We start from the raw sequence: 57,671 nt of genomic DNA on the forward strand, positions 1-57,671 counted from the left end.
TTGCTCCGTAATCTGAAAGAGGTATCTTATGAATCAACCAGTCATGTCTCGGCAGCAAGAAAAAGCATTGCTGTTGGAGATCAAGCAGGGCAATGCCTATGCGTTGGAAAGCTTGATGATGCGCTACGAAGAACGGGTGTTTCAATTTGTTCTTCGCGTGGTAAATTCCAAGGAACTAGCAGAAGAAATTACGCAAGACGTATTTGTAAAGATCTGGGAAGGTCGGGAGAACTTAGGGAAAATTGATTCGATAGGGGCTTGGATGTATACCTTGGGAAAAAATAAAGCGATCAATTTATTGAAAGAATTGACAGCCAGGGCCGCACGTGAAGAATATTATGCCAAGGATAGCGATTGGTTGATTGGTGGAGAAAGTGAAGCGAAAGAAAAGGGTGATATTTTTAAGTTGGTAGATGAAGCCGTAGCACAAATGCCTGAAAAATGTCAACAGATCTTTATCTTAAAGCGTGATGAGGGGCTGAGCAATGAAGAAATTGCTGATCGCTATAATCTTTCCATTCATACAGTTAAAAATCAACTGAAAAAATCTTACGCTATATTACGCAAATCTATTGTCGAACAAACCTTAGTTCTTATCCTTTATTCTTTTTTTTCTAACCGATAAGTTTATATCGCACCGCTAAGGGATACCTTCAAAACAGCTTTACAAAAGGGATAGGGAAGATATTGAGGCATCAAACAGTAAAGCATAACACCGAAATAACAACTACTTAACAAGAAGTTAAATTTAGCAAGCTAGCTTTGAAACCGAACGTGTCTAACCTTATGTCCAGCTCTATCTTAGACGAACTCTTCGAACACAGCAAGGCTGGTGATTCTGTCGCTTTTACTGCATTGTATAGATATACCTGGCAAAAGCTCTATCAATTGGCATTTCGTAAAACACAAGATGAAGAAGAAGCAAAGGATATCGTGCAGGATATCTACATTCAATTGTGGCAAAAAAAAGAAAGTATCCATATTCACGGTTCAGTAGAGGCTTATCTATATAGTATGACCAAATATGAGTTGGTCAGACGGATGCAACGTTCACTGAAGGATGAAGCCCATCGATTCGACTATCGCCAACTGATCGATACCTTAGCCCATGCAGGTGACCAGCAATTATTTGCCGAAGAATTGAAGGCCCAGCTGAAAAAAGAAGTAAGCGCACTCCCTACCAAACAGCAACATATATACCGCTTGCATCAAGAGGACAATCTAAGCACTGAAGAGATTGCTCAAGAGCTCGGATTAGCCGAACAAACGGTTAAAAATCAACTAGGTCATGCAAAGCGCAAGATACGATTGGCGATTAAAGATCATATGTTATCTGTTATATTCTTTTTTTAGCCCACCTGCTCGCAACATAAACCTCTTAATTTATTAACAATTTGATAACCTAATCTCATTGGTACCCATGTCTGCATTTTTACTCCTATAGGTAAACGCACCTACATGGATCAAAATAAGATACGTAGTTTATTAGAGCAATACCTTCGGGGTACTTGCAGCCAAGAAGAAAGAGAATGGATGGATCGCTGGTTCGAAGCTGATCGGAACTCGGAACAGCCCTTGGCTGACGGAAAAGCGCAGGAATTGGAAGAAGCCATGTTATCACGGATTCAAGAGCATTTACCCCAACGGACGAATAAACGTAGGCTGTGGTTCGCAGCTAGTATCGCTGCCTCCATCATGTTACTGATCGGTGTATTTATTCTTTTTAGCAGACCGGGCCAACGTCACCAAGAAACCAAACAACCAACACCTAAACTTTTCACGTTTCACACCGAGCCCGGGCAGCGGGCCAAATTACGACTACCTGACAGCAGCATCATTTGGTTAAACGGCAATACGGCAATTCGTTATGATCAGCACTTTACAGGTCCAAATCGCGCTATCTATCTCGATAAGGGAGAAGCTTATTTCGAAATACATCCAGATCAACATCAACCCTTTATTGTACATACAGCCACCTTGCAAACACGTGTACTCGGTACTTCCTTTAATCTACAAGTGCAAAACCATCGCAATCAATACAGCTTAAGCATCAACACCGGCAAAGTGAGCGTTAGCCATAATCAAGGCAAAATACAACATACCGTGCTTATCGCAGGGCAGCAATTCACTTATGATTATATCAATGGTAGCCACCAAATCAAGGCCATCCAACCAGGAAGCGAGCATGCTTGGATTTATAATGAGCTCGTATTTCAAAGCGCCTCTTGGAAAGAAGTTGTTGCACAGCTACAAACATGGTATGGGGTTACCATTTATCTAGACCTACAACGTGGACGAAACGAAACATTCACTGCCCGATTTGAAGATCCAACATTGGAGGCCGTGCTGAAAGCCTTACAAAAAATCAATCCATTTCAATATAACATCAAGAAAAAGGAGGTTCATATACACAACTAAAACCCGCTAAAAAACAAACCGAAACTGTTGACAGCAGTTCCGGTTCATCTGTTTTCAATCGTTCTTCCACAAACAAATCAAAAACAAATAAAGATATGCCAAAAAAACGAATACTGGTCACTTATTTCATTGCATTTATGAAGTTATCATGCATTACCCTCCTCACCTTGCTATCCATGGCCGGCACCCTGTTAGCACATAAAAGTGAGGCGCAGCAAACCAGCAGCACGATTATTCAATTTAAGTCGAAAAAAATCTCCTTAGAAGAAGTGCTGCAAACCATTCAGTCGCAATCGGATTTCAATCTCATTTACAGTCCGAGTCAAATTAATGGAAAGGCCTTAGTTGATCTGCCCGATCGGCGTACTACTTTAGCTACACTTTTGGAACATCTTGCTACTCATGCAGCGATTGTACCAGAAGTAAATAAAGGGAACATTTACATCAACCGCCGACAGCAACCTGGTAGACTCATCGGTTTTGTCAAAGATACCGAAGGCATGCCACTCATTGGTGCCAGCATCAGCCTACTGGGCACTAACGCCGGCACGATGACAAAAGAAGATGGTAGTTTCTCCTTGCAGGCCAACCCAGGTACGTATACACTGCGCGTGAGTTACATCGGTTATGAAGCATATGAGCAAAAAGGAATAAACATTCTAGAAAGCAAGGAGACATCCCTGCAGGTAAATCTGCGAGGCACGGGACAACTACAAGAAGTAGTAGTCAGTTACGGCACGCAACGTCGGCGCGAAATCACCGGTGCCCTGGAAGAAATTAGTACCGAGAATTTACAAGATATGCCTGTCAATCAATTTGCACAACAATTACAAGGTAAACTAGCCGGTGTTCAAATTTATCAGACCTCAGGGCAGCCTGGTCGTGGTATGTCTTGGCGTATCCGCAACGCAGCTTCCCTATCCTCTGGCAATTCCCCTCTTTTTGTTATTGACGGCATGCCCATTACCGGCAGTATCAATAACATCAATCCAGCTGAAATTGAATCCTTTACTGTATTGAAAGACGCATCGGCAACCGCTTTGTACGGGTCGAGAGCCTCAAATGGTGTTATCCTGATTACCACCAAGCATGCGAAACCCGGTGATCAAACCAAAGTAGAATTGAGTAGTAACTATGGTATCCAAACCATTCCAAATCGCGGTGTGCCCGTCATGATGAATGCACGCCAGTACGCAACTTTCATGAATGAACGCTATCAGGATATGATTCGCTATGAAAGTTATAAAGGCACCATTCCAGAGGTCTATCAAAACCCCGAGCAATATGGTGAAGGTACGGATTGGTTTGATTTGCTAACGCGGACCGCTCCCATTCAACAGTACGATATAAGTTTTACCAGCGCCGGTAAACATTCCGCGTCATCGGTTGTAGCTGGCTATCAGAACCAGCAAGGCGTTGTTATCAATAGTGGTACCCAACTTTATTCTCTTCGCATTAATCAAGATTATAACCTCTTTGACGACAAACTAAAAGTTGGCTTTAACCTCGCACCCAGTTATCGTTTAGATCACAACAACCGCTTAGATGACGGCATTCAAGGTATTGTCCAAAAAACTTCTGAGGCAAGCCCCTTAATCAATCCTTACGATGAAAACGGCAATCTTGTAAAATATGCCAATTCTCCCGGTATGGTTAACTACATCAATCCACTGGCTCGCTATCTTATGGTGAAAGACGACTATAAAACCACCCGTATTTTAGGTAATGCCCATCTTAACTATCAAATCTGGGATGGCCTCAGCTTAAAAGGCTTGTTCGGTGTAGATAAAGGTGATGAATCACGACAATTCTTTTCACCCGCGCTCATCAATGGCGATGACATTTCCACCGGCACCAGTAGTTCCGTAACCAACTATAGCTATACAGCCGAAGCCAATCTAAACTATACCAAACGTTGGAAAGCGCATTCTATCGACGTTTTAGCAGGTTATTCCTATCAATCTTTCGATCAGGAAAGCAATACCGTTACCGGCCGAAACTATGCCAGTGACGAAGTACCTTATCTCAATGTGGCCGCGAATATTACCGGGGGGTCAAGTAATGCCACAGCATATGGTTTGATTTCCTATCTAGGTCGGATTAACTATAGCTTCAAAAATCGCTATCTCATCGGTGCCTCCATGCGCCGCGATGGTTCCAGTCGTTTCGGTCGTGACCAAAAATATGGTTCCTTTCCTTCCTTTTCCTTGGGATGGATCTTGAGTGACGAATCGTTTATGCAAGGCTGGAGTAAAACATTGAGCCTGCTCAAAATCCGCAGTAGCTATGGAATTACGGGCAATAACAACATCGGTAACTATACACATATTGCCCAATTGGGCACCGCTAATTACGTTGCCAATGGAGGTTTAGCTCCAGGTACCACCATTACTACCTTAGGAAACACCAATCTTGCTTGGGAGCGCAGTAAGCAGTTCGATATCGGTCTTGATGCATCCTTCTTTGGCGATAAACTCTTCTTTAGCTATGATTACTATCACAAGCTGTCAGATGGCTTAATACAAGCCCGTCCGATTCCACAGGCATCCGGTTTTAGCAGCATCACCTCCAATGTAGGTGAAATTAAATTCTGGGGACACGAATTCAGCTTAGGAGGGCAGTTCAATTTTGGTGAACTTAATTGGAATACGGCCTTTAACATCTCCTTTAATAGAAATCGCATCGAATCGCTTGTAAGCCCGGGTTATTTCCGTAGAAATAACACCACCAGTGCTGATTACTATCGTAATCAGGAAGGTTACCCGCTCGGGATGTTCTATGGATACATCTTCGAGGGCCTTTATGAAGATGCGGAGGATTTAGCCAATTCAGCCAAAGAAGCAAATTCCGATGTCGGTACGATCAAGATGCGTGACATGAACGGCGATGGCATCATCAATGAGAATGACCGTACCTTTATTGGTGACCCCAATCCGGATTTTCTGTTTGGATTCACGAACAACTTTACCTATAAACGATTCGATTTAGGAATTTCCATGGCAGGAGCCATCGGCGGTGATATTATTTTACCTGCAAAATGGGCCTATTTAACCAATATGGATGGCGCACGTAACTTATTAGCAGAAGCGGCCGATCGTTGGCGTTCGCCCGAAGAGCCAGGCTCCGGCAAATTTCCGCGCACCAAAACCGGCTCAACCGGCATTGGGCGGCAAGTCAATTCGCAATGGGTGGAAGACGGGTCTTATCTGGCGATGAAGAACATCACACTCGGCTATCGGCACCCTGTAAAAGGCCTTGGTCCCATTAAACAAATCCGCTTCTATACCTCTATCCAGAACGTCTTCATACTAACCGGTTATTCGGGCATGAACCCCGAGATCAGTTTAGATGGACTAGACGGTGCCAGCATTGGAATCGACGAAAATGCCTATCCTGTACCGCGTACCATTTCTTTTGGTTTAAATGTTCTTTTCCAATAACATACATATGCAAAACAGACAAAACATGAAAAAATATATTCCCATCGTATTGGCGTTGCTTATTTTCCTTGTACAGGGATGCAAGAACGTTTTGGAACTGTCACCCGAAGACCAAGTTTCAGAAAGTAATTTCTTTAAAACCGAAGCCGACTTTACACAAGCTATCAACGCAGCTTACAATCCCTTACGCACGGTAGGGCCAGATTATTATACGGGGGAGATGCGTTCCGACAACACACATTACGAACACAATCCAGCTATCCAAGGTACCGCTGTTGAAATGAAAGCGGACATTGCCGATTTCACCAACGATGCCAGTAATAACTATTCCAATCAGATCTATTACGATAGTTACAAAGGTATTTCCCGCGCCAACGTCGTGTTAGCCGGAATTGATCAAGCCGACCTAACGGACGAGGTAAAAAATAACTTCAAAGGTCAAGCCTTATTTCTTCGTGCCTTCTATTACTTCAAACTTGTTCGCTATTTCGGTGGAGTACCTTTGTATTTAAAAGAAGTAAACAATGAAGCGGACGCCTTTCTTCCCCGTTCCACGGCAGAAGAAGTCTACGCTCAAATTGTTGCCGATGCCACACAAGCAATCGCTTTATTGCCGGCGCCCAGCAAATTTCCACAATCCGGTTATGCCAGCAAAGGTGCCGCCACCATGTTATTAGCTGACGTATACGCTACCAGAAAGGAGTACACACAGGCAGAAAACCTACTCTTGAGCCTAGAAGCGATGGGATATAGTCTACTGCCAAACTACGCGGATGTCTTCTCCACAGCCAATAAAAACAGTCGCGAATCCATTTTCGAAGTACAGTTCATGCAAGGGCTGGAAACCGGCATGCAAAGCAACTTCATTTATATCTTCTTACCCAAATGCTATAATACCGCTCTGATTACCTTTGGCGTGGCCACCCAAAATACAGCCACTGACGGCGGTGGTGGTTGGAACACCCCAACCCAAGATCTCATTCAAGCATATGAAGCGGGTGATACACGCTTAGAAGCTTCCATCGGCGTTGCCGAAGGCACCTATGATGGCAGTTATTACTTTACACTAACTGCTCAAAAAAGTATTGTAAACTATCAGGCTCCAGAAGGAAAAGTAGGGGTACCTTTCATTAAAAAATACCTCAATCCACATACCGATAAGAACAATACCGATGATAACTGGCCGGTATATCGTTTTGCCGATGCCTTATTGCTATTAGCAGAAGTACAGAACGAGCAAGGCAAGACCCAAGAGGCGATGGTACACCTCAATCGCGTCCGTAACCGTGCGATGCCAGAAGCGTCACCACTGATAGCGGGCTCGCAGCAAGAAACACGCGATCTTATTTTACATGAGCGGCGTGTAGAACTAGCCTTTGAAAACCATCGTTGGTTCGACCTACTTCGCTCAGGAAAAGCCATCGAAACGATGAATGCCTATGGTGCCGAATTAAAGAAAACATACAATTATCTTGTTCCTTCTTCTTATCAAGTAGATGACAATAAACTATTGTATCCATTACCATTCGCCGAAGTAGGCGTTAATCCAGATCTCATTCAAAACCCAGGTTATTAATCATAAAATAATGTATCATAAATTTCTAAAAATCAGCTATTTCATTACGTTGCTATTTCCATGCAGTGTACTGGCACAAAAAGTTACTGCAACTGACAAACCCAAAAAAACGTTCTCTATTGCCGTTATTCCGGATACGCAGTACAACACCGAAGAAAGTCAAGGTGGCACCAATAGGCTCTTCGAAACACAAATTGAATGGATATTGGCCAATCGTGAACAAGAAAACATTGTATACGTAGCACATTTAGGCGATATTACCGATAAAGGCGACAGTAAACCCGAGCAGTGGGCCAATGCCACAAAGGCTCTGTATCCTTTGGAGAAGCCCCTTCCGGGATTACCACATGGTTTGCCCTATGGTTTAGCCGTGGGAAATCACGATCAATATCCCAGTCAATTTGCCGTCAGTGGTACTACCAACTACTACAATCAGTATTTCGGTATCGACCACTTTAAAGGACGCAATTACTATGGCGGCCATTTCGGTAAAGACAACGACAGTCATTATGATCTTATTTCCACAGGTGGTTTAGATCTTATTGTTATTTACCTCGAATTTGATGCTTTCGATGAGCAACAAGAGGCCATGAACGATTGGGCGATCGATTTATTGAAACAATATAAAAACCGCAAGGCCATTATTGTGAGCCATTACATTCTCGGTTACAACCCGGTAGCAGGAAGCAATGTTGCTGGGCAAGCTACCTTTGGTAAACAAGGTCAGCGTTTGTATGATCGTATTAAAACGCAACCCAATGTATTTCTAATGCTTTGTGGTCATGTGGGAGACAATGGGGAGGGGTATCGACAAGACACCTACGCAGGCAATACCATCAAAACCATGCTATCCGATTATCAGAGCCGACCAATGGGTGGTAATGGAATGATGCGTCTACTCACCTTTGACTTAGAAAAAGATCAACTGCAAGTACGTACACTATCCCCCTTCCACGGGCTGGAGGAAAAAGATGAGGATAGTTTCTTTACCCTACCACTTTTCCGCGAGGCTTCGGCCGGGCGAATCTATGACTTTGACCTAGACGGCAAAACGGACCTGTATCGTTTCAAAGATGGAAATTGGTTCAATACAGAAGGGATTCAAGCTTCACTGGGTCGCAAAGGAGATATTCCTGTACCAGGATCTTATATGACATATGGTAAGCGTGAACCAGCGGTTTATAACGTTGCAAATGCTGCATTCTATATCGCCGACTGGCGAGCGGCTCCATTAGGTAAAAAGGGAGACATTCCCGTACCTGCCGATTATGACGGTGATGGCATTACCGATCTAGCCGTTTGGCGTCCAGAAACGGCCGAATGGCTTGTCGCCGGACAGGAACCCTTGAAACACGGATGGAAAGCATCCGTTCCTGTACCGGCCGACTACGATGGTGATGGCCATGCCGAAATGGCTATCTGGCGCATGAGCAATCAAACCTGGTATATTGCTAGCGTAGGAAATGTACCTTTCGGTGAAACCGGGGATGTACCCGTACCAGCTGATTATAATGGTGATGGAAAAGTAGATATTGCGGTCTGGCGCCCCGGCACCGGTGAGTGGTTGATTTATGGTGTTGAAAACTCCGTCAAACTAGGAAAGAAAGGCGATTTACCAATTCCCGGTGATTACGACGGAAGTGGCCAGGTCCAGCCAGCCGTTTACGATCCGGCAGCAAAAGTCGTTCGTTTTGCTAACGGACAAAATATTCCGTTTGATGCAGACATCGAAGAAGTCGTCAATATACCTTACGCTATTAAACGATATTATTTGGATCTGATAAAAAAATAGAATCATATGCTGAGGAAACGGAATATCGTTTCCTCAGCATTAGCTTTTATCTAACAACTTCTCAAAAGCCATTCGGGCACCCCCACGGAAATAGACCTTCCCGCAATATTGATAGTTCAATTTTTCCAAAATGCGCAGCATTGCTTGATTATCAAAATTGGTATCCACTTTAACACTATATACTCCCTGCGTCATGGCCAATCTTTCGAGTTCTTTCATCAACAGTGTCGCTGTTCCTTTCGTTTTAATATCCTGCGCTACAGCCACCCGATGTACTACAACATACTCCCCGTCACTCAGCCAAGTCCCTTCCAGTTTGTCATAAGCTGGTTCGCCATCAAAAATAACCGCCATATAGGCTAAAATATCGCTTTGCGATACAAGCACATAAGCATATTCCTTGTCAATATCCTGTTTTACCACCTCGGGATTGGGATAGCCGTCTTGCCATTGCTCGCTTCCCTGCTGTTTCCTTAATTCAATCGCTTGTTGCAAGATTTCCCAAATCCTGTCTTTATCTTCTATTGTTGCCGCTCGTAAAGTAAATTCGTTTGTCATAGTTCTATGAAAGCGTAAAAATACAGTTTTGTAAAATCGTCTTCGTGATTTAATTGTCATGAAACTTCATTCGGACAGGGCTTTTTTTAGCGTCAAAATTATAATTGAAATAAAGAATTACACATTAAGTTATTATTTTTAACCATCATAAATCGTATTATCTAATTATGGCTCAAGTGTTATTCTCTTTTTTGCTATTACTTCTTGTCCAATGTGTCCTAGCACAGCCCGATACCACGGATAATGGCTTAGCAGCTTATCATCAAAAATACGCGCTAGGGAATCGATCCACATCCTTTTTAAAGCAATATATACGCAAACTCGATTCACTCGATCAATCCGTAGGTCAGCAACTGCTGGATGAGTATGTGGGAACTTTACAAGTACGTGATCTGGACAATTTCGAAACAGTTAGTTTTCTTCTACAGCAAGGCCCTATACTCCAAAGCAAAACCTATAGGTTAATTTACATGAATCAAACCATTGTAGATAGCATCTATCATAAGCTTCCACTAGATGAACGCAAAAAAATAAATGGAAAAATCATTAAAAACACTACCCAAAAAGCCATTCAGGAAAAAGATATCAACCTAGCCTATAATCTATCGAGTTTCATGTATAACGCCTGGTTGAAAAGCAATCCATTTCTTGCCGACATTGAACAAGATCGCGTCATGGTTGAATACCTAGAACAGGTTGCTGATACTACACAGTATTTCCGTCGGGCGGTCAATTATTATGATCGCGTCTATTTGTATTCAACACCCGATTCGATGTTCAAAATGAACCTAGCAGCACACAACAATAAACCGTACCGCCAACCCTTAGACAGCGCAACCCAAGCAAGATGGGAACATATTCCGGAAGCGAGAAAACGACAGTATGATACACTCTTTGCCAAAAGCCTGCACCGCGCAGCAGCCAGTTTTATCAAGTTAGGTGCTAAAGCCCCCTATATTTATAACAGTTTACAATGGATTCAGGCCGCTATTAAATGGCGAAACGACGTATCAGAATATTACCACACCTATGCAACGATTTTAGCTTCACTTCAACTACTTCAGGAGGCTATATCCAAAGAAGAACAGGCTATTAAATTAGCCGACCGACAGCAACAAGACGCTACCCGGTATCGGCGTCAGTTGAACGCACTGAAAGAAGCCCTTCAAAAAAAGAAAATATTCGTAGCAGATGTGATTAACCTTGCAGATTCAAGTGAATAGGAATCGTAAATGACACCCTAACCGGAATCCCGCGCAATTTCCCGGGCTTCCATCTTGGAGCAGCACGTAGCACGCGAATACCTTCTTCCCCTGTTCCAAGCCCTAAATCTTGCACAACTTTTATATCAACCAGTTTCCCCTCTTTATCGACTACAAAGCTTAGTACAACAGCCCCGTTGACCCGTTGTTGATAAGCTTGTCGTGGGTACCTGTAGTTCATACCAATGAAACGATATAAAGCCGGCATCCCATCCGGATACACCGGTTGTTCCTGTACTTTATTATAGGGCACTTCTGTTCCTGCCGAATCCACACTAAGTCCCTCCAACAAATCTCCCTCCTTATAACGTTCCGTATAACGATACTTTTGCTTTAAAAAAGTGCCCTTCCATTCCCCATCCTTATACCCATTTTTATAGCTTCCCTCCTCCACATCTTTATCATCATCAACATCCCTTACATATCCATCCCCATCCTTTACCAATTGCATTCCGAGCGAGTCATAAAACGCTACCAACTTGGCCGGTGGTACGTCCATCTTTAAATCTTCCCTTCCCTCGCCTGTTCTTCCAGGCGCAATTATTTCCGATTTCAGTTTGCCGTTTTTATAATAGTAACGGCAAACACCTACCGGTGCTCCCTCTTTATAATGTTCTTCACTTATTCTTTTGCCATCTTTTTGAAAGGTTGTAACCAAATCGACCAAGGTAATCCGATCATGAAAGAAAAGCGCACGCCCGGTACGATACACCTCTCCGGTTATATATTGCTCCAACAACTTATAGGGTGCATTCGGTTCTTTGCTCGGTGTTAGGGTCCGTATATATTGCGCGCTGTCCTTTTCTGCAACAATATGCCGGTGCTTATTGAGGTAAGTAACTATTTGATCTTGTCCAAAACCAGGCAACGAAAGCATCGTACCAAGCAAAAACATCATAAGAGTATTGAAACGCAGGAGAAAAATATTCATAAAATTTAGAGACGATTAAATATCGCCACTAATATAATAGCTCTATGTTAAACACTATAAAATAAGTGAAATTTAATAAAATCACTTGGCGATATAATTTCATCAAGGCCGTACTAATCCTATAAAAATGACAAAACCAATTGCTTAATTGGAATCCATTTTTCTGTAAACAGCACGTAGAACAGCACAATCGTTCCAAGCAAAACCAATAGCATATAGTCACTTTTCTTTACTTTCATTGATCTCATTATTTAAATGAGGTTGCCCGTAAATACGGGCAACCCTTAAAAAAAGCTTACTTCAGCAATCCATATATTTGTCCCGGAATGGTGCAATACCGAAGGTATAAGCCCACTGCATAACCAATATCATGGCCGAAAGAAGTATTTTCATCAATGTGCCCACCTTCAATCAGTTGAAGCTCATCCATTGATAGTTCGATGATTTGTTCACTTTTCATATCTATTAAATTAATTTAAACAAATAATTAAAATGCTTCTGCAACACCGGCTTTAAAGCCTTTCCAATCACTAATTACTGCTGTAGCACCTGCAATAAGCACACCGGCTGCAACCGTTGCTAAAAATCCTAAACCGCCATTAGTCGATTCAAGTTCGGCCTGTGTCATAGGCACGAAATCTGCATTTAAAATTTCGGTATTCATACGTGTTTACAAAAATTAATTAGGCCTACTCTATTAATTAAGGTTTTCGGCATCTCCTTTTTTGATCATGACCGATGGTAAAATTATATAATGCATAGGCACGATACTATCCCTGAAAACTGGTATTTATGATAATACCAGTTTTCAGGGATTGCGTCACCTGACTTAGCTCGGTAATTTTGGATAAAGAGGATACTAAATTCTCCTCTACCTTCAGAGGTAGCTGAAAATCTTGAAAAGAGTAAGCATTTAACAACAAATTGTAAACATGGAAAAGACATTAAAAAATGTAGTTGAAGCAGCTGAAATCAAAGAGCTGACAGCAGAAGAGCTTGTTCAGGTAGCAGGCGGGTCCATTTTGGTGCCTATTATTGACATTATTGTTGGCGGAATCAAAGGAAGTTTTCCAAAAATGTTCGCCTAGATTTCACACCTGGTGCCCGATGAGATTGGGCACCTCATTTTTCGCATATGGACAATAAGGTTATTTTTCCTGCAGAAATTGCCAATTTCACTACCGAAGGCCATTTCAATCGCCACTACAATAACAGTAAAATCATCTATCTTATCACCCTATTGGCAATAAGCATTGGTTTTATTTCACTCTTTTTTATTCGAGTTCATGTAAGTGTAGAAGGTACGGGCATCCTTACCCCTTCCACGGAACGCAATATGGTTAAGGCACCTGTGGCCGGAAGAATCGACAAAATTTATTTCAAGCTAAACCAATCCATAGCGGCAGGAGATATCCTATTCACCATTCAAACAGATGTTATTGATGAACAATCAGGTTATCTAACCCGGAAAAGCTCCGATCTTGAACAACGAATTACTGATTTATCAGCACTCGTAACGCAAAAAAACAACCTTAATACCCAATTATCGTTACGAACCTCTATTTACAGCCAACAACAAAATCTATATATCCAACAGCTGAAAGAAGCCGATTTAGCCTTAGCGAATGCTTTATTGTCGTTTAATCGCAACAAGCTATTACACGAAAAACGCGTACTCTCCGATGCAGAATTTGAGAAATTCGTATATGAAAAAGATCGTGCCACTTCCAAAAGAAAACTAGTACAAGAACAGCAAATTTCACAGTGGCAGAATGATTTGGTTAATTTAAAGACAGAACTGAGCGAAATACACGCACAACGCGATAAATATAAACAAGAGCGAGATTTTTACACGGTTCGTGCCCCTATTAAAGGGTCGATTCAACAATTCAGTGGCCTTTTACCCGGTAATTTTGTTTCAGCAGGAGAAACGGTAGCCGAAATATCACCCGATTCGGGCCTCATAGCCACTGTTCACATTCTGCCAAAAGATATCGGTTTAATCGCTCTCAATCAGCCCGTACGTTTTCAAATTGATGCTTTTAATTATAATGAATGGGGCATCGCGCACGGTACCGTATTCGATATCTCACGTGATGTATACCTAGACGAAAATAAATCACCTTACTTTCAGGCGAAATGTTCCCTAAAAGAAAGCTCCTTACGTTTAAACAATGGTTATGAAGGCATGTTAAAAAAAGGACTCAGCTTCCAGGCTCGGTTTATGGTAGCAAAACGATCGCTCTTTCAATTGCTTTACGATAAAATGGATGATTGGTTAGATCCACGTCAAAACAAACCGAAAAATGCTGCTTAAAAAATAAAAGATGGGAAAGATAAAAATAAAGCAACATGACATCACGGATTGCGGTGCAGCTTGCCTCGTATCCATCAGCGGCTTCTACAACCTGAAGATGCCCATTGCAAAAATACGCGCGTTAGCGAATACCGATCAAAAAGGAACCAATGTTTTAGGCATGATTTCAGCTGCACAGCAGCTCGGCTTCAGTGCAAAGGGTGTTAAAGGCACCTTTGACAGCTTAACAAAAATACCCTTACCTGCAATCGCTCACATTGTTTTCAAAAATGGTTTGCACCATTATGTTGTAGTCTATAAACTCAGCAAACAATATGTGCAACTCATGGATCCTGCAGACGGAAAGATGCACAAAGTTCCCTTGGAGACTTTTAAGGACCAATGGACCGGTGTACTTATCCTCCTCGCGCCGAATGAAAACTTCCGAACAGGAAATGAACGCGTTTCCGTCTTTCGTCGCTTTGCCTTCTTACTGAAACCGCACCGATCCGTTTTTACCCAAGTATTATTCGGTTCGGTTATTTATACGATCCTGGGGCTATCCACCGCTATTTTTGTCCAAAAACTGATCGATCAGGTCTTACCGGACGGCAATCAAAACCTGCTGAATTTATTGGGGCTTATGATGATGATGATTCTTTTGCTTCAATTTTTCATCAATCATTCGAAAACGATATTCACCTTGCAAAGTGGACAGCAAATTGATGCTCGACTCATCCTGGGTTATTACAAACATTTGTTACAGCTACCGCAACAGTTTTTTGACAATATGCGTGTAGGAGAAATCATTTCGCGCATCAATGATGCCGTTAAAATACGCACATTTATCAACGATGTACTTGTCAACATTGCGGTTAATATTTTTATTATCCTATTCTCTTTTGGTTTAATGTTTACCTATTATTGGAAACTGGCGATCATCATGGCACTCGTTATACCCATTTATTGCCTCATCTATTTCATTTCTAATAAACTGAATCAAAAAACCCAACGTACCATGATGGAACGATCGGCTGATCTAGAAACGCAACTGGTTGAATCGGTCAATTCCATAGGAACCATTAAACGTTTTGGATTAGAACGGTTTGCTAATCTTAAGACAGAGAGTCGTTTCATCCATTTACTGCAAAGTGTATATCAATCATCCGTTAACATGCTCTGGATTGGTAACACCAATCAATTTATCTCCAGTTTATTTACCATCGTCCTATTATGGGCCGGTGCAAGTTTTGTATTGAACGGCGCCATTACCCCCGGTGAATTACTTTCCTTTTACGCATTGATCGGCTATTTTACCGGACCTGTGAAATCTCTCATCGATATGAATCGCACCATGCAAGATGCTTTAATTGCTGCCGATAGGCTATTCGAGGTCATGGATCTTCATCACGAAGACAACGATCAAAAGGTCTGGTTAAGTAAGGAATCAATAGGGGATATTCACTTCAAAGACGTATCATTCCGATACGGATCACGTACGCAAGTGTTCGAAAAGTTAGATCTGCATATCGAAAAAGGTAAAGTTACGGCGATCGTAGGCGAAAGTGGTTCCGGAAAAACCACACTTCTTTCCCTTTTGCAGCGAATCTATACTATCCAAAACGGTAGTATCCTCATAGGTGGCCTCGATATCAAATATGTAAAGCTGGAAAGCCTCCGCCAAGTCGTATCGGTTGTACCACAACAAATCGATCTATTTGCAGGTAATCTCATCGACAATATTGCCATTGGCGACTTAACGCCCGATATTAACTACATCATGGAAATCTGTTCATCACTGGGTATGCTTCCTTTTATTGAAAAATTACCCAATGGTTTCAACACCTATATTGGAGAAAACGGTACGGCTTTATCCGGTGGCCAACGACAGCGCATCGCTATAGCGCGCGCATTATACCGACGTCCCGAAATTCTTATTCTAGATGAGGCGACCTCCTCGCTGGATACAAGTTCCGAAAATCACATTCAAAAGGCGCTTCACGCCTTCCAATCGCTCGGTAAAACGGTCATTATCATTGCGCATCGTTTGAGTACGATTGTACATGCCCATAAGATTATTTTAATGAAGGACGGACAGGTAGTAGAAGAAGGCTCACATTTTCAGCTCATGAAAAAAAAGAGTCACTATTACGAACTATGGCAACCGCAATTACCCCCGATCGAGATGAGCGAACAAAAAACAATAGCTGTCAATTAAACTTTCCATCCCTTGGATGCTTGGCGTATATCCCACATATTATGGTGAACCCATGCAGCGTTCACAGTTCATACCTCGTTAAGGAAAAAGCGGTATAGACAAAAGCTATACCAACAAAAAAACTTATTAAGAAATTTAAATAAGGCTTAGCTCTTATCAATTTGGCACTTCACGAGAATTATTCGGAACCATGGATTCTTCTCAAGCATTTCGTGAACGGTGTGATGAGCAGTCACTATTTATTTATTCAAATTTTACACCTTTTTAACCTCGATTTTCTCATTCAACGCTTTAGTGTAAGCAAACCAGCATTCCGTGTAATCTTTTTCGTAAAAGCATAAATAGTTACTTTCTTTATTACCATAACACTGAATCTATTAATTGCTCATTACTAAAACACATTATATGGAAGCTCTCGCAACGATTACCCCCGAATCATTAGCCCTTATCCATTCCAAAATCCTGGACCCTTCCCTTAGCCAAAACAATCGCGGGCCTCGATCGCGGGAAGAGTTATTTCAACTTATTGACGTGCATACACCTTATTATGCGCTTCAAGACGTCCATGTATTAAAAGACAATATCGTCGCCGCAAAAGTAATCGCCGAATCACCTCTTGGATTCGAGCAATCACCCATTACAATGGCCGAAGCCTGTCGGCACCTTGCCATTCTCGGTTCAGTTGCTTGCGCTACCATCAACCCTAACCAGTCAAAGCACTACTACTTAGCCCATAAGGGAACCTACAAACGAGTTTCAAACGAAAAATTTGCGATTGGCAAGCCCCTCACCGTTTTGGCTGAGTGTATTTCATTTGATAAACGACTTGCTAAAGCCAAAGCTTGCCTCATCGACGAGGAGAACAAGCTGATCTGTGGTATCGATGTCAGCTTTCATGTTATCCCCCAAGCGATGTTCAATAGGCTCTTTGCGCATACCTATCGCGATTGCTTACCTACCCTGGCCAACCCTTATACACGCAAAAACACATTGCATGATTTAAAATTATATGATACAGGAGCAACCGCTTCCTTAGGTGAAGTGCAGGAACACTATTGCAGTGGCCATTTCCCCAATCATCCGGCCTTGCCTGTAGCTGTACTGATGGGAGTACTTCACGATCTTTGTATAGCCTTTGTTCATCACGCCCTTCAGAACAAGCAAGCCAAACTCCTTGTAAACGAATGCACTTTACTAGCTGACAATCTCGCATCAACAGGCGAGGTTATCCAGTTGGAAGTCCAGCAGGAAGCCCGAACCAACGATTATTTCAAACTACGTGGCATTGCAAAAACCAACAGCGGAAAAACCGTCGGTGATATAACGACAATTATTTGCATTAGGAGTTCGTTGTAATCCCGCTAAAATCAGGGATAACGTTAACATTAGCTTTCCGCTAATTTAGTGGTTAGGAAGTCTATCCATTTACCGCGAATAAAAGTATGGGTTGAGAAAGAAGGTTATCTATAAGATCCTTCGATTTATTTCACTTCTTCTGCTTCCGAAACCAGGTGTTAACAAGATCCTGATGTTCATCAACCCATTGTTTCGCTGTTTCTTTTTGATTTTTACTTTCTTCCATTTTAGCGAGCAAGTCTGACATCGTTTCATCATCAAAGGAAATTTGTTGGAAAAAGCCGTACACTTCCGGAAACTCCTTATCCAAACCTTCACGAACATAGGCTTCAATCCGTTCAGCCTCACCATATACTTGCTTCGGATCCTTTAGAAATTTCAGGTCGAAGCGAGCAAACATCCAGTGCGGCTTCCAACCAGTCACGATAATCCATCGCTTTTCCCGAACGGCCTTTTGCAATTCCGAAATCATCGCCACCGTTGAGGAATTCAACTGCACATAATCCAAGTTATACTCCTTTAGTACCCGATCCGTAGCCGCTGCAATACCCGAACCCCGCTCAATACCGATCATCCGGCCACCAAATTGATTTTTGTGCTTATTCAGTTCATCAATTGAATTGATCGTTACATAATCCGGAACCACCAAACCCAAAAGCGCCCCCTCATAAATAATCCCTGTACTGTGTATTTTGCTAAAGCGGGCTACTTTATCTCCATGTGTCTTTGGCAACCAAACATCCATGTAAGCATCCGTATCCCCATTATCCATCGAAGCAAACAACAAGTTCGGTGCCGCCTTCTGTAATACAACATGATATCCGGCCCTGTTCAATGCTTCCTGTGCCACTAAAGTCATGGCTTCCCCCTCCGCCCATCCGGATACTACCCCTAAGCTAATCCGTTTGTTTACATGCTTGCCACAGCTCAAAAAAATGCAGCAACACGCACCCATCACTATCTGTTTAAATCTTATCATCTTTGCCTATCTTTTGCTTGTGCTTCTATTCCCGAACGATTGCGTAATACGGTCCAGAATAATCGCTAAGATCACCACCGCTAAGCCACTTTCAAAACCCAAACCAATGTCCAGATTATTAATACCTTCCAACACCTTTTCACCCAAACCACCTGCCGCAATCATACCGGCAATCACCACCATTGATAAGGAAAGCAAAATGGTTTGATTAATGCCCGTCAGAATCGTTTTCAGGGCCAAAGGTAATTCCACCTTAAGCAATATTTGCCGTTGCGTTGCTCCCAATGAACGGGCTGCTTCAAGCACATCACCCTGTACCTGCTCAATCCCAAGTGTCGTTAAACGCACTGCAGGTGGCATGGCGAAAATAATCGTCGCAAAAGCTCCGGGCAACTTCCCGATACTGAAAAAAAGAACCGCAGGAATGAGGTATACAAAAGCAGGCATCGTCTGCATCAGATCGAGCAATGGCCGGATAATTTTATGGGCCGTTTGGTTCTTGGCCGACCATATTCCCAAGGGCACGGCAATCACTAAAGCAATTAGTGTGGAAGATAAAATCAAAGCCAAAGTTTGCATCGTTTCTTCCCAAAAACCCATCAGATAAATCAACCCCAAACCCAATAAAGTAAACAGCGCAATCCCTTTGCCCGCCCGTCTCCAAGCTATAAACGTAAACAAAGCAATCGTGACGTAAAAAGGAATGCTCACAAATATCCATTCAACCCCCTCAATACCCGCATTGCCCGTATTTTTAATAAAATCAAAGAATGGCCTCAAGTTTTCCGTCAACCAGTTTACGGCCTCCGCTACATATTGCCCTATATCGATAATTTTTTCCATGTGCTAATTGTTATTCGCTTGTTTTTTCAATTCCGTAATATCCTGCTCATCAAATCGCGTGGCCTCGATAACCAGTGAGTTCTGTGTTACTATCCCCAGCAATCGTTTAGAATCACCATCAATCACGGCAATTGGCGATCGTGTTGAAGTAATTAAAGGCAACATCTCTTCTACGGTTAAAGCAGTGGTGACCGAAGGCACATCCTTAAGAATAATACTTTCCACGGTTTTCTCTTGTCTTTTTGCCGCTGCTACCGCGTCCTTCACCCATACAAAACCCAGAAATTCGTTGTGATCATTTACAACAGGCAATACATCCAATCCCGTTGCTCGCATCTTACGTAAAGTACCTTCCGGCCCATCCTTTCCAAAGCGCACCACGGTTGGCTTTTCATGCATCAAGGCGCCCGCGGTAATAATGGCTTTCCGATCAACTTTCTTAACAAAAGCCTCCACATATTCCGTTGCAGGATTGGTCAGTATCTCCTCCGCCGTACCAATCTGTTCAATCACCCCATCTTTCATAATCACAATCCGATCGCCCAGCTTAATCGCCTCGTCCAAATCATGCGTAATAAATACAATGGTTTTTTTCACCTTATCCTGCAAGTCCAGCAATTCATCTTGCATTTCCGTTTTAATTAAAGGATCAAGTGCCGAGAAAGCCTCATCCATCAGCAAGATTTCGGGGTTATTGGTTAAAGCTCGTGCCAGACCGACACGCTGCTGCATCCCACCCGAAAGTTGAGGGGGATATTGATGCTCAAAACCATGCAAGCCAACCGTATCAAGAGCCTCTTGTGCTTTTTGCTCGCGCGATTCCTTTCCCTCTCCCCGAAGCTCCAAGCCAAAGGCTACATTTTCGATCACCGTCCGATGCGGTAACAGCCCGAATTTCTGAAACACCATACTCATCTCCGTACGGCGTATGTCCAACAGTTCCTTATTGTTTTTACCGGTTACATCATCACCATTAATATAAATGCTCCCTGCGGTGGGCTCAATCAAGCGGTTCAAACAACGTAATAAAGTAGATTTCCCGCTGCCCGACAGTCCCATAATCACGAAAAACTCACCTTCGTAGATTTCAAAGTTTGCGCGGTTAACCCCAACCGTACACTGCGTTGTTTCCAGGATTTCCTTTTTTGATTTGCCCTCCTTTAACAGCCGGAGAGCCTTTTCTTTATTTTTTCCAAAAATCAATATCAAGTCTTCGACTTTTATCTTGATGGGTCTGGTTTCTTCCATATGAATGAAATATTAGTGAACACCGAATTGTTTAGTACATTGAACGATTATTGGATTTTAGGTAAAAATTACAAATACCGAAGGCCTCAAGTACAGACCTTATGCAAGGGCGAAATGGTTAACGCAATAAAATAATAAAAGTCCTAAAATCCTTATTCTTTTAAAACCAACAAGGGGGGACTTTAAAAATTTTGGCAATATTTTTTTCCTGAGCGGGATAACATAAAATATACCTGCTTTTATATAATTTTTCTATTGCCATGGGTGCAAAGGTACGAAAAATATATTTTATGCCCCTTTTTGAGGCTTTAAGACAGGTTGAATGGTTAATTAAGCTTGTTAAGTATCCTTTTCAGCAAGTGGATATTCTTTTAATTTTATGCTCGAATTATCATAACGTAACGTACCCTTCCACTTACCGTTTACCGTATCCTGTATGCCTGAGTTGCGGTCTCTAAAAACAGCCCGGAAAGAACAAGTCAGGTTATAAGCGTCAATCTCAGCGCTGACCACTAAGCGTGATCGGGGCGGAATCCGCAGGTGTAAGACATCCTCGATCGATTGCTTATAGGGTTCTTCCTGGTCTGCAGTTAATCGAAAGCTATTTGCATAAAAGCTGTAACGGTTATCTGCATACCATATTGAAGGTACCTTTACCCGAAACGTATCCAGCATTAAACCTGCCGGCAGCGGCGTTATTGAATCAAGTAAAAAATTCGACTTCTTGACCAGTTCATCATAATTGACCTTGACATCTTGCTGGCTCAGGCTACTGCCCGGATTCGTCAATTCAGCACCGGGTAATTTAATCGTTGTGGTATCGACACCATCATCTCCCTCTAGAAAATAGTGGAAGCTGAGCAGTTCATAATGAGGCGTAATCACTTCCAATTCTTCGTCTTGGAATGCTATCTTGTCCTTATTACAGGCAACTAAAAACACGCCAATTATCGCGAAAGAAAAGAATCGTAAATATGTCAACATCTAGATACTTATTGGTTGATAAGCAGCGAATATACTAAAACTATCGGAGTATATCAGCCTTATACCTAACAATTTCCTTTGACGGACCACAACATTCGGGAAATACAGACATATCTACGGGAAATACAGGTATCACTCAGGGCATTGCTCCAATCTACCTTTGTTTTGTTAACATTAAAGACATTGATTATGGAACACAAAAAATTAGTATGGTTATCACTGGCAGCCTTGCCGATCTTGTTTACGGCTTGCGACAAAGATGACGACAAGGGGTCACAAATGGGAGTACCCTCTACCATTACGGTGGAAAACGTATTAGATTCTCGCCCCTTGGTTGAATCCGGAACATTTCAAAATGAAGGTTCTGCGCCGGTGATTATGCCAGGAGAATCCCTATCCTTCCAATTCTCAGCAGCAAAAGGGCAAGCGCTCACCTTTGCCACCATGTATGGCTGGTCCAATGATTTATTCTTTGCACCCGAAAATCCGGGCCTTACCCTTTACAAAGAAGACGGCACCCCTATTGAAGGCGATGTATCCGACCAGATCAAACTATGGGATAACGGTACCCGTATCAATCAAGTACCCGGTGCTTCCGTAAGTCATCCAGGTACCGCAGAAACAGCTACTCAAAATATCACCGAAGTTGCCGGTACCGATGCACAGGGAAACACGTATGCTGCCGCCTCAGCTCTGATGAATGTCAGTCTACATTATGAAGGTAATTCAACCTTTACGCTCACCATCAACAATACCTCCGGAAACACCAACAACCCAACCCCTTTCAGTCCGGGTGTATGGGCAATTTCCTACATTGCCGGAGGCGATCTTTTAAGTCCAACACCCTTGTATGAATCCGGTAAGCCAAGCGCAAATGGTTTAACAAACATTGCAGAAATGGGCGACAACAGCGTGCTCGGAGAATATATCCAAAGCCAAACCGGCATTTTTACCCCTTTATCACCGATATTGGTCGTTGTATACAAGGATATAGACAATCCCATCTATAAAGTCGGCGAGAACGATCGCGGACAAGGTCTAAAAGAGCTTGCCCAACAAGGAGACGCCAGCATATTGGCCGATCATCTCAAAACAGTTGAGGGTGTAAAAGCCGTTTACGTTTTACCCGCTGCCAATTCAACGGTGTTGTTACCAAAAGTAGGAGAACAGGCAGGAAGCAGTGTCTCGCAGCAATTGAGTATCGCCGAAGGGGATCGGCTGGCAATTGCCACGATGTATGGACTATCGAACGATTGGTTCTTCGCCAGTAAAGATAATGGTGTAGATGCCACTCAAAAAGGAGATATTTCTAGCTCAATAGGCTTATTCGATAACGGAACGGCCGTCAATCAATTCCCCGGAGCCGGTATCACCCAGTTTAATTTGGCAGGTACCCCGCTGGAAGAAAGTGAGCCTATTCAAGAAGTGCCTAATCCCAATGCATTTACCACATTACCCGAAATCAATCACATTATCAAAGTCACGCTCCAATAAATCAATGCTTAGTGCGATGGGCGAGCTTGTAGCAATGCATCTCGCCCATCATTAAAAATAATAAAAATGAAAAATGCATTCCATATTTTAACAAAAGAAGAAGTTTCCGAAAAAAATAAAAAGCTCTTCGAGAAGATGGAAAAATCCTTCGGTAAAATCCCCAATCTCTACAATGTAATGGCCTATTCTGAACATGCATTAGAAGCTTATCTCACCTTAGAAGATAGTTCCACCTCTCTTAGCCATCGAGAAGTAGAAGCTGTCAATCTGGTAGTAAGTCAGGTGAATAATTGCATTTACTGCCTCAGCGCCCACACCCTCATTGCACGGTCGACGGGTATTGGAGAAAATGCGGCCCTGGCCATTAGGGGCGGAACCATTCCTTCCGATCCGAAATTAGACACCTTGGTAAAGCTAGCCAAAGAGATCACTGAAAAAAAGGGGCAGATTGACCGTAAGCTATTGATTGCCTTTTTTGAAGCAGGTTATACCAAAGAAAACCTCGTTGATTTAATTATGTTAATTGGTGATAGAACAATCAGCAATTTACTACATGCCGTAACCGAGGTACCTGTCGACTTTCCCTTGGCCAAAGAACTCGTATAAATAAAGTAGAACGCTATTTAACTTACAAATGAAAAAGAAGAATACAACAGGAAAGTCTTTCCATTTGATCTATAAAGTGACTCTTTTGTCGATTATGAGTGCAATCATAGCAACAAATACCTTCGGTCAAAATTCGATGCAGAACGATGAGAAAATGATGAAAAAAGAGGGAATGGATTTGATGTATAAGGCTCCTGAGTCACCCGAAGATATCAGTCCGTTACTGACCGGCGAAACAATCCCGATGATCACACTGAAAGATGTTTCCGGTAAAGACTTCGAACTCCATCAGGCGGTAGCGACTAAGCCCACCATACTTGTTTTCTATCGAGGTGGTTGGTGTCCGTACTGCAGCAAACAACTCGCCGCTTTGCAAGAATTAATGCCCGAGTTGGAAAAAATGGGTTATCAGTTAATCGCGATTAGCACGGACAGTCCTGATGGATTACAGACCTCTGCAACAGAAAAGCATCTGGGTTATACCCTACTTTCCGATGCCGATTTAAATGCATCCAAGCAATTCGGATTAGCTTTTAAGGCCCCGAAAGCGTATTGGGAAATGTTGCCCAAAACCACCGGTGGTATGAATCAAGATCTCCTATTACCCGTACCTTCCGTCTTTATCCTCGATAAAAGTGGGAAAATACACTATGAGTACATTAATCCCGATTTCAAGCAAAGGCTCAGTACAGAGCTATTGAAAGCTGTAACACAAACCCTCTATAAAGAACTATAACATGAAGTACATAAAAATCTGTTTAAGTAGTTTCCTGATCATTCCTTTTTGCTGGCTGTTACCGATCAAGCTGGCTGCTCAAATGAAAGAAAAAGCGATGACAACGGAAAGCGAAATCCGGTTTACAGAAGGTAAATGGAAAGATGTAATGACAAGAGCCAAAAAGAGTGGTCAATATATCTTCGTTGACGCTTATACCTCTTGGTGTGCACCTTGTAAACTGTTGAAATCAAGAACCTTCAAAGAGACCCATGCGGCCAGTTATTACAATACCAATTACATTAACTACCGTATTGACATGGAAAAAGGAGAGGGGCCAAAATTAGCCGAAAAGTGGCAGGTAAGCGCTTATCCTACCTTGCTCTTCTTCAGTCCCGAAGGGAAGTTGCTTATGCGGCAAGTAGGCTTTGTTACGGGCGATAAACTCATCGACTTCGGGAAACAAGCAAAAACAAAAAGCTAGGAAAGAAATTTTGGCATGATAATCCATAGATTTGATAAAAATTGAGCGGTAGACAATGATCAGTGAATACATCGAAAACAGAACATTGGGTCGGTTTGTCATGCATAGCAACAACCGACTGCTCGCAGGGAAGGGTATACGGGAAGGAAATCCCGTCCCTATCAATACATTCGTTTATAATCGCGGAGAATCCCAGCGCGTGATCATCGATGAAATTGAATACATTATGCCCCAAACCTGTATCCTACCCTTGGTAGCCAATCAACATTTTCGGTTTGAGCATCCGGAAAACCTCGTTGCTTGGCAATTCAATCGCGAGTTTTATTGCATTGTAGATCATGACGCGGAAGTAGGCTGCGTCGGTTTTCTCTTCTACGGCATTCAGCATCCCATGTTTATTCGATTGGAACCGGAAGAAGTGAGCGAAATGGAGCATCTAGCGGATGTTTTTTCCCGTGAATTAAAGGTCAGGGATAATTTTCAGGGGGAAATGCTACGGACGCTGCTCAAACGCGTCATCATTAAGGTGACCCGTATTGCCAAGCAGCAGCATGAAAGCTATCAGCTGAATCCGGACGAAAAGATGGATATTGTGCGGAAATTTTCCCTTCTCTTGGAGGCGAATTTCAAAACCGAGCACGAGGTAAAATTTTATGCTGCCCTGCTGAATAAATCACCCAAAACCCTAAGTAATGTATTTGCCTTGCTAAAACAGTCGGCCCCTTCTGTTCTTATTCGTAACAGAATCATCCTGGAAGCCAAACGCTACCTCCATTATACCGACCGATCGGCTAAAGAAATTGCCTATGAACTCGGTTTCGAAAGCCCTGCCCATTTTAGCAAATATTTTAAACAGCATACCGGGCATAATATTTCCGAATTCAGAACAACCGAAGAGCGTGATTAAAAGAGCCAAGCTATGATAACTATCGAGATGCCCCTCATACAGGCGATCAGTGAGGAAAATAGAAATTATGTTCAATATTTTGATGAAAAACTCGGGCACGTGCCAAACCTCTATCTATCCATGATGCATTCCAATCATGCATTTGGAACCTTCTACCGCTTTCATGGTCGGAAAAACAGTCTTTCTTTAAAAGAACGTGAAGCCGTTAGCCTCGTGATGGCCCAGCTGAACAATTCGCTTTATTGCCTCAGCGCTCATACCATGATTGCCAAACTGAATGGATTCAGTGAGGAGGAAATCATGCAATTACGTGACGGAAACGCAAATTTCGACACCAAACTTGCTACGCTCGCCCGTTTAGTAAAAAGTATGGCAGTACGCAAAGGTAAAAACATCACCGATGAATTAGATGCCTTCTTTGATGCGGGCTATACGAAAGAGCATCTACTAGATGTTCTGGAAACCATGGGAGAAAGCTATATGAGCAACTTCTTGGCAAAAACGATGCAAGTGCCGCTTGATTTTCCAGAGGCACCTGTGCTTAAAAAAAATGACGAAGATGGAAATGATTAAAAGAAGATACGGAATGCGGGATGTTTTCACCCTGTTGTGTTTACTCATGCCTTTAGGGGCCTGCAATGCGCAAGAACAACCTACAGAAAAAACGTCCATTTCGGTTAACGAAGAGAAAATGATACCGAGCAGCGCTATAAAAACTGATACGGCAACCTTTGCCGCAGGGTGTTTTTGGTGCGTGGAAGAACAGTTCAAACAGCTGAACGGCGTATTAAGCGTAACTTCGGGTTATACCGGAGGACATGTTGAAAACCCAAGCTATGAAGAAGTGTGTGCCGGAAATACCGGACATGCAGAAGCGTGCAATATTGTGTATGATCCGTCAAAAATAACATACGACGAGTTATTGGAAGCCTTTTTTGTAGCTCACGATCCAACTCAATTAAATAAACAGGGCAACGATATCGGTACACAATATCGATCAGCCATTTTCTACCACAACAAAAAACAGCAGGAATTGGCTACCTATTACATCAAACGGCTCGATGAAGAGCATGCCTATAAAAAACCTATCGTAACCCAGCTAGCCTCCTACACTCGCTTTTACCAAGCTGAAGATTACCACCAAGACTATTATATCAATAATTCAGCTGCGCCTTATTGTCAGATGGTTATCAAACCCAAACTGGATAAATTCAGAAAAGTTTTCAAAAACAAGCTGAAAGCGCAAGGCAAAATTTAAATGATTGAACGATGAAAACATGCATTTTCTCAACGCTACTATGTATTGGTCTCTTTACGCTAGCGAGCTGCCAAAGTAAAGCACAGGACATGAAAAAGTCAAACCCTTATTATTCCCGTAGAGACACCACACATTTAAGTGTATCCGATAAAGAATGGAAAAAAATCCTTTCCGCTGATCTTTACGAAGTGGCGCGTAAACAAGGGACCGAACGAGCCTTTACCGGTAAATATTGGGATAGTGAAATAAAAGGAACTTATTATTGCGCTGTTTGCGGCAATAAATTATTCCGTTCCGATGCCAAATTTGCCAGTAGTTGCGGGTGGCCAAGTTTCTTTGAACCATCACGGGCCGGAAGCGTATACTATAAAAAAGACAATTCTTACGGTATGCAGCGTATTGAAGTAAAATGTTCCCGTTGCGATTCGCATTTAGGTCATATCTTTGATGACGGCCCTGCACCTACGCACAAACGATATTGCATGAATTCCGTCTGCCTTGATTTCGAACCAGGCCGGCTTTAAACAAAATCTGCCCACGATGCCTGCTCTTCATAGTCCATCAGCGCTACGGCATCATTATTCGCATGGAGTTGGCCGACAAACATTTCCAAATCCATCTCCACATGTTTTTGCGTAATAGCCACCAACTCGCGATTAAAACCGGCGTCCTGTAACACAACCGCCATCTGAAAGCATATCACCCGTGCAATTATTCTACCCAAGGTTAACAAATCTCGTTTCTTCGGCTGTTCCGGAAAAGTAAAATCCAGGCTTTTGGCAAAATAAGGCACCGCCTGTGCCGTCAGCGTATAAGTTTTCAAAAAGCGCAGTAGATTTTGCTCTTTATGCTTCCGCATAAGTTTCGCCACCGATTCGGCGACCTGTGTATAAAGCATTTCATTAGAACCCTCAAAGATTTGGAAGGGCCTGCTATCCACCACGGCCCGGCCCGCTAAGTGATCTAAACGATACCCGTTAGCGCCCGACAGTTGTAGCGCCATTTGTGCCGACTCATGCATTAAATCTGTTACCAAGGCCTTTACACTGTTTGCATCAATTCCGTTCCCGGAAACATCCTGTTCAATCGAGCTAACCGCTGCCCCATAAGAGCACATAGCCGAGCATAAGGTATAAGCCGCCTGTATGCGCGATAGCTGAAATTGCACCGCATCCATTTCGTACAAACGGAGACCTGCCACTTGCCTTTCTTTGCAGTGACGCAAAGACTCATCCAACAATCGTTTAATAAAGCCCATCCCCATCCCAGGAAACTGTAACCTGCTACGATGCAAGGTATCCAACATCAACTTCAAGCCTGTACTCTCCGGATTCAAGCGATGCGTCATTGGCACTTCTACATCAATATGATTCAAGCCATAGGGTATCGCATAAAGTCCCAAACTGTTAAAACGCTGTTTTACCTCAATTTGCTGTTCTGCGCAGGCGTTATCCGTTAAAAAGAAATCAATATCGCGTACCAACTCACCCTGCTCATTTTTTCTACGAGCCGCCACCAACCAGAAATCGGCTTCTCCGGTTAAGCCTTGCCAATGCTTTTCACCCTTAATCCGGTAGCCGGCCTCCAGTTCCGTGTAGCAAGTCTGCATATTCAGTGCATCACTACCATAATTCGGTTCCGTAATCATCAAGCCCCCCATCGCCTTATGCTCCAAAAACTTGTTAAACACCTGCTCCTTCATTCCCACATGCCCATACTTGGCAAAAGGTTCCAAAAACAGGGCAATATTAATCCCAAAAATGAGCGAAAGCGATAAGGACTCATAAGATGCTGCCGATAGTACTTGTAAGCATTCCCTTACGTGCATTCCGCGTCCACCAAAGTTTTCAGGAATTGCCACGGCAAGCGGCTGCATATCCATAATTTCACTCAAAAAACTAGGTGGCAGCCCCCGCTTCAAACTGAGGGCATTGTAATCATATCTTGCATTAAACAAGTTCGCGAGGTGTTTCCTGAATGCCTTTATAAAGACATCAAAACGTTGGACTTCATGGGTAGGCGCTGCTATATTTATCATGGTGGTATACTATTTACAATCAACTAACACAAAGCTACTGATCACAAATACAAAAACCTGTTTGATTCTGTGCGAAGACTAGGACAAATCGTGCATATGCCCTGTATTATTATTTTATAGAGTGGCGATAATCGGTAGGAGACATGCCTACTAGTTTTTTGAATACACGCGAAAAGTACGATGGATCCGGAAAATCCAGCTCATAACAAATATCGGATACACTTTTACTGGATTCAAATAACATCAACTGTGCATGCATCACCAGCACCTCCAGTATCAGTTGTTTCGATGATTTATTGTAAACAGCCGACACACATCGATTTAAATAGTTGGCCGAGATCGCCAGCTTGTCGGTATAAAAGCCAATATGCTTCTGTTTCCGGCAATGTTTATGCACCAATTGCTTGAATAAGGTGGCAATCTCCTGTGTTCTGCTAAGGCTATGATTTGATGCCGAGAGTTTGATAATCTTCAACAGCAGAGACTTCAGCAGACTTTCGGCCAGCTCCTTGTAGGGGTCAGGCGTATGCGATTCTTCATAAAGCAATTTAAAAAGCTGATGAAGTCCGAGGCTCGTTTCAACCGTTAAATTCAGCAATGGTGAAATGGTAAAGATGTTTAAAATCTCCTGCTCCCGAAAAATGGAAGTCATGGCACTATCGTTGATCAAAACACAATGCCCTTTTGCCGAAATATCAACAGATTTGATGGCCGCGATATTACCATAGGTGCTAATAAGAATTGCCGGTGCTTTCACCGTATACACCTTCGAACCGACCTGGTGTGCAAAAGATCCTTCCGTAATGTGCACCAACAAATTATAGCCAAAGAGTATGGGTGGTACCGGGATCTTGATATAAGGCGCAATTTCACTGAGCCGAAACACCTTTACCGCCGCATGCTGATAACGTAGGTGGTCCATATTACCCACCATAAAACGTGCTACAAACTCATCTGCATTAACCGGTTTTTCCATAGCTGATACAAACTTAGCGAAACCACCCCTCTTGTGCAATCCCAAAGTGGTTGATTTCAAATTAAGCAAACGGTTGCGTTTGTCAAATAGTTGTGAACTTCGAATACTTTTTTTAGCATTGTATATACGAACGCCGTAAAACCAGTTACAAACCATATCACAACGAGGCGGTGCTAGCAGATAATTGCTTATCAGTTTTCATTAGAAGGCTCAATGGCTTACCATAAAACACCAATGATGGATCAACAAGTACTCCTTACTCGTATTAGTCGTGGCGACAGAAGTGCTTTCGATACGCTGTATAAAAATTATCGCCCGTTTATCTACGCCTTTTTCCTTCATTATGTAAGACAAACCGATCTAGCAGAAGATTTATGTCAAGAACTGTTCATTAAAATATGGGAAAAAAGAAGTTCCCTTGCCGACATTCAATCCCTTAAAGCTTATTTACGTGTTGTAGCCAAGAACCTCGCCCTTAATACACTCAAAAAAATGGCCCATGCCGAAGCCGCTAGCAAAGAACTCAGCAACTACATTTCCCCCAACGGTTACGAGAGCACCTACCTTCACATACAAGATAAAGAATACTTCCGTTTGTTGAAGCTTCAGCTCGATAAACTACCGAGGCGTTCGCGCGAAATTTTTCTACTTTGCAGAGAAGAAGGTAAAAGCTATGCCGAGGCAGCCGAAGAAACCGGTGTTTCTCGCAGTTCCATCAAACACCATATGATCGAGTCTTTGCGGTTCTTGAAAACCTTCGTAGAAAAACATCTCGACATTACCGTATCCCTGGTATTTTCGTTCCTTACCGAATTATTCTTATAAAAAATCATTTTTTCTTGCCCTCCTAGCCTTCCCGATTGTCATAGTTAAAATGAGATTCAGCAATGGACGATCTAGGCTTTTACAAAACGCTCATAAAACGATATAAAGATAAAACAGCCACCAAAGAAGAAGAGTTTCTTTTCTTTAAGCTTTTACGCGAAGGAAAGATCGATTCCGCACTCTTAAAGGAGATGGATGAACAGCTGGAAGAAGGTCTTTATCCGCCCATCACATCCACCCGCAAAAAAAAACCTTTCATCGCCCTGCTTCCCTATGCTGCCAGTATCCTTCTATTGCTGGGTCTTATCGCCTATTATAATCTTCGTACGAACAAAATAAACACGGGAAATCCGGCGGTAGCCAAGGCCATTCCCTACGACGTATCAGCAGGCACCCATAAGGCCATCTTGACATTGGCAGATGGCCGTCAGATACCCCTCGACAGTAACACGTCCGAGGAGCTAAAAAAAACAGTGGAAATTAGCCTCCACAATCCAAAAGTGGGTTTATTAGTTTACAAAAGTGCCGGTAGACCGCAAGATAGTGTCCAGTATCACCAAATCCGTGTACCCCTTGGTGGGCAATATCAGGTGGTTCTTCCCGATCAAAGCAAAGTTTGGCTAAACGCAGGGTCAAGTCTGCGTTTTCCCGTCACCTTCTCCGCCCATAAACGCGAACTATTTTTAGAAGGCGAGGCTTACTTCGAAGTAAAAAAAGCCCTTAAACCTTTTACGGTAGTAACTGCACATCAACAAGTACAAGTACTCGGAACCAGCTTTAATGTAAAAGCCTATACCGATGAGCAACAAACCGTTACCACCCTGCTTTCAGGAAGTGTCAAAATCAAGGCAAAGGGCATACCGGCAGGTACGGGCATCCTCAAACCCAATCAACAGGCCATCAACGTGCACCGCAACGGAACCCTTAACAAGGTTTCGGTAGAAGCAAAAGATTTCGTAGCCTGGAAAGATGGATACTTTGTTTTTCATCACACCAAAATGGCCGATGCCATGCAGCAAATTGCCCGGTGGTACGATGTAGAAATCGATGTCAAACAAATGCCCGAAAAATATCTATATGCTGTGTTACCGAAAGATGTAAAGCTATCAGCACTGCTCGAAATGATTGCGCTCACCAGTAACACCAAATTCAAGTTAACGGAAAGGAGGGTGTCTTTATAAGATAAGAAATACAAAGAATCCTAAATGATGTCGGAGATGTTACCAGCATCTCCGACAAATAGGCAAACACATCCAATTTAGCATAAACATCAGAAATTGATCACCTAATTTACAAAAGTATGAATTTTAACGAAGATGCTTGTAAGGTTATGCAGGCAGCTACTTATAAGCCTATACCTGTTATCAGGATACCAACTAAACACCTATTGAAAATGAAACTGACCGTCTTTTTCGTATTAAGTTTTGGTTTATTTGCCTCGGCAAGCGTATTTTCTCAAGAAGTATCGCTGCGTGTCCGCAATGCCTCCTTAGCGCATGTCATCAACGAAATCAGAAATAGTAGTGGATACACTTTTATCTATGACGCCGAATACCTCCAACAGGCATCCCCCATCAGTATCGAGCTCAAAAACACCCCCATCGCCGAAGCACTTGAAAAAATCTTTAAAAATCAACCCTTCACCTACATCGTCAAAAACGAAACCATTATTCTTACCCCAAGCAAATCCGGTCAGCAGGAGCCGGCAGTCGTGGTGCAGCTTACCATTAGCGGTAAAGTAACCGCCAAATCAGGCGAAGCACTTGGTGGTGTAAGCGTACTGGAAAAAGGAACGAGCAACGGTACCTCCACCAAAGCCGACGGTTCTTTCACCTTGACATTGCAAGGGCAGCATCCCGTATTGATCTTCCAGTATATGGGGTACAAAAGGCAGGAGCAGTCGGCCGGTCAGTCTTTTCTAAATATCACCTTAGAAGAAGACCTCGCGCTTTTAGAAGAAGTGATGGTCAGCGTTGGTTACAGCAAAGTGAAAGAAGAAGAGTTAACCAGTGCCGTCACTACGATAAAAGCCGAAAAGCTCCGCGACGTTACCGCCAATAACGTGGGGACGATGCTACAAGGAAAAGTAGCCGGTTTACAAGTTGTAAACAGCTCCGGTCAACCCGGTGCCAGTCCGGAAATACGTCTTCGCGGCGTATCGTCCATCAACGCCTCACAAAGCCCGCTCGTTGTAGTAGATGGCATCATTGGCGGCAATTACGACCCAAACGACGTTGAAAGTATCACGATCCTCAAAGATGCCGGTGCCACCGCTATGTACGGTTCGCAAGCCAATGCAGGTGTCATGATCATCACCACCAAACAAGCCTTTGACAACAAAAACATCTTTGAATTCCGAGCCACATCCGGGGTAAAGACAGCCGATTTCGGCACCATGAAAATGATGGATGGTGCCATGCTGTACGAGCATCATAAAAACCTGTACCGCGATTATATCGTTGGCGAGCCTAACAATTCCTACAAAATAGATTTACTTAAATTCTACAGCGAGCGTCCGCTTAGTTTGCGCGATCAGAATTACAATTGGACAGGTGAGCTCTTCTCAGCTTCCCCTACTACCAATATTTATTTCTCCGTACGGGGAAAAACCGAAAAAAACAGCTACTATGCCGCCGCTTCCTATTATGACGAAAAAGGCACCTTTTTGAATACCCAATACAAGCGCCTCAACCTACGTGCCAACAGCACCTATCGTTTTTCCGAAAAAATACACGTTAGAAACAACCTCAACATCAGCGGAAGTATTGGCAATAGTTACGATTATATGGACATGTATTATGCTTTCCTGAACCTTCCTTGGGATAATCCCTACGATGAAAACGGGCAAGCCCTATATGTAGATGGCAATGTACCCTTCCGATGGTGGTCGAGAGATAAAGTAAACCCCGTTCATACCATTAAAAACTCCGATCATCCTTATAAAGGTTTTGATGCCAATTATGATTTCACCTTTGAGTATCAGATTGTTCCCTGGCTCAGCTTCTCATCGGCCACCAGGGTATCTGCCGGATACAACAAAGCCACCAATTACTTTTCACCTTTAGTGGCCGGTGCCTATAACGGTACCGGGTATCTTGAAGAGTCCAATTCTCTATTCTATGGCGGCATCTCCAATAACCTGTTGCGCTTTAATTTCGACCTGCAGCAACATCATATTAACGGGCTCGCCGGCGTAGCCTTTGAAGGCGGACGAAACGAATATTCGGGCGGATCCGGAAGAGGTCTGCCTGAGGGCTTGCGTGTCTTGAATGTTGTTTCCAATAACCAAATGGTAAACGGCTACTTCGATCGGTCGGCCATGCAATCCCTTATTTCGCAGGTAAATTATAATTATGCCGGGAAATATTTCCTAACAGCGTCCTTCCGCGTAGACGGATCGTCCGCCTTTCCACCGGGCAATCAATATGCTTCCTTCCCCGCCATTTCCGGTGCTTGGTATGCCAGCAAGGAATCCTTTTTAAGCGCTATCGACTGGTTGGACAACCTCAAGATACGGGCCAGCTACGGCGTAACCGGCACACAGGACATTGGTGCTTCCCGTTTTCTTGGGCTCTTTTCACTGGCCAGCCAATACAACTCCTCTGTAGGTGCCATCCCTTATCAGCTGGCTAATCCCAACTTAACCTGGGAAAGCAAGCATCAATACAACGTCGGTATCGATTTGGGTATTTTCAGTCGCCTAAACCTCACCGTTGACGCTTATAAAAACATCACCAAAGATTTACTGCTCCAAGTTTCCCAACCGCTATCTGCCGGTTTTGAGGTGAAATGGGACAATGCCGGCCGGGTCAACAACGAAGGAATTGAGTTAGGCATTAATAGCAAGAACATACACCGTGAAAATTTTGAATGGAGTACCGATCTGACCATTAGCTTTAACCGCAATAAACTATCAAGATTACCCGCCGATATCGTGCGTACAACCTCCAGAAGCGTATCCCAAATCTATCGGAACGGTGGCAATCTATACGAGTTTTACATGCCCAAGTGGGGAGGCGTAGATCCGGCAACAGGTGCGGCCCTCTGGGAAAAACTGATCGAAGATAGCGAAGGTCGGGTTATTGCCCGGGAGATGACACCCAATTACGCGGAAGCCACCCAGCAAGAAGTCGGTTCAGCACTTCCCCGTTATCAGGGAGGTTTCAACAACTCCCTACGGTATCGCCGTATCAACCTACAGGTAAGTACCGCGTTTAGTCAAGGGAACAAAGTCTTCAGCAATGACTTGCGTTACGTATTCAATGATGGTAATGAGCCCTATTACAATCAGGTGCAACGACCGAAAGGAACCCTCATCTGGGCAAAACCAGGCGATATCGCCACCGAACCCAGTCCACAACATGCGGCCAATGCTTCCGAGCCTTCTTCCAGGTTCCTGAAAAATGGTAGCTTTTTCCGCATTCGGAACATTAGTCTGTCTTACAGTCTACCCGAAAAATTTGTCAAAGAACGATTAAAAATGGCAGATGTCACCATCGGGTTGAGTGCCGATAATGTCTACACCTTTACCGACTTTCTGGGGCAAGATCCGCAAACGACCATTATCTCCGAAAGTTGGACCATGCCCGGTGTGGCCGACTTTAAATATCCCAATAACAGGCAATTTCTATTTAACATCAGTTGTAGGTTTTAATCTTAGTCCCATGAACATACAAAAATCCATAATCGTCCTTTTGCTGAGCACCCTCTTGGGCAGTTGTAGCCTCGTAGTAGAACCATCGGACGCCATCACCACCGGCAACCTGGTAACCACCACCGATGGATTGCAGAATGCCCTGAACGGCGCCTATTCGCTTTTTAAAGATCGTGTCGAATTCAATGGTGTGATAAGCACCAACAATATGTATCTTCGGCAATATTATCATCTCTCCGATTTTGCGAGCGACGATATCGTCTGTGGTCAGGTAACTACCGATCCCTTCTTCTATAGTTTTACCCAAGACCATGCACCCACCCAAGCCAATACCCGCTTTTTCTGGTACATTTCCTATAAAATCATCAATACAGCCAATACCGTCATTGAAGCCGTTGAGCAAATAACCGAGCGCGATGCCGCTCAACAGCAGCTATTGGGAGAATGCTACTTTTTACGTGCCTTCGCCCATTTCAATCTTGTTCGCTTATTCGCCAAACCTTATACAAGTGACCCCCAAGCGCCGGGCATTATTTTACGATTGTCCCTCAGCGAAGGAAGCGCCAAAGCCCGTTCCAGCGTAGAAGAAGTGTATGCTTCTATCTTAGCAGATGCCACTACCGCAGCCGAGCTCATGAACAGCTCCCGAGGCTCGCAGTACGCTTCTAAAGAAGCTGCCTGGGCGCTGCTCTCCCGTGTAAATCTCTACAAAGAAGATAACGCCAAAGCCATTGAATATGCCGATTTAGTGATCAATTCCGGAAAATTCACACTGAGCACGCCCGGCACCTATCCCACGCTTTTCCCCAACGCCACCGCTGCTAGTGAAACCATTTTCTGCGTTGCCTTCACCACGGTAGACGACTACGGACGTGGCTCCATTGCTTCTATGGTATACTCAGATGGCAACTCCGGTTGGGGAGAAGAATTTGCTTCCCAATCGCTGATAGACCTCATGAACGCGCATCCCCAGGATATTCGCTTCACCTACATCGAAGCCCCTGGCAGTGGCAGTGGGGCAACCGAACGTAAGAACGGTATCCCCATTCGCTATATTCGCAAATTTTCCTATCAAGACGGCAATCCGAATCTCAGCTCGCCCATTATGTTCCGCTTAGCTGAACTATACCTCAACCGGGCAGAAGCCAAGGCTAAGCTCGGGCAAACAGCCGAGGCATTGGATGACCTGGACATCATCCGTGAAAATCGAGGACTTAGCGATGTGTTATATCATCGCCAATTACCCGGCGGGCTCAGTGCACTGGATGCCGTCTTAAACGAAAGACGTATTGAGCTTGCTTTCGAAGGACATCGGGTATTTGACCTGTACCGCAACAAGCGTAACTTAGAACGCACCTATTGGGGTTATCACCTACCCGGCTTACGGGAATCAGACATTGATTTATCGCGCAAACCTTCCGGCTATGCCAATATGACCCTTAGCTGGGAGCATCCCCGTACGATCTATTATTTACCTATTGATGAGATACTCAGTAATCCACTCGCCACCCAAAACCCCTAAATCGCAAAAACATGAATAAGTTATTATATCCATTCATCGTTCTTACAACCCTGTTATCAGTAGCAGGCTGTAAAGACGAACAGGCCGTTATACCCGCAATAGACGTCATTTATGAACTTGAGGTCAGCGGCAATGAAGTTAAGTTCATGAATAAAACAACAGGCGCCCAATCCTTCCGATGGGATTTCGGCGATGGTGAAGAATCGACCGAAGAAAGCCCTACCCACCATTACCCCGGTAAAGGAAAATACGTACCCACCCTATATGCCACCGTTGACGGCAGCACCTATGAAGGATCAACCGTCATCATGATCGCCAAAAGCTCGCCTGTCCGGATAGACGATGGAAGCCTGGCAGACTGGGAAAATGTTACAGAACATGTACTCAATCCAGGCCCAAACGGCGGTATTGCCCAAACACTTAAATTAGATTATGATGGTAACTATATTTACCTCTATATGGAGTTGAACACAAGCCCGGCGAACGGAGACATTTTCGATTTTTACATCGATAGCGACAACAGTGCAGCGAGTGGTTTACTAACCGGAACCTTTACAGAAGGAGCCTATGACATCCTCTTAGAAGGCCCCCTATTAGACGGCGCATTAGACGTTTTCTACCATAATGGAGCCCAGGTAGATTTCAGTTTTGTTCAGCAGTCTATTAGCGATTATTACAGTCTCGGCACCGTTGAAAGCAGCGGTAATCAAACCCGTTTTGAAATGCGTATAGACCGTAGCAAATTAAAAGGCCTTACCGGAACCGCCTTACGTCTAGGCATTACCCTTACTAAGAACGATTGGTCTGCCCAATTAGGCAGTGTACCGCTCAATGGGCAACCGGCCTATCTATTAGGAATGGACGATTAATAACAGTATAAAACGCTCAGATCAAATGGAAGAAAAGAAAGTACAAACACGGATTTTATCGCTCGACGTTATGCGCGGGCTGATCATGATCTTATTGGCAGCAGAAAGCTGTGAGCTTTACACCTCCTTATCCGCAACATATAAAGGTGGCTGGCCACAAGCCATCATTCATCACTTTTTCCATCATGAATGGCATGGCCTCTACTTTTGGGATCTGGTGCAGCCCGCCTTTATGTTCATTGCCGGCACCTCCCTTTACCTATCCTATCAACGCAAAGCAGCTGCAGGGGTCAGCTGGTCACAGCACTTTAAAACCGTCGCCTGGCGGGCAGCAAAGCTCTTCGCCTGCGGTGTTGCCCTGCATTGCGTATATAGTGGAAAACTCGTTTGGGAGCTATGGAACGTACTGACGCAATTGGCCTTTACCACCGTCATTGCCTACCTGATTATCCGTTGGTCGCTCCTCCAGCAATTACTATTCAGTCTTTTCCTGCTCCTGATAACGGATTTACTCTATCGTTTCACGGCCATACCGGGATATGATCAAGCCTTTGTACTAGGAAAGAACTTCGGCACCTACGTCGATATGCTCTTGATGGGCAAAGATAATGACGGTGGTTGGGTAACCATCAACTTTATCCCAACCGCGGCGCACACCATTTGGGGCGTCCTGGCAGGTAAAATTCTGCTAAGTACCCCGAACGATACGGTAAAAAGCAAACAGTTAATACTGGCTGCCCTCGGGTGTCTACTAATAGGTTATGCCTTGGATTGGATGCAGCTAAGCCCGATCATTAAACGCATCAGCACCCCTGGTTTTGTATTCGTTTCCGGCGGTTATATTTTAGCAATACTAGCCTTCTTCCGCTGGTTGATTGATATAAAAGGCTATCAGTCCAAGGCATGGATCTTTGTTGTGGTCGGCATGAACCCTATTTTCATTTATCTATTTTTTGAAACCGTTGGCAAAGAATGGTTCAACGGTGTCGTCGATATTTTTGTAGGCGGTGGCTTTCATCTCCTCGGCTTATCTAACGATACCACCGCCATCTTCGTTGCCATCGTTACGCTTTTCTGCGAATGGTATTTATGCTATTGGCTATATCAAAAACGTATCTTTTTCAAACTATAAATTTATATTATGAACCCCTTAAAAAACCCCACCCTCCAATTCAGTCTGCTTGCAGCACTTAGCCTGGGTATCCTCGGCTATGCCTGTAGCAGAAGCGCCAACATGCTTCCGCTCGTAGAAGGCATACAAATAAGTTATACCGAAAGCCAAGAAGATTTTGCCAACCCCGAAAGAGGCTTTTACCGCTATTCAGAAACCTATACCGGCAATTTCAGTCCACTGGACTCCGCCACACTAAGCACTTACCGTACACCTCAACAAACCTCCACCGCCAATTATGCGGTGGTGAGCACACTCGTGTTCCGGTATTATATCTTAGACAATTTCCGAGATAGTCCCATCTCACAAGCCACCTTAGATGCGCTTGAAAATGATATGGATGCTGTACGCAGCGCCGGGGTGAAAATCATTCCGCGTTTTGTTTATACTGTTACCGCCAATAGCGGCAACTGCCCCGAAGGTTTCATTTGTCCGCCCTATGGTGATGCTAGCAAGAGCGTCATCATCAACCACATCCATCAGCTTGCGCCCTTCTTTCAGCAAAATGCCGATGTTATTGCCTGCGTACAATTGGGCTTTATCGGCACCTGGGGCGAGCAGTACTATACCGACTATTTTGGTGATCCCTCTGGCAACGGTGGACAGCAGTACAAACTCATGGACAGTAATTGGCAAGATCGGATTGACGTACTGGCAGCCCTTTTAGAGACCGTTCCGGACGATCGTATGGTTCAGGTACGCTATCCACAATTCAAACAACGCTACGTCTACGGTGTCCAAGCTCCCGTAGATGCCGCCCCGCTGAACGAAAGCGAGGCCTTTACCGGCACAGATAAAGCCAGAATCGGGTTGCATAACGATTGTTTTCTTTCAGGCCCTAATGATATTGGCACCTACGAAGATTACGGCAACAGCTCCACGCCACGCAATTCGAACGCAACGGTCGTAAATGCCCTTCGCAGCTACATGAAAGAAGAAGGAAAATTTGTCGTGATCGGTGGAGAAACCTGCAGCGACGATTATAGTCCGCAGAACGATTGTGAACCGGCAGGCCGTGCCAAGCAGGAATTTGCAGACATGGGTTACAGCTACCTGAATGCCCATTATAACAATGCCGTTAATAACGATTGGCAAGATGGAGGATGCATGGATGACATCAAAAAAAACCTTGGTTATCGCTTTGTACTCCAGCAGGCAACCCTCCCCAATCAAGCCTTTCGGGGGGTAGAAGCCGCTATTCAGCTACAGCTGGTAAACCGAGGCTATGCATCGCCTTTTAATGCCCGTCCTGTTGAGCTAATTCTACGGAACTTATCTTCCAATAGCATCCATCGCATTCCGCTGGATACCGACATCCGATGGTGGGCGCCCGGCGAAACCATCGTTAATACCACGGTTAGGATACCGACTGATATACCCGGCGGTGATTACGCTTTACTGTTAAATATGCCCGATGCCTACGAAAGTTTAGCAGATGATCCCCGTTACAGTATCCGCCTCGCCAATCAAGATCTTTGGGAAGAAAGTACCGGTTACAATAAACTCAATCATCAAATGAGCATCCAGTAGTACGGTATTTAGTTGACCATATTGTTACTCCAAATTTATCCAAACAAGTAGCAGCCATTCGTTGAATGGCTGCTTTCGCATCATATTGTAGAAATCGGGAATACCAGAATGGCGTATAAAGGAATATTCTCCATCCAGCTTTCCTTACGATACGCACTCATCGAAGTCCTGACAGCTTGTTTAGGTTGAAATTTATCATAGTAAACCCGTAAGCTTTTGGCCTGTAAATTTTCTTCAGCCTTCACTTCTATTGGAATAATTTCCCCGGAACGTTGTACCAAAAAATCAATTTCAGCTCGCGCATTCTGTGCCGACCAATAATAAACTTGCAAAGTATGACAGGTAATCAATTGTTGCGCCACATACTGTTCTGTAAGTGCCCCTTTAAATTCTTGAAAAATTGTATTGCCCTCCAATAAGGTGCGCACGTCAAGATCTGCCATTGCTCCCAATAGCCCTACATCGACCATAAACAGTTTAAATGCACCAAAATCTTCGTATGCTTTAAGAGGCACTGCCGGTTTAGATACATTAAAGACCTGTTGTACCAAACCACAATCAATCAACCAAGCAAGGGCTAGTTCGTAATCCTTAGCTCTCGCGCCCTGGCGGATAATTCCATAAATAAATTTTTTATTCTCTTTTGCAAGCTGCGCGGGAATCGAATTCCATAACATACGAATACGTGGTACAATATCATGCGGCGCGTGCTTAGAAAAATCTTGTTCATAAGCAAATAATATCCGCTTTTGAATCGATCTAACTTCTGTAAAATCCTGCCGTTTAGAATAAGCCAAAATTGCCTCCGGCATCCCTCCGACATAATAATAGGTCCGTAGCAACTCGATGTATTTCGGAGCAAAAGTTTGAATAAGATCCCAGTTTTCTTGCAATAATAACTCTTTTAAAGATGTTTGCTGTACCGCATCCAAAAATTCATGGAAATTAAGCGGATGAAGATCAAGAAAATCCACCTTCCCAACAGGAAAAGAGGTATGTCGATTTAATGCAACCCCCAAAAGTGAACCTGCACAAATAATATGATACTGAGCAGCATTTTCTTGAAAGTACTTAAGCGCAGTAATTGCCGCTGGAGATTCTTGAATTTCATCGATGATCAACAACGTGTTTTGCGCATCAATCATTAGACCTGTCTCAATTTGTATCCCTGCAATGATGCGTTGTATATTAAAATCAACCGTAAAAAGACTTCTGGCTATGGCATTACTTTCTAGATTAATATAGGCGATCTGATCATAAGCTCGTCTTCCAAACTCTTGCATCAACCAAGTTTTACCTACTTGCCTAGCTCCCCGAATGATCAACGGCTTGCGCTCCGGGCTATTTTTCCATGCTTCTAAATAAGTTAAGGCATCTCGTTTCATACACAAATATACAAAAACACGTACGACTTTTTGTTATATAACACATTTTTATGTACGACTTTTTGTTATATAACACATTTTTATGTAGGAGTTTAGAATTTACATGCAAACAGCCCGGCCAAAAGCGCTCCACCCATCATTAGCACATGACGCGATTATTTCTATCAGCTATTTTTTTCTTTATCCTTTGCACCGCTTTCGCACGGAAAAGCCAACTCACCATTGATGCCAGAAGCAGGTTAGGCGAAATATCTCCACGGCCATTGCATCGACAGTGGCATTTATGACGCAACATCCAATTTATCCGATGCGCGCGGTTTCCGAAAAGACCTGCTAGCGAAGATAGATTTATATTATTGCTTGCGTGCAATTAGGCTTTAGGTTACATCCTATTTTTGCGCCATATGCTATGGTTACTATCATTCTATAAAAGACACGAAATAAAGTAAGTTTACAACTTTTTCAGCATAAATCTGTTTATTTACAGATTAAAAAGTAAGCAGCTAAATTTATAGTTGCTATTCGAACGATTAGATGATAGTAAGAAACTACGATACAGAATTCTGCGGAAAAATTCCGATACACCATATTAATCTTATTCAACCGCACGGTTACCTACTGGTTTTAGACCGCTCCAATCAACACATTGTGCAATTAAGTGAAAATATCAAAACTTTATTTGGACAAGAGCTTGATGACGTGATTGGCACTGACTTTAACATATGGGTAGATGAACCACTTGATTTAACCAAGCTTACCACAAATGCCGATAGCCATCAGAAAACGCCTTTCTTTTTAAGCATTAATCAACAAAGTTATCTTGCACTGATTCAAGCAAAAGAAAAATACCTTATCATTGAGTTGACTACTGCTTCCGATGATCGGAAGAACTTTTTAGAAACCTATCAGACGCTGACCTATTACTTTGCTGCCATCGAAGAAGCCAATGATATGCCTTCTTTGTTGCATTCAACTGTCGAGCAGTTTAAGCTTATCTCCGGTTTCGATCGGGTCATGATTTATCAATTTGACGAAAGCTGGAACGGCAAAGTAGTTGCCGAAGTCAATTACACAGGGAAAACCGACTATATCGGGCAACAATTCCCGCCTTCGGATATACCCAAAACAGCCCGAGATCTTTATCAGCGAAATCCCTATCGATTGATTCCAACTTCACGTTACGAACCCATCAAACTTTATCCCATTATCAATCCGATAACTTTCTCCTTCGTTGATCTTTCAGATTGCCATCTACGGAGCGTTCCACAAGTACATCTGGAATATTTGCAAAACATGGAGGTAGACGCCAGTATGTCAGTACGTATTCTTGTCGGCAATCATCTTTGGGGTTTGATATCTTTCCATCATAATACCCCAAAATATCCTGATTTTGAGCTTTGTTCACAGTTACAGCTACTAACAGAATTTTTTACACGACAACTGACAAACCTGTTGAACAAAGAACGTTTTGATTTTAGTCAGCAGATTTCGGAGCATAAAAATGCGTTACTGAACAACTTATACGAAAAAGAGTCGTTAGATGAAGCCCTGTTGGATCAGCACGAACACCTTTTAAAGCTTTTCGCTTGTGAAGGTGCAGCATTAGTTTTTCAGAACAAGCTGTACTTCCTAGGAAAAGTACCTGACGATGAGCATATACAAAATTTCGTATTTTGGCTACAAGAGAAAAATGTAGACCGTGTTTTTACCGTCAACAATCTGAGTGATCTTTTTGAAGAGGCCGAAGAATTTGCGCCAATTGCAAGTGGGATGTTAGTTATAGAGATCGATAAAGAAGATGGAAACTACCTGCTCTGCTTCCGGCCCGAGCACCCGTATACGATTAACTGGGGAGGCAATCCCAACGAGGCGCTGCAATTTGAAACAGATAAGAAAAATTATCATCCAAGAAATTCTTTTGCCATTTGGCGTCAGCAAGTTAAACACACCTCGCTAGCTTGGAGAGAAGAAGAATTACAAGCCGCCTCCGATTTGCGCCACTACATTTTTGAATATTTACGCAGGCATCCGCTAGATTAGAAGAACACAATGAGTACAGAAAAGGTTCTCCCTCAAGATGATCATTATATTGTTGCCATCGGCGCATCCGCTGGAGGCCTAGAAGCTATTAATACACTTTTTGATGCAGTAGCTGATTTTAGTCAGCTATCCTTTATCATTATCCAACACCTATCGCCCGATCATAAAAGTCTACTAGTAGAACTGGTATCGAAACATACCGACATGCAGGTATTGGAAGCCCGAGATCAGTTGCCGGTGGAGATGGGTAAGACCTATGTCATTCCCAATAATATGACCATGACCATCGAAAATGGAATGCTATGCCTGGCAGAAAAGAAAAATAAGCAAATCCCGAACGATGCTATTGACGTTTTCTTAGCCTCACTGGCCTACGATCAGGGCGAAAAAGCCATCGCCATCATTCTGTCGGGCACTGGCAGTGACGGTACAAAAGGTATTCAGCATATCAAAAATGAAAATGGTTATGTCATTGTACAAGAGCCTGAAACAGCCAAATTTGATGGAATGCCCAATATGGCTATTTTGAGCGGAAATGTTGATGTCATTTTGCCTCCGGCAAAAATCCCCAATCAGCTCAAAGAATACATCGAGTTAGTAAAAGGAGAAGAGTCGATTTTAAACGAATCCCTCAACGAACAGAAAGTCAATGAAATCCTTTCCCTGGTACTGCAACACAGTGATCGGGATTTTCATCTGTACAAAACGCCTACTATCTTACGTCGCATTGCACGACGTATGGAAGCCAAGAAACTGACACGCCCTGACAATTATATCCAATACCTCAAAAAAAATCCGGAAGAAGCGCAGATCCTGGCAGACGATTTACTTGTTAATGTTACGTGTTTTTTTCGGGATCCCAACGTCTTTGACTATCTAGGCAAAGAACTTCTACCCAGTCTTATCAAAACCAAACAAGCGGGGGAAATCCTAAAAATTTGGGTTTGCGCCTGTAGTACAGGCGAAGAAGCTTATTCGATCGCTATTGTTATTGATCAATTTCTCCGCAACAACAACCTGCATTTACAGGTAAAGATCTTTGCAACCGATATCGATGAAAACAACGTTCTCTTGGCCAGCAAAAACCGCTTCCCCCTATCCATCGAGAAAGACGTCAGTCAGGAAATTCTAAAACGCTACTTTATTATAGAAGACAACCAATACACCGTCATTCCGCGTATCAGAAAACAGATCGTATTCGCCAAGCACAATGTTATTAAAGATCCAGCTTTCATTAAAAATGATCTGATTACCTGTCGAAATATGTTGATCTACATGAATAAGATCTTACAAGAAAAAGTGTTGTCAACCTTTCATTTCGCTTTAAATCCAGCGGGTGTACTAATTCTTGGTACCAGCGAAACTATCAATGCTTTTGAAGAAGGCTTTGAAGTGCGTTCCGCTAAATGGAAAATCTTCACCCGATCGAAGCAAGTATTGAAACGCACCTTTCATTCCTACCAACATCCAACCCTAACAACCTCCCTGGATATCGGAAATAAATTACGCAAAACGGCCTCTGCCAGTATTGAACAACATCTCAAAAACGATTTTGAGAAACTCCTTTTCGGCCAACTAGGTTATGCCGTTGCGTATATCGATCATTTCAATGAAGTGAAGGAGACCCTGGGCGATCATCGGCATTTTTTAACTTTGCCCAAAAGAAAGCTTAACCTGAATATTCTGAGCATGGTGCCAGATGAACTTAGAATGCCCTTAAATAAATCAATAAAAGAAGTTCGAGAAACCAAGCAGCATGTTGGCCTGAAAGGAATTCTTTCTGACCAAAAGACGATAAATATTCACATACAAGTAGCATCGCAACCCTATGAGAATTTTCTGATGATCGTGTTTTTAGAATCCGATCTTTCCGCCACAATGGGACAAGTAAAAGTAAAAAAAGCGAAGGAAATAAGCAGTGAAGAAGAAAGTTACGTACAAGACCTGGAAGATCAATTAAATGAGACACGCAATAACCTACAACTTGCAATAGAAAATCTCGAGACCACGAATGAAGAGTTGCAAAGTTCCAATGAAGAATTGTTATCGAGCAACGAAGAGTTACAAAGTTCTAACGAAGAATTGCAGTCGCTCAATGAAGAGCTGCATACCCTCAATGCCGAGCATCAGCTAAAAATAAAGGAGCTTATTGATTTAAACGACGATCTGGACAATTACTTCAAAAGTTCAGAAATTGGCCAAATCTTTTTGGATTCAACCTTACATATCCGACGCTTTAACCCTCAGGCCATGCAGTTGATCAACTTAATTGACAGCGACATTGGTAGACCGATCAGTCATATCTCCAATAATCTCTCGGATGATACCTTATTAGAAAATATCATTGCAGTACAAGATAGCGAGGAAGTATACGAGAAACAAATCCGTCTCAAGGATGGCCGCTTAAACCTTATGCGTATTTATCCTTACATCCGAAGAGATAAAGAGGTGGATGGAATTGTGCTTACTTTTGTCGATATTTCCGCTCTCGAGAACCTGAATAGCCTTATAAAAGGCGTTTTTGATGCTAGTCTCGATGCCATCCTCGTCTTATCTTGTCGGCAAATATTTAAGGACGGCGCACGCCATTTTGATTTGCTAACGCAGAATAAAGCAGGCACTTTGCTTTTACAAGATCTCAACGTCGCGGATAAGCAGGCCGATTTCTTTGCCCAATTAAGCAAGAGCCTGGGGCCACGAGTAGAAAAACGGATGCTCGAAACATTTGAGACAGGCCGTTCTGCTAAAATGGAAATTAACCTCCGCTTGGTAAAAGGCTCTCAATGGTTTGAATTTAGTGTAGTAAAAATGAAAAATGGCCTAGCGCTATCTTTTCATAATATCACTCTCCAAAAAGACGCGACAGACCGTCTGCGGAAAAATTATAATGAACTCATCGTAGCTCGCGAACAATTAAAAACTTTAAACAGCAGTTTAGAAGCAGAAGTTGCCAACCGAACAGAGCAACTGGCCGCGAGCGAAGAACGCTTTCGCTTTGTTGCAAGAGCAACCAACGATTGTATACGCGATTGGGATCTGGTTACCAACAACGTTTGGCATAGCGAAAATTTCCACGCCATTTTCAATACGACGGAGAAAGAAAACCTGAAACAGATAGAAGAATGGTTTGAACATATCCATTCAGATGATCGTGATGAAGTACGGAAAAGTCTCTTCCAGGCCATTAATAGAGGTGAAGAGCAATGGAATGGTGAATATCGTTTTAAAAAAGGAGAAGATACATTCTGCCATGTTTTAGACAGAAGCTTTATACTCAAGAATGAATCATCGGTACCGTATCGTATCATCAGTTCATTAATGGATGTGAGCCTTCTTAAAGAGGCAGAGCTGGCTACGCGGGAGTTGGCCAATAAAAAAGATGAATTCATGAGCATCGCCAGCCATGAATTGAAAACGCCGATCACCAGTATGAAAGCCAGTATACAGCTTATCAATCGTTTTGCGGAAAATGATAAGGGTAAGCTCAAAACTTTTATTACAAAAGCGAATCAACAGGTAGATAAAATCACGTTCCTTATCGAAAATTTGTTGGATGTCACCAAAATCCAGGCGGGCAAAATCGTGCTGCAAAAAAGTACCTTTCCACTTGATGAGCTCATACAAGATTGTTTATATGAAGTGCGCAATATGAGCCAACATAAAATTATTGTCAGTGGAGATAGTCAGCTAACTTTATATGCCGACAAGAATCGTATCGAACAGGTACTGATCAACTTCCTTACCAACGCCATCAAGTACTCTCCCCATGCAGATAAAGTAGAATTATACCTTAAAAAAAACGAAACCGAGGTAATGATTTCGATTCGGGATTACGGTATTGGTATCAGTGAAGAAAAACTTAAAAATGTTTTTGATCGCTTTTTCCGTGTAGAAGAGTCTTCTTCCCAATTTTCAGGTTTGGGTTTGGGGCTATTTATCTCGGCAGATATTATCAAGCGGCATGGTGGAGATGTGGGTGCCATTAGTACACCTGGTGAAGGGTCTACCTTTTGGTTCAAATTACCTATTCTGAAAGAAACGAATCCGACAACAGCACAATCGAGATAATAGACCATGAAAAGATTATTTCTATCAGCTATTTTTTTCTTTAACATTTGCACCACTTTCGCACAGAAAAGCCAACTCACCATTGATGCCGGAAGCAGCTTAGGCGAAATATCTCCGCTTACTTATGGTTATTTCATCGAGTATATGGGCCATTGCATAGACAGCGGCATTTATGATGCCACATCCAATTTATCTGATGCGCGCGGTTTCCGAAAAGACGTGCTAGCGAAGGTAAAAGAATTAAGACCGGGCATGTTACGGTTTCCTGGGGGAACCGTTGTCAAAACCTTTCATTGGGAAGACGGTGTGGGGCCGAAGGAGCAACGAAAAGCCAAAAAAAATCTGATATGGGGAGGCATCAACCATTTTCAATTCGGTACCTGCGAGTTTATCGAATATTGTCGGGAATTGAATACAGAGCCCTGTCTGGTCGTTAACATCTCCACCGGCAGTGCCGAAGAGGCCGCTAACTGGGTTGAATATTGCAATGGAACCGGCGACACCTACTATGCCAACTTACGCCGTTCGCATGGCTACCCCGAACCTTTCAATGTAAAATATTGGGCCCTGGGTAACGAAGAAGGCGCTGAGCCCGATGCCGGACGCCATCAAGATCCGCAACGTTATGTAGACGATGTCTGGTTGTTCATCAAATTGATGAAATTGACCGACCCTCGCATCAAACTCATTGCAAACGGCGAAGGCACCAATATGCATTGGAACAAAACCGTGTTGGATGGCTTAGGAAATGCCGTAGACTACCTTTCCCATCACAGTTACGTTGGTACCGATCAAGGCAAGCCTTACTCCATCTTCCAAAAGATCAACGCGGCCGAAGAAAGCATCCGACAAGTAGGCGATTTTATCAATAAAAATTATCCCGAACAGGTAAGCAATTGGAATAAATGGTACCGTTTTCCTCATCGCCAAGGGCCCATTAAAATCGCTTTAGATGAATGGGGTATCTGGGAGCAGCAAGATCCACCCTACGGCACTACCAATACCTATGAATGGCGCCATGCCCTCGCAACCGCCAGCTTTCTCAACAGCATTCAACGACAAGCACAAATGATCGGCATGGCCAATTGGGCGCAATTGGTTAACATTTTAGCGCCCATCATGAGTGATGAAAAAAGTTCCATTAAGCAAACGCTCTTTTATGCCTTACAGGCCTATCGAGACTACAGTCTCCCCGAAGCCATTAAGGCAAGTGCTAGCTCCCCACTACTGGAAGACCAAATACAGGCGCTCGATATTTCCGCCAGTATTGATCGGCAGCAAAAAAAGCTGACTGTCTTCATCGTAAATCGAGGTACAACAGCGATCAAAAGCCCCATCAACTTCCAACATTGCCAAGTAGAACGGCTGAAGAAGACGGTCCTAAGTGCCGAGCGTTTATCGGCAAAAAACACACTTCACCATCCCGAAAAAGACGTAGTTCAGGTAACAAAGGAAAAAAATACCACGCATACAAGCGAGATTCTTCTTCCTAAAGAATCCATCACCATTTGCGAATACACCTTGCGTTAAAGGATCATTACAAGGTAGCCGCTCGATAAAAAGGTCGAAGAAAATAAAGCAAGTAGCTCAAGTTTGGTTTCGAAAAACCATTGACAAATTGGCCATTAATATCAAAAAGGCTCCTATTATAGAAAAAAAGTAGGCCTTTTCATTAAAAAAGAAAATACCAATTAATAGCACCCAAACGAGGCGGAAAAACGAAGACGGTATAATTACCTGTACATGCTCCGTACGCAACGCCTGGGCGAAAGCCATTTGTGCCAATGCCGTCAGGCAGCCCATCGCAGCGAGCCCTGAGAGTGTACTCCAGCTCGGCCATTGCCAATCAAAAAGAACAAAAGGAAAAGCCACGGTCATTTGCGTAATACACAACCAAACGGAAATTGTCACATTGGATTCCGTTTTGGTCAGCAATTTCACAATCACAAAAATCCCGGCATTGAAAATCACCGAGGCCACGGCAAACAAAATCCCGTAATTCCAATCGAAACGAAAGTCTCCCTGTGCATTCACCACCATCAGCGCTCCCACAAAAGCGAAAAACAAAGCAATGTAACTAAAGGGATTGGCCGGCTCATTTAAAAACAACAAGGTCAGTACAGCCGAAACAATCGGTACCAGCAAACTGATGGTCCCCACGGATAAGAAGGATTCATATTTCAAGGCGTATGTATAGGTTAGCATGGCGCAAAACCCGAACACAGCCCGCAATCCAAGCAGCTTTTTGTTGACCACCTTAAGCGAGCCCAGGCCCTGTTTAATCACCAAGGGCACCATAAACAGTAAACCAAAAGCATTCCTGAAGAATACAATATCGATCGGTTCCAAATCCGTCGTCAATACTTTTACAATTGCTTCCTGAACAACGTATAAAAGCGCCGATATGGCCATCCAAAAAACTCCCTGGAGAACTTGATTCTTTTCGATTTGCTGCAAAACGTTCCTTTAATTGATCGCCCTTAAGTCCGATTTTCAGGAACACCGCTTTTTTTAGGCGGCACCAAGCCATTCGGGTGCTTCATTACTTGTTCATGTGTTTTTACCGGATCCACAAAAAGTGAACTTAGATTCCTTTTATCAATTTTAGAGGCATAACCCGAAGGTAAACCATGATAATCATCCGGCATGCTCGTGGTGGTAGGAAACAATACCCGATCTGCAAACAATCGGCCACTCCATACGTCGATCGAATCTTTGATAAACTGCGTTTTTTTCAAATCGATGGTGTTCTCGCTTACATATACATATGATCGATGCGTTTGCGGATTCGTCACCACTACCGGATGCGCAACCATTTGATGTTTAATATTGTCGTGAAAATCGGCCGGTACCCGAGAACCCAACAACGGTCGGATCACTGCGAGTTCCTCCTCGCTGAACAACTCCGCTGAAGTACTTGCAAAACTCGTTTCCCCTCCACGTTCCGGAGGTATCAGACAGAATAAGATACCTATCGAAGCAGGATGCTCTCTAAACTCCTGATCTGAGTGCCAGAAGTCGGTCGTATTTTTATAAAAACCCAAAGGTTGCCCCTCTCCGTCCATTAAATTGGTGATATACCCGATCTCTTTGATTCTTCTGCCATGGTTTATTTTACTCGCCGAAGGTTCCAGTTTACCGTTACCTACCCGCTCAGCAAAGGCCAGCAAATCGGCATCATCCAATGCCTGATTTTTAAAAATGATCATCGACTCACGCGCTAGGGTATGTTTTATAAAGTCAATTTCATCAGCGGTAACTTTCTTCAGATCAACTCCGTCCAGTTCCAGACCGAAGCCCTCCAAATGACAAAAAGGCCAAGCGCTTTCTTTTCCTTTATATTCGAACGTTTTAATCGGATCCTCCATAATACCAGCAAAGGGGTTATAAAACAACACGTTACAACCTGAACAGAAAACAATATCCGCCCGCAGGTTTCATGTAAAACTAGCATCTCATTGTAACATTAATGATAGTTAATCATTATCATTATGTTAGCTCGAAGCGATAAATGGGTAGTAAACGATAGCGAAAAGATCAATAAATTCTATAAGTTTGGGGAAATTCAGCTAATAAGGTCTTATGGGTTTACTGCAAAAAATTTTCGGCAAAAAGAAGCAAGAGGCGCAACACGCGATACAAGAAAAGACAGCGGCACAGCCGCAAGAGGAGCTCATTCAAGCATATGATAGTTATGGCCGTCCAGTACAGGTTTCTAAAAAAGAATGGAAAGATAAGGTGCTCTTACCCAATCTTGAGAAAAGCAAACAGGATCCGAACCAGCTCTATAATCTACTCGTAGAAGGCTTCAATGACGGTTTCGCCGATGAGCTCCTTCCCTTTGCCCTCCATCTCCAACAAATCGATCCCAATGCCGAGCGCGGTTCCGTTATGCTCGCCATCGCTTATTTACATACGGGGCAACCGGCAAAAGCCGAAGAAATATTGCAACAATACATCAAGCAATACGGCGCTACCGGTATTGTACTGACGAATCTGGCCAAAGCATACGATGCCCAAGGAAAAGAAGAATTGACCGAAAGCACCCTTTGGCAAGCCCTTGCGCAAGATCCTAATCAAGATAATGGTTTGGGCTGGTATATCGCCCGATACCGTGACCGAGGTGGAGATGCAGCGGCACTCGAGGCCTATAGACGTGTTGCACAATTCCCGAACAGTTGGCGTGCCCTACTATGGGTGGCACAAAGCATGTTGCAAGATCAAGATGTAACGGCAGCCAAAACCGTTTATGAACAGGCCATAGAACGAGCAGGTACACCCGTCCCGTCCGATCTCTTGATGCAAATGAGTGGTGATCTGGGCAATACCGGTTACCTAAAAGAAATCCGGACTTGGGTCGCGCCACATTTCGACGCAACGTATCATGGTTTACAAGTGGGTAATAACCTCATTAAAGCCACGCTCGAGACCGGCCATGCTGAAGAAGCCAAAGAAATTGTCAACCAACTTTTTGAGCAACAGCGGCCCGATTGGGAAGAAACGCTTCGCTATTGGGAAAACGCCATTGCCCAAGCAAACATCGAAAAACAAAATAGCAGCACCGTTGGTACACCGGAAATTATCGGACTGGAAATTAAAGGTCCGTTGTGGATCTATCGGCATCCCGCTTTTGAAAAGTTGTTAACAAAACGAACGGGTAAGGAACCCCGTTTCGCCTTCATCGGTGGTGCCGTACTGTATCCGGAAAAGATAACTGGAAATCAAAGCCAATTATCCGATGTAGCGGGCAGGCTCAGCCGGTCCATTCCACTGCTACTCGCAGAAGCTACACAACTCAACAATCAGGCACAAAGCTCCACGCTGATCTATTATGCCCAAGAACGCGGCTTTACCGTATTCGGACAACGACTGGACGCCGGTAGTTTGGCAGCCATCGCTTCGCAAGAAGAGGGGCCCGACTATGTATTCGGTCTTACGCTCAATACGACCCCGGCGGATCAATGGATGCTCGAACTGCTCCTTTTTCAACGGACTGAAAAAAAACAGCTCCAGCTCTTTACCGAAGCCATCCAAGCCAACAATCCCGCTCCCGGTGTTATACGCCTGAGGGATCAAATGCTGGCTTATATTGCATCGGAAGGCCTGGCATCGCCAATTGATGCTCCCGATTGGTATCAGCTACCGGCAGATGGCAATGATTATCTGTTACGACTCGAGCAACAACTGGCCGTTATTGCCGAAAGCCATCCAACCCTCAAAAGTGGTGGACTTGTAGGCGACCGCGAAATTGTGAACGGCACCCTATTGCTCTGTCTGAATGCTCCGAAAAACCCGCTTCCGCGGATTTTATTAGCGCAAACGCTGCACCATATGCAACAAGTGCACCCAGCGACCGTTGAAGCCTACAAAGACAAGATCCGTCAATTCGAAGAGACCCATCCCCTATCAGGAGAAGAAGCAACTATCATTCACCAAGATATACGAGAAACCTTGCGAAGCTAAATCATTGTCAAATGGACCCGAACTTCCTTTATCAGTTTACCGAACCGGACCCATCGATCGCCGATTTCGTCGAAAGTATCGGCTTTTTCCATAATCGATCCGATCAGCCGAAAGAGGTGGTGATATTGCCCGATGGTCGGATCGATCTGTTTTTCACCCAATTCGCATCCGGACCTTACCATGCGATGCTTATGGGCCTGGAAACCTTACCAGAACAACGAAGCATCCCACCCCATATGCGAACGCTGGTGATCAGCTTTAAACCACTCGCCGTTGAGTATATTCTGCGGATGCCCATTGCCGGTTTTTTGAACAGTGCACAGGATCTTCCGAGCAATTTTTGGAATTTCAGTACCGACGAGTTGGACAATTTTGATCGCTTCTCCGAAAAAGCCCGAGAAACCGTCCTGCAACTTTTACCTCAAGAAATAGATTCCAGAAAGCAGCAGCTTTTTGCGTTAATTTACGCATCAAAAGGTGAAATGACGGTAAAAGCGCTTTCCGAAAAAGTAGCCTGGAGCAGTCGGCAGATCAACCGCTATTTCAATTATCAATATGGGCTTTCCTTAAAAGCCTATTGCAATATTTTGCGCTTCAGAGCCTCCTTAGCCCATATCGCACAGGGCAAGCTCTTTCCAGAGCTGAACTTTACAGACCAAACTCATTTCATCAAGGAAATTAAAAAATTTTCAGGGGTTGTTCCCAAAGAATTATCTAAAAATCAAAACGACCGATTTGTACTATTATCCATCTTAAAGCAGTCCTAATTTTGTACCATTAAATAAAATGGTATGAACTTAAGTAACAAACAAATAGCCATCATTGGCGGCGGCCCGGGTGGATTAACTTTAGCGCGTCTCCTACAGCTTGAAGGCGCCAATGTAAAGGTATACGAAAGAGACCTTAATAAAGATGCTCGTGTACAAGGTGCACCCCTTGATCTGCACGAAGACGCTGGTTTGGCGGCTTTACGCAAGGCCGATTTATTGAACGAATTTAAGAAGCACTATCTTCCCGGGGCCGATCGAAAAATCTTTACAACGGCACAGGCCGAAGTAGTTTTCAGCGATCACGAAGGCAAACCTGAAGAAAACTTTGGCTATGCTTATTTTCGGCCCGAAATCGCCCGTGGTCCTTTAAGAAATATACTGCTCGCCTCTTTAGCACCCGAAACGGTGCAGTGGGATCATCATTTTATCTCCATGACAGTTCAAAAAGAAGGTTGGTTGCTCCGTTTCAAAAATACCGCCGCTGTTTATGCCGATATCGTCATCGCTGCCGATGGTGCGAACTCAAAAATCCGTCCCTATGTTACAGATATCAAGCCTTTCTATTCAGGCATTACCATGCTCGAAGGTAATATTCACCAGGCAAAAACGGCAGTACCTGCTATGGAAGCCTTGCTCAATGGCGGAAAAATCATGGCTTTCGGAGATAGTAAATGTATACTGGGCGGTCAGAAAGGAAATGACGATCTGGGCTTCTATGCCAGCTTTAAAACCGATGAAAACTGGGCGACGGATAGTGGTCTGGATTACAACGATAACGCACAATTGTTGGCCTGGTTTAAACAAACGTATACCGGATGGAGCCCTCATTGGTACGAGCTATTCGAAAAAACCAACACGCCCTTTATTCCGCGACCGATCTATTGTATACCGTTAGACCAGACTTGGGAAGCCAAGGCGAACATCACCATGATAGGTGACGCGGCCCATGTAATGCCCCCCTTTGCGGGCGAAGGCGTCAATATGGCGATGCTTGATGCATTGGAACTGAGCAGTTATTTAACATCCGATGCATTCGACACCGTGCAAGAGGCCATCGCCGTATATGAAGTTAACATGCGTAAACGAGCTTCAAAAGCCGCCCGGGAATCACTCGAGAATGGCGAAGCAATGCACTCCGAACAAGCTTTGGAAAACATGCTGGCCCTATTTGCCGGGCATTAAACTGAAACATGCCGAAGGAGCTACTCCTTCGGCTTTATGCCTAAAAACGAACACTCCCCTGTTCGTTATCGTTACACTTGCAGTTGCAACAAAAACACAAACAACTACATATCAGAAACTTAACGGTTTGGAACAAAGATTGCCATAAGGAAACTGCTTGCATACATCCATGGTATCACGACACTGTAAACCGTTTTTATATGTTTAAAAATTATTTAAAAATAGCCAGACGCAACCTGATGCGCAACAAAGGTTATACGGCTATTAATATCATCGGATTGGCCGTTGGTATCGCCGTTTGCATGATGATTTTTTTCATTATACAATTTCAAACAAGTTTCGATAATTTTCACACCAAGAAAAATCATACCTATCGGGTGTTAACCGAATATCATCAAAGCGATGCAACCACACCTTCTTATGGTAAAGGCCTTCCCTTTCCGCTTCCCGCTGCCATAAAAACCGCTTTCCCTCAACTCGAAGAGCTTGCACCCATTTATACCAGTCACAATGATCAGCTACAGGTACTCGATGCCAATGGAAATCCCGGAAAAACTTTTAAAGAACAGAATGGTGTCTTTTATTCAACACCTTCCTTCTTCAGCCTATTCAATTTTCCGCTGCTTGCCGGGTCCTACGCCTCCCTAAAAGATCCGAACCATGTATTGCTTACCAAAGAAATTGCAGAAAAATATTTCGGCGACTGGAAAGGCGCCATCGGTAAAAGCATCAAGCTCACCGGATCCTATCAAGTAGGCGCCGGTCTGTTCCAGTCCCCACCCATCACACTGAAAGTTTCCGGTATTCTCGCCACCATACCGGCAAATACCGACTTTCAATTAAAGCTTGTTGTTGCTTTCGGAACCGATTTTACCGGCGATGCAAAGTATGGATTACAAATTCCGGATTGGCATGCAACTGCACCTGATTTCGGTTGCTATATTGCATTACCCACTTCGATTTCTATGGACGATTTTAACCAACAATTAAACGCTTATGCCAAAAAGGCACAGGCCCCTGATATCAAAGACAGTTATACCATACAGCCTTTAGACGCAGTACACTACGATACCCAAACCGGTAATTACAGCAATAAAACCATGAGTCGGGAGCTGATCAATGTATTATGGCTCATCGCGGCCTTCATTCTGCTCATCGCCTGTGTTAACTTTATCAACCTCTCCACCGCACAGGCCGTTAACCGTGCTAAAGAGGTAGGCGTACGGAAAGTTTTGGGAAGTAACAAAGCCCAATTGCAAAGCCAATTCATCGTTGAAACATTTTTGATCGTTGCCGGCGCCGTTTTGCTAGCAGTACTTTTTACCCTGCTCGCACTACCATCCGTTAATCAACTTTTAGAACTTTCCCTCTCCTTCAACATTTTAAAAAACCCGACCATTCTTTTATTCCTTTTATCGGTAACTCTGGTGGTGACCGCCCTGGCAGGTTTCTACCCTTCACTCGTTTTATCAAGCTTCAATCCCGTTAATGCCTTAAAGCGTAAACTTACGAGTAATACCGCGGGCATTTCTTTAAGAAGAGCTTTAGTCGTATTCCAATTCATCATTGCACAGGCGCTGATCATTGGCACTTTTGTCATTGTCAAGCAGATGAACTATTTTATGAATCGACCTTTAGGTTTCGATAAAGAGGCCATTGTCAATCTTCCCTTTCGCCCGAACAATACCGGTGGCGATCTACTGGATTACCTAACACAGCAGTTATCCTCCATAAACGGTGTACAAGCCGTAAGCTTCAGCTCAAACACACCGGTAGAAGATGCGAACGATCTATGGACCGCCTTCAAATTTGA

At 43.5% G+C, this 57,671-nt stretch carries 46 protein-coding genes (1 of these 46 cut by a window edge); 33 read left to right on the top strand and 13 right to left on the bottom strand.

What is annotated here, in order from left to right; genetic code table 11:
* Window positions 1–28 precede the first annotated feature (28 nt).
* From RYH73_RS00875 to RYH73_RS00900, 6 genes are all read left to right on the top strand, one after another.
* Window positions 29–625, top strand: coding sequence for an RNA polymerase sigma factor (locus tag RYH73_RS00875; protein ID WP_335311361.1), 597 nt, complete (start codon window positions 29–31; stop codon window positions 623–625).
* Between the two features lie 161 nt (window positions 626–786).
* Window positions 787–1,353 carry an RNA polymerase sigma factor gene (locus RYH73_RS00880; RefSeq protein WP_335311362.1) on the top strand — a complete coding sequence of 189 codons (567 nt, stop codon included), beginning with the start codon at window positions 787–789 and terminating at the stop codon, window positions 1,351–1,353.
* Window positions 1,354–1,458: 105 nt separating this feature from the next.
* Entirely contained in the window at window positions 1,459–2,418 is a 960-nt protein-coding gene (locus tag RYH73_RS00885) for a FecR family protein (protein ID WP_335311363.1), read from the top strand.
* Between the two features lie 95 nt (window positions 2,419–2,513).
* Window positions 2,514–5,858 (top strand): SusC/RagA family TonB-linked outer membrane protein, encoded by a 3,345-nt coding sequence (locus RYH73_RS00890; protein ID WP_335311364.1) that lies wholly within the window; start codon window positions 2,514–2,516, stop codon window positions 5,856–5,858.
* A gap of 25 nt (window positions 5,859–5,883) precedes the next feature.
* Entirely contained in the window at window positions 5,884–7,434 is a 1,551-nt protein-coding gene (locus RYH73_RS00895) for a RagB/SusD family nutrient uptake outer membrane protein (RefSeq protein ID WP_335311365.1), read from the top strand.
* A gap of 10 nt (window positions 7,435–7,444) precedes the next feature.
* Complete coding sequence (locus RYH73_RS00900) at window positions 7,445–9,226, top strand: metallophosphoesterase (protein ID WP_335311366.1); 1,782 nt, start codon at window positions 7,445–7,447, stop codon at window positions 9,224–9,226.
* A 39-nt stretch (window positions 9,227–9,265) separates the two neighbouring features.
* Here RYH73_RS00900 and RYH73_RS00905 read toward each other — a convergent pair whose 3' ends face one another.
* A complete protein-coding gene (locus RYH73_RS00905; protein WP_335311367.1) occupies window positions 9,266–9,784 on the bottom strand; it encodes a GNAT family N-acetyltransferase in 519 nt (172 codons plus the stop codon).
* A gap of 167 nt (window positions 9,785–9,951) precedes the next feature.
* Between RYH73_RS00905 and RYH73_RS00910 the strand changes: the two genes are divergently transcribed.
* Window positions 9,952–11,007: a hypothetical protein gene (locus tag RYH73_RS00910; RefSeq protein WP_335311368.1), complete on the top strand. Its 1,056-nt coding sequence runs from the start codon at window positions 9,952–9,954 to the stop codon at window positions 11,005–11,007.
* Here the strand turns inward: RYH73_RS00910 and RYH73_RS00915 are convergent.
* The 3 genes from RYH73_RS00915 to RYH73_RS00925 all read right to left on the bottom strand — a co-directional run bounded on the left by RYH73_RS00915 (window position 10,982) and on the right by RYH73_RS00925 (window position 12,641).
* On the bottom strand, window positions 10,982–11,944 hold the full coding sequence (locus RYH73_RS00915; RefSeq protein WP_335311369.1) for a TonB family protein: 963 nt from the start codon (window positions 11,942–11,944) through the stop codon (window positions 10,982–10,984). The genes RYH73_RS00910 and RYH73_RS00915 overlap by 26 nt on opposite strands.
* 328 nt (window positions 11,945–12,272) lie before the next feature.
* Window positions 12,273–12,437 (bottom strand): hypothetical protein, encoded by a 165-nt coding sequence (locus RYH73_RS00920; RefSeq protein ID WP_335311370.1) that lies wholly within the window; start codon window positions 12,435–12,437, stop codon window positions 12,273–12,275.
* A 27-nt stretch (window positions 12,438–12,464) separates the two neighbouring features.
* A complete protein-coding gene (locus RYH73_RS00925) occupies window positions 12,465–12,641 on the bottom strand; it encodes a class IIb bacteriocin, lactobin A/cerein 7B family (protein ID WP_335311371.1) in 177 nt (58 codons plus the stop codon).
* Window positions 12,642–12,909: 268 nt separating this feature from the next.
* Here RYH73_RS00925 and RYH73_RS00930 point away from each other — a divergent pair, with 268 nt between their 5' ends.
* The 4 genes from RYH73_RS00930 (at window position 12,910) to RYH73_RS00945 (ending at window position 17,847) form a co-directional block, all read left to right on the top strand.
* A complete protein-coding gene (locus RYH73_RS00930) occupies window positions 12,910–13,065 on the top strand; it encodes a class IIb bacteriocin, lactobin A/cerein 7B family (protein ID WP_335311372.1) in 156 nt (51 codons plus the stop codon).
* A gap of 47 nt (window positions 13,066–13,112) precedes the next feature.
* Window positions 13,113–14,294, top strand: coding sequence for an HlyD family secretion protein (locus RYH73_RS00935; RefSeq protein ID WP_335311373.1), 1,182 nt, complete (start codon window positions 13,113–13,115; stop codon window positions 14,292–14,294).
* Window positions 14,295–14,304: 10 nt separating this feature from the next.
* Window positions 14,305–16,491 (top strand): peptidase domain-containing ABC transporter, encoded by a 2,187-nt coding sequence (locus RYH73_RS00940; RefSeq protein WP_335311375.1) that lies wholly within the window; start codon window positions 14,305–14,307, stop codon window positions 16,489–16,491.
* 405 nt (window positions 16,492–16,896) lie between these two features.
* The gene (locus RYH73_RS00945; protein WP_335311376.1) at window positions 16,897–17,847 is read left to right on the top strand and encodes a hypothetical protein; all 951 of its coding nucleotides are present in this window, start codon (window positions 16,897–16,899) and stop codon (window positions 17,845–17,847) included.
* 130 nt (window positions 17,848–17,977) lie between these two features.
* Here RYH73_RS00945 and RYH73_RS00950 read toward each other — a convergent pair whose 3' ends face one another.
* The 4 genes from RYH73_RS00950 to RYH73_RS00965 form a co-directional block, all read right to left on the bottom strand.
* Window positions 17,978–18,826, bottom strand: coding sequence for a glycine betaine ABC transporter substrate-binding protein (locus RYH73_RS00950; RefSeq protein ID WP_335311378.1), 849 nt, complete (start codon window positions 18,824–18,826; stop codon window positions 17,978–17,980).
* Window positions 18,827–18,832: 6 nt separating this feature from the next.
* Window positions 18,833–19,669, bottom strand: a complete 837-nt coding sequence (locus tag RYH73_RS00955) for an ABC transporter permease (RefSeq protein WP_013664119.1) — start codon at window positions 19,667–19,669, stop codon at window positions 18,833–18,835.
* A 3-nt stretch (window positions 19,670–19,672) separates the two neighbouring features.
* A complete protein-coding gene (locus RYH73_RS00960) occupies window positions 19,673–20,917 on the bottom strand; it encodes a quaternary amine ABC transporter ATP-binding protein (protein ID WP_013664120.1) in 1,245 nt (414 codons plus the stop codon).
* Between the two features lie 339 nt (window positions 20,918–21,256).
* On the bottom strand, window positions 21,257–21,901 hold the full coding sequence (locus RYH73_RS00965; protein ID WP_335311380.1) for a hypothetical protein: 645 nt from the start codon (window positions 21,899–21,901) through the stop codon (window positions 21,257–21,259).
* Window positions 21,902–22,090: 189 nt separating this feature from the next.
* Here RYH73_RS00965 and RYH73_RS00970 point away from each other — a divergent pair, with 189 nt between their 5' ends.
* The 8 genes from RYH73_RS00970 (at window position 22,091) to msrB (ending at window position 27,889) form a co-directional block, all read left to right on the top strand.
* Window positions 22,091–23,395: a spondin domain-containing protein gene (locus tag RYH73_RS00970; protein WP_013664122.1), complete on the top strand. Its 1,305-nt coding sequence runs from the start codon at window positions 22,091–22,093 to the stop codon at window positions 23,393–23,395.
* A gap of 66 nt (window positions 23,396–23,461) precedes the next feature.
* Window positions 23,462–24,001: a carboxymuconolactone decarboxylase family protein gene (locus RYH73_RS00975; RefSeq protein WP_335311381.1), complete on the top strand. Its 540-nt coding sequence runs from the start codon at window positions 23,462–23,464 to the stop codon at window positions 23,999–24,001.
* Window positions 24,002–24,029: 28 nt separating this feature from the next.
* The gene (locus tag RYH73_RS00980) at window positions 24,030–24,737 is read left to right on the top strand and encodes a peroxiredoxin-like family protein (RefSeq protein ID WP_335311382.1); all 708 of its coding nucleotides are present in this window, start codon (window positions 24,030–24,032) and stop codon (window positions 24,735–24,737) included.
* Between the two features lies 1 nt (window position 24,738).
* Window positions 24,739–25,200 (top strand): thioredoxin family protein, encoded by a 462-nt coding sequence (locus RYH73_RS00985; RefSeq protein ID WP_013664125.1) that lies wholly within the window; start codon window positions 24,739–24,741, stop codon window positions 25,198–25,200.
* Window positions 25,201–25,255: 55 nt separating this feature from the next.
* Complete coding sequence (locus tag RYH73_RS00990; protein WP_130855062.1) at window positions 25,256–26,107, top strand: AraC family transcriptional regulator; 852 nt, start codon at window positions 25,256–25,258, stop codon at window positions 26,105–26,107.
* Window positions 26,108–26,119: 12 nt separating this feature from the next.
* Window positions 26,120–26,680 carry a carboxymuconolactone decarboxylase family protein gene (locus tag RYH73_RS00995; protein ID WP_335311384.1) on the top strand — a complete coding sequence of 187 codons (561 nt, stop codon included), beginning with the start codon at window positions 26,120–26,122 and terminating at the stop codon, window positions 26,678–26,680.
* On the top strand, window positions 26,667–27,365 hold the full coding sequence (msrA, locus tag RYH73_RS01000) for a peptide-methionine (S)-S-oxide reductase MsrA (RefSeq protein WP_335311385.1): 699 nt from the start codon (window positions 26,667–26,669) through the stop codon (window positions 27,363–27,365). The genes RYH73_RS00995 and msrA overlap by 14 nt, the downstream gene beginning before the upstream one ends.
* Before the next feature lie 11 nt (window positions 27,366–27,376).
* The gene (gene msrB / locus RYH73_RS01005; RefSeq protein WP_335311386.1) at window positions 27,377–27,889 is read left to right on the top strand and encodes a peptide-methionine (R)-S-oxide reductase MsrB; all 513 of its coding nucleotides are present in this window, start codon (window positions 27,377–27,379) and stop codon (window positions 27,887–27,889) included.
* On the opposite strand, the gene RYH73_RS01010 is transcribed toward msrB, so the two are convergent.
* Window positions 27,886–29,403: an acyl-CoA dehydrogenase family protein gene (locus RYH73_RS01010; RefSeq protein WP_335311387.1), complete on the bottom strand. Its 1,518-nt coding sequence runs from the start codon at window positions 29,401–29,403 to the stop codon at window positions 27,886–27,888. The genes msrB and RYH73_RS01010 overlap by 4 nt on opposite strands.
* Window positions 29,404–29,512: 109 nt before the next feature.
* The gene (locus RYH73_RS01015; protein WP_335311388.1) at window positions 29,513–30,379 is read right to left on the bottom strand and encodes a helix-turn-helix domain-containing protein; all 867 of its coding nucleotides are present in this window, start codon (window positions 30,377–30,379) and stop codon (window positions 29,513–29,515) included.
* Window positions 30,380–30,592: 213 nt separating this feature from the next.
* Between RYH73_RS01015 and RYH73_RS01020 the strand changes: the two genes are divergently transcribed.
* From RYH73_RS01020 to RYH73_RS01050, 7 genes are all read left to right on the top strand, one after another.
* On the top strand, window positions 30,593–31,204 hold the full coding sequence (locus RYH73_RS01020; protein ID WP_335311389.1) for an RNA polymerase sigma factor: 612 nt from the start codon (window positions 30,593–30,595) through the stop codon (window positions 31,202–31,204).
* Window positions 31,205–31,266: 62 nt separating this feature from the next.
* Window positions 31,267–32,385 (top strand): FecR family protein, encoded by a 1,119-nt coding sequence (locus RYH73_RS01025; RefSeq protein ID WP_335311390.1) that lies wholly within the window; start codon window positions 31,267–31,269, stop codon window positions 32,383–32,385.
* A 119-nt stretch (window positions 32,386–32,504) separates the two neighbouring features.
* Complete coding sequence (locus RYH73_RS01030; protein WP_335311391.1) at window positions 32,505–35,858, top strand: SusC/RagA family TonB-linked outer membrane protein; 3,354 nt, start codon at window positions 32,505–32,507, stop codon at window positions 35,856–35,858.
* Window positions 35,794–37,380 carry a RagB/SusD family nutrient uptake outer membrane protein gene (locus RYH73_RS01035; protein ID WP_335311392.1) on the top strand — a complete coding sequence of 529 codons (1,587 nt, stop codon included), beginning with the start codon at window positions 35,794–35,796 and terminating at the stop codon, window positions 37,378–37,380. Before RYH73_RS01030 ends, RYH73_RS01035 begins: the two co-directional genes overlap by 65 nt.
* An 11-nt stretch (window positions 37,381–37,391) precedes the next feature.
* Window positions 37,392–38,249, top strand: a complete 858-nt coding sequence (locus tag RYH73_RS01040) for a PKD domain-containing protein (RefSeq protein WP_335311393.1) — start codon at window positions 37,392–37,394, stop codon at window positions 38,247–38,249.
* A 25-nt stretch (window positions 38,250–38,274) separates the two neighbouring features.
* Entirely contained in the window at window positions 38,275–39,381 is a 1,107-nt protein-coding gene (locus tag RYH73_RS01045; RefSeq protein ID WP_335311394.1) for an acyltransferase family protein, read from the top strand.
* A gap of 9 nt (window positions 39,382–39,390) precedes the next feature.
* Window positions 39,391–40,950, top strand: a complete 1,560-nt coding sequence (locus RYH73_RS01050; RefSeq protein ID WP_335311395.1) for a DUF4832 domain-containing protein — start codon at window positions 39,391–39,393, stop codon at window positions 40,948–40,950.
* Window positions 40,951–41,030: 80 nt separating this feature from the next.
* Here the strand turns inward: RYH73_RS01050 and RYH73_RS01055 are convergent, their stop codons facing one another.
* The gene (locus RYH73_RS01055; protein WP_335311396.1) at window positions 41,031–42,335 is read right to left on the bottom strand and encodes an ATP-binding protein; all 1,305 of its coding nucleotides are present in this window, start codon (window positions 42,333–42,335) and stop codon (window positions 41,031–41,033) included.
* Between the two features lie 534 nt (window positions 42,336–42,869).
* Between RYH73_RS01055 and RYH73_RS01060 the strand changes: the two genes are divergently transcribed.
* The 3 genes from RYH73_RS01060 to RYH73_RS01070 are packed head-to-tail and all read left to right on the top strand — an operon-like array spanning window position 42,870 to window position 49,973.
* A complete protein-coding gene (locus tag RYH73_RS01060) occupies window positions 42,870–44,375 on the top strand; it encodes a GAF domain-containing protein (RefSeq protein ID WP_335311397.1) in 1,506 nt (501 codons plus the stop codon).
* 9 nt (window positions 44,376–44,384) lie between these two features.
* Window positions 44,385–48,443, top strand: a complete 4,059-nt coding sequence (locus RYH73_RS01065) for a chemotaxis protein CheB (RefSeq protein ID WP_335311398.1) — start codon at window positions 44,385–44,387, stop codon at window positions 48,441–48,443.
* 6 nt (window positions 48,444–48,449) lie between these two features.
* The gene (locus RYH73_RS01070) at window positions 48,450–49,973 is read left to right on the top strand and encodes an alpha-L-arabinofuranosidase C-terminal domain-containing protein (protein WP_335311399.1); all 1,524 of its coding nucleotides are present in this window, start codon (window positions 48,450–48,452) and stop codon (window positions 49,971–49,973) included.
* A gap of 57 nt (window positions 49,974–50,030) precedes the next feature.
* Here the strand turns inward: RYH73_RS01070 and RYH73_RS01075 are convergent, their stop codons facing one another.
* Together RYH73_RS01075 and RYH73_RS01080 are read right to left on the bottom strand one after the other, a co-directional pair.
* Entirely contained in the window at window positions 50,031–50,900 is an 870-nt protein-coding gene (locus RYH73_RS01075; RefSeq protein ID WP_335311400.1) for a DMT family transporter, read from the bottom strand.
* A gap of 23 nt (window positions 50,901–50,923) precedes the next feature.
* Window positions 50,924–51,811 carry a TauD/TfdA dioxygenase family protein gene (locus tag RYH73_RS01080; protein ID WP_335311401.1) on the bottom strand — a complete coding sequence of 296 codons (888 nt, stop codon included), beginning with the start codon at window positions 51,809–51,811 and terminating at the stop codon, window positions 50,924–50,926.
* A 214-nt stretch (window positions 51,812–52,025) separates the two neighbouring features.
* Between RYH73_RS01080 and RYH73_RS01085 the strand changes: the two genes are divergently transcribed.
* The 4 genes from RYH73_RS01085 to RYH73_RS01100 form a co-directional block, all read left to right on the top strand.
* Window positions 52,026–53,906 (top strand): tetratricopeptide repeat protein, encoded by a 1,881-nt coding sequence (locus RYH73_RS01085; protein WP_335311402.1) that lies wholly within the window; start codon window positions 52,026–52,028, stop codon window positions 53,904–53,906.
* An 11-nt stretch (window positions 53,907–53,917) separates the two neighbouring features.
* Entirely contained in the window at window positions 53,918–54,673 is a 756-nt protein-coding gene (locus RYH73_RS01090) for a helix-turn-helix domain-containing protein (protein ID WP_335311403.1), read from the top strand.
* A gap of 24 nt (window positions 54,674–54,697) precedes the next feature.
* Window positions 54,698–55,858 carry an FAD-dependent oxidoreductase gene (locus RYH73_RS01095; RefSeq protein ID WP_335311404.1) on the top strand — a complete coding sequence of 387 codons (1,161 nt, stop codon included), beginning with the start codon at window positions 54,698–54,700 and terminating at the stop codon, window positions 55,856–55,858.
* A 200-nt stretch (window positions 55,859–56,058) separates the two neighbouring features.
* Window positions 56,059–57,671, top strand: the 5' portion of a protein-coding gene (locus tag RYH73_RS01100) for an ABC transporter permease (protein WP_335311405.1). Its footprint extends 847 nt past the window's final position; 1,613 of the gene's 2,460 nt are visible here — the first part of the coding sequence; it begins with the start codon at window positions 56,059–56,061; its stop codon lies off the right edge, out of view.

It is taken from the genome of Olivibacter sp. CPCC 100613 (assembly GCF_036959255.1).
Lineage (GTDB): Bacteria > Bacteroidota > Bacteroidia > Sphingobacteriales > Sphingobacteriaceae > Olivibacter.

What these genes read in the sequence shown, in the direction of transcription:
- RYH73_RS00915 (WP_335311369.1), bottom strand. Translation starts at nt 11,944, where the DNA reads ATGATGTTTTTGCTTGGTACGATGCTTTCGTTGCCTGGTTTTGGACAA.
- RYH73_RS01060 (WP_335311397.1), top strand. Translation starts at nt 42,870, where the DNA reads ATGATAGTAAGAAACTACGATACAGAATTCTGCGGAAAAATTCCGATA.
- RYH73_RS00930 (WP_335311372.1), top strand. Translation starts at nt 12,910, where the DNA reads ATGGAAAAGACATTAAAAAATGTAGTTGAAGCAGCTGAAATCAAAGAG.
- RYH73_RS01085 (WP_335311402.1), top strand. Translation starts at nt 52,026, where the DNA reads ATGGGTTTACTGCAAAAAATTTTCGGCAAAAAGAAGCAAGAGGCGCAA.
- RYH73_RS01045 (WP_335311394.1), top strand. Translation starts at nt 38,275, where the DNA reads ATGGAAGAAAAGAAAGTACAAACACGGATTTTATCGCTCGACGTTATG.
- RYH73_RS00895 (WP_335311365.1), top strand. Translation starts at nt 5,884, where the DNA reads ATGAAAAAATATATTCCCATCGTATTGGCGTTGCTTATTTTCCTTGTA.
- RYH73_RS00885 (WP_335311363.1), top strand. Translation starts at nt 1,459, where the DNA reads ATGGATCAAAATAAGATACGTAGTTTATTAGAGCAATACCTTCGGGGT.
- RYH73_RS00920 (WP_335311370.1), bottom strand. Translation starts at nt 12,437, where the DNA reads ATGAAAAGTGAACAAATCATCGAACTATCAATGGATGAGCTTCAACTG.
- RYH73_RS01090 (WP_335311403.1), top strand. Translation starts at nt 53,918, where the DNA reads ATGGACCCGAACTTCCTTTATCAGTTTACCGAACCGGACCCATCGATC.
- RYH73_RS00960 (WP_013664120.1), bottom strand. Translation starts at nt 20,917, where the DNA reads ATGGAAGAAACCAGACCCATCAAGATAAAAGTCGAAGACTTGATATTG.
- RYH73_RS00980 (WP_335311382.1), top strand. Translation starts at nt 24,030, where the DNA reads ATGAAAAAGAAGAATACAACAGGAAAGTCTTTCCATTTGATCTATAAA.
- RYH73_RS00905 (WP_335311367.1), bottom strand. Translation starts at nt 9,784, where the DNA reads ATGACAAACGAATTTACTTTACGAGCGGCAACAATAGAAGATAAAGAC.
- RYH73_RS00900 (WP_335311366.1), top strand. Translation starts at nt 7,445, where the DNA reads ATGTATCATAAATTTCTAAAAATCAGCTATTTCATTACGTTGCTATTT.
- msrA (WP_335311385.1), top strand. Translation starts at nt 26,667, where the DNA reads ATGGAAATGATTAAAAGAAGATACGGAATGCGGGATGTTTTCACCCTG.
- RYH73_RS00925 (WP_335311371.1), bottom strand. Translation starts at nt 12,641, where the DNA reads ATGAATACCGAAATTTTAAATGCAGATTTCGTGCCTATGACACAGGCC.
- RYH73_RS00880 (WP_335311362.1), top strand. Translation starts at nt 787, where the DNA reads ATGTCCAGCTCTATCTTAGACGAACTCTTCGAACACAGCAAGGCTGGT.
- RYH73_RS00940 (WP_335311375.1), top strand. Translation starts at nt 14,305, where the DNA reads ATGGGAAAGATAAAAATAAAGCAACATGACATCACGGATTGCGGTGCA.
- RYH73_RS01080 (WP_335311401.1), bottom strand. Translation starts at nt 51,811, where the DNA reads ATGGAGGATCCGATTAAAACGTTCGAATATAAAGGAAAAGAAAGCGCT.
- RYH73_RS00965 (WP_335311380.1), bottom strand. Translation starts at nt 21,901, where the DNA reads ATGTTGACATATTTACGATTCTTTTCTTTCGCGATAATTGGCGTGTTT.
- RYH73_RS01095 (WP_335311404.1), top strand. Translation starts at nt 54,698, where the DNA reads ATGAACTTAAGTAACAAACAAATAGCCATCATTGGCGGCGGCCCGGGT.
- RYH73_RS01055 (WP_335311396.1), bottom strand. Translation starts at nt 42,335, where the DNA reads ATGAAACGAGATGCCTTAACTTATTTAGAAGCATGGAAAAATAGCCCG.
- RYH73_RS01020 (WP_335311389.1), top strand. Translation starts at nt 30,593, where the DNA reads ATGGCTTACCATAAAACACCAATGATGGATCAACAAGTACTCCTTACT.
- RYH73_RS01015 (WP_335311388.1), bottom strand. Translation starts at nt 30,379, where the DNA reads ATGGAAAAACCGGTTAATGCAGATGAGTTTGTAGCACGTTTTATGGTG.
- RYH73_RS00975 (WP_335311381.1), top strand. Translation starts at nt 23,462, where the DNA reads ATGAAAAATGCATTCCATATTTTAACAAAAGAAGAAGTTTCCGAAAAA.
- RYH73_RS00955 (WP_013664119.1), bottom strand. Translation starts at nt 19,669, where the DNA reads ATGGAAAAAATTATCGATATAGGGCAATATGTAGCGGAGGCCGTAAAC.
- RYH73_RS01065 (WP_335311398.1), top strand. Translation starts at nt 44,385, where the DNA reads ATGAGTACAGAAAAGGTTCTCCCTCAAGATGATCATTATATTGTTGCC.
- RYH73_RS01070 (WP_335311399.1), top strand. Translation starts at nt 48,450, where the DNA reads ATGAAAAGATTATTTCTATCAGCTATTTTTTTCTTTAACATTTGCACC.
- RYH73_RS00995 (WP_335311384.1), top strand. Translation starts at nt 26,120, where the DNA reads ATGATAACTATCGAGATGCCCCTCATACAGGCGATCAGTGAGGAAAAT.
- RYH73_RS00935 (WP_335311373.1), top strand. Translation starts at nt 13,113, where the DNA reads ATGGACAATAAGGTTATTTTTCCTGCAGAAATTGCCAATTTCACTACC.
- RYH73_RS01040 (WP_335311393.1), top strand. Translation starts at nt 37,392, where the DNA reads ATGAATAAGTTATTATATCCATTCATCGTTCTTACAACCCTGTTATCA.
- msrB (WP_335311386.1), top strand. Translation starts at nt 27,377, where the DNA reads ATGAAAACATGCATTTTCTCAACGCTACTATGTATTGGTCTCTTTACG.
- RYH73_RS00875 (WP_335311361.1), top strand. Translation starts at nt 29, where the DNA reads ATGAATCAACCAGTCATGTCTCGGCAGCAAGAAAAAGCATTGCTGTTG.
- RYH73_RS00950 (WP_335311378.1), bottom strand. Translation starts at nt 18,826, where the DNA reads ATGATAAGATTTAAACAGATAGTGATGGGTGCGTGTTGCTGCATTTTT.
- RYH73_RS00910 (WP_335311368.1), top strand. Translation starts at nt 9,952, where the DNA reads ATGGCTCAAGTGTTATTCTCTTTTTTGCTATTACTTCTTGTCCAATGT.
- RYH73_RS01030 (WP_335311391.1), top strand. Translation starts at nt 32,505, where the DNA reads ATGAATTTTAACGAAGATGCTTGTAAGGTTATGCAGGCAGCTACTTAT.
- RYH73_RS00970 (WP_013664122.1), top strand. Translation starts at nt 22,091, where the DNA reads ATGGAACACAAAAAATTAGTATGGTTATCACTGGCAGCCTTGCCGATC.
- RYH73_RS01050 (WP_335311395.1), top strand. Translation starts at nt 39,391, where the DNA reads ATGAACCCCTTAAAAAACCCCACCCTCCAATTCAGTCTGCTTGCAGCA.
- RYH73_RS00945 (WP_335311376.1), top strand. Translation starts at nt 16,897, where the DNA reads ATGGAAGCTCTCGCAACGATTACCCCCGAATCATTAGCCCTTATCCAT.
- RYH73_RS00990 (WP_130855062.1), top strand. Translation starts at nt 25,256, where the DNA reads ATGATCAGTGAATACATCGAAAACAGAACATTGGGTCGGTTTGTCATG.
- RYH73_RS00985 (WP_013664125.1), top strand. Translation starts at nt 24,739, where the DNA reads ATGAAGTACATAAAAATCTGTTTAAGTAGTTTCCTGATCATTCCTTTT.
- RYH73_RS01025 (WP_335311390.1), top strand. Translation starts at nt 31,267, where the DNA reads ATGGACGATCTAGGCTTTTACAAAACGCTCATAAAACGATATAAAGAT.
- RYH73_RS01010 (WP_335311387.1), bottom strand. Translation starts at nt 29,403, where the DNA reads ATGATAAATATAGCAGCGCCTACCCATGAAGTCCAACGTTTTGATGTC.
- RYH73_RS00890 (WP_335311364.1), top strand. Translation starts at nt 2,514, where the DNA reads ATGCCAAAAAAACGAATACTGGTCACTTATTTCATTGCATTTATGAAG.